The 57,671-nt window shown below is 34.7% G+C and carries 63 protein-coding genes (2 of these 63 cut by a window edge); 22 read left to right on the top strand and 41 right to left on the bottom strand.

Annotated features, from left to right (window positions below; translation table 11 throughout):
• Positions 1-434, bottom strand: partial view of a cystathionine gamma-synthase gene (locus P163_RS02705; protein ID WP_034887357.1) — the 5' end (the start) only. Its footprint begins 709 nt before the window's first position; 434 of the gene's 1,143 nt are visible here — the first part of the coding sequence; the start codon lies at positions 432-434; its stop codon lies beyond the left edge, outside the window.
• Between the two features lie 133 nt (positions 435-567).
• Here P163_RS02705 and P163_RS02700 point away from each other — a divergent pair, with 133 nt between their 5' ends.
• Genes P163_RS02700 through P163_RS02690 form a run of 3 tightly spaced genes read left to right on the top strand, consistent with a single transcriptional unit; the run spans position 568 to position 2,584 of the window.
• A complete protein-coding gene (locus tag P163_RS02700) occupies positions 568-1,278 on the top strand; it encodes a DUF3298 and DUF4163 domain-containing protein (protein WP_231556142.1) in 711 nt (236 codons plus the stop codon).
• 57 nt (positions 1,279-1,335) lie between these two features.
• Complete coding sequence (locus P163_RS02695) at positions 1,336-1,689, top strand: arsenate reductase family protein (RefSeq protein WP_034887354.1); 354 nt, start codon at positions 1,336-1,338, stop codon at positions 1,687-1,689.
• On the top strand, positions 1,682-2,584 hold the full coding sequence (locus P163_RS02690; protein ID WP_034887352.1) for a DMT family transporter: 903 nt from the start codon (positions 1,682-1,684) through the stop codon (positions 2,582-2,584). The genes P163_RS02695 and P163_RS02690 overlap by 8 nt, the downstream gene beginning before the upstream one ends.
• Here P163_RS02690 and P163_RS02685 read toward each other — a convergent pair.
• Positions 2,568-3,053: an acyl-CoA thioesterase gene (locus P163_RS02685; RefSeq protein WP_034887350.1), complete on the bottom strand. Its 486-nt coding sequence runs from the start codon at positions 3,051-3,053 to the stop codon at positions 2,568-2,570. The genes P163_RS02690 and P163_RS02685 overlap by 17 nt on opposite strands.
• A 104-nt stretch (positions 3,054-3,157) precedes the next feature.
• On the opposite strand from P163_RS02685, the gene P163_RS02680 reads away from it, so the two are divergent.
• The 4 genes from P163_RS02680 (at position 3,158) to nadD (ending at position 6,220) form a co-directional block, all read left to right on the top strand.
• Positions 3,158-4,123, top strand: a complete 966-nt coding sequence (locus P163_RS02680; RefSeq protein ID WP_034887347.1) for a YheT family hydrolase — start codon at positions 3,158-3,160, stop codon at positions 4,121-4,123.
• Between the two features lie 71 nt (positions 4,124-4,194).
• Positions 4,195-5,052 carry a YicC/YloC family endoribonuclease gene (locus P163_RS02675; protein ID WP_034887344.1) on the top strand — a complete coding sequence of 286 codons (858 nt, stop codon included), beginning with the start codon at positions 4,195-4,197 and terminating at the stop codon, positions 5,050-5,052.
• The gene (gene gmk / locus P163_RS02670) at positions 5,052-5,633 is read left to right on the top strand and encodes a guanylate kinase (protein WP_034887341.1); all 582 of its coding nucleotides are present in this window, start codon (positions 5,052-5,054) and stop codon (positions 5,631-5,633) included. The genes P163_RS02675 and gmk overlap by 1 nt, the downstream gene beginning before the upstream one ends.
• 2 nt (positions 5,634-5,635) lie before the next feature.
• Positions 5,636-6,220 carry a nicotinate (nicotinamide) nucleotide adenylyltransferase gene (gene nadD, locus P163_RS02665; RefSeq protein WP_034887339.1) on the top strand — a complete coding sequence of 195 codons (585 nt, stop codon included), beginning with the start codon at positions 5,636-5,638 and terminating at the stop codon, positions 6,218-6,220.
• Positions 6,221-6,373: 153 nt separating this feature from the next.
• On the opposite strand, the gene lysM is transcribed toward nadD, so the two are convergent.
• A complete protein-coding gene (lysM, locus tag P163_RS02660) occupies positions 6,374-6,874 on the bottom strand; it encodes a peptidoglycan-binding protein LysM (RefSeq protein WP_034887337.1) in 501 nt (166 codons plus the stop codon).
• A gap of 294 nt (positions 6,875-7,168) precedes the next feature.
• Here lysM and P163_RS02655 point away from each other — a divergent pair, with 294 nt between their 5' ends.
• The gene (locus P163_RS02655) at positions 7,169-8,164 is read left to right on the top strand and encodes an NAD(P)H-dependent glycerol-3-phosphate dehydrogenase (protein ID WP_034887335.1); all 996 of its coding nucleotides are present in this window, start codon (positions 7,169-7,171) and stop codon (positions 8,162-8,164) included.
• Positions 8,165-8,215: 51 nt separating this feature from the next.
• A complete protein-coding gene (locus P163_RS02650; RefSeq protein ID WP_034887333.1) occupies positions 8,216-9,112 on the top strand; it encodes an EamA family transporter in 897 nt (298 codons plus the stop codon).
• Between the two features lie 92 nt (positions 9,113-9,204).
• On the opposite strand, the gene P163_RS02645 is transcribed toward P163_RS02650, so the two are convergent.
• From P163_RS02645 to P163_RS02635, 4 genes are all read right to left on the bottom strand, one after another.
• A complete protein-coding gene (locus P163_RS02645) occupies positions 9,205-9,600 on the bottom strand; it encodes a hypothetical protein (RefSeq protein ID WP_034887331.1) in 396 nt (131 codons plus the stop codon).
• Between the two features lie 2 nt (positions 9,601-9,602).
• Positions 9,603-9,770, bottom strand: coding sequence for a hypothetical protein (locus P163_RS18425; protein ID WP_197055419.1), 168 nt, complete (start codon positions 9,768-9,770; stop codon positions 9,603-9,605).
• A gap of 1 nt (position 9,771) precedes the next feature.
• On the bottom strand, positions 9,772-10,791 hold the full coding sequence (pheS, locus tag P163_RS02640) for a phenylalanine--tRNA ligase subunit alpha (protein WP_034887329.1): 1,020 nt from the start codon (positions 10,789-10,791) through the stop codon (positions 9,772-9,774).
• Positions 10,792-10,855: 64 nt separating this feature from the next.
• Positions 10,856-11,212, bottom strand: coding sequence for a hypothetical protein (locus P163_RS02635; protein ID WP_034887327.1), 357 nt, complete (start codon positions 11,210-11,212; stop codon positions 10,856-10,858).
• 47 nt (positions 11,213-11,259) lie between these two features.
• On the opposite strand from P163_RS02635, the gene P163_RS02630 reads away from it, so the two are divergent.
• The gene (locus P163_RS02630) at positions 11,260-11,796 is read left to right on the top strand and encodes a CvpA family protein (RefSeq protein ID WP_034887325.1); all 537 of its coding nucleotides are present in this window, start codon (positions 11,260-11,262) and stop codon (positions 11,794-11,796) included.
• Positions 11,797-11,871: 75 nt separating this feature from the next.
• On the opposite strand, the gene can is transcribed toward P163_RS02630, so the two are convergent.
• The 12 genes from can to P163_RS02570 all read right to left on the bottom strand — a co-directional run bounded on the left by can (position 11,872) and on the right by P163_RS02570 (position 24,870).
• Positions 11,872-12,507 (bottom strand): carbonate dehydratase, encoded by a 636-nt coding sequence (gene can / locus P163_RS02625; RefSeq protein ID WP_034887323.1) that lies wholly within the window; start codon positions 12,505-12,507, stop codon positions 11,872-11,874.
• A gap of 21 nt (positions 12,508-12,528) precedes the next feature.
• Positions 12,529-14,118 carry a SulP family inorganic anion transporter gene (locus P163_RS02620; protein ID WP_034887321.1) on the bottom strand — a complete coding sequence of 530 codons (1,590 nt, stop codon included), beginning with the start codon at positions 14,116-14,118 and terminating at the stop codon, positions 12,529-12,531.
• A gap of 270 nt (positions 14,119-14,388) precedes the next feature.
• Positions 14,389-14,676 (bottom strand): hypothetical protein, encoded by a 288-nt coding sequence (locus tag P163_RS02615; RefSeq protein ID WP_156100638.1) that lies wholly within the window; start codon positions 14,674-14,676, stop codon positions 14,389-14,391.
• A gap of 80 nt (positions 14,677-14,756) precedes the next feature.
• Entirely contained in the window at positions 14,757-15,506 is a 750-nt protein-coding gene (locus P163_RS02610; RefSeq protein ID WP_034887317.1) for a tetratricopeptide repeat protein, read from the bottom strand.
• 2 nt (positions 15,507-15,508) lie between these two features.
• The gene (locus P163_RS02605) at positions 15,509-17,269 is read right to left on the bottom strand and encodes a BatD family protein (protein ID WP_034887315.1); all 1,761 of its coding nucleotides are present in this window, start codon (positions 17,267-17,269) and stop codon (positions 15,509-15,511) included.
• A 51-nt stretch (positions 17,270-17,320) separates the two neighbouring features.
• On the bottom strand, positions 17,321-18,196 hold the full coding sequence (locus P163_RS02600; protein WP_034887313.1) for a tetratricopeptide repeat protein: 876 nt from the start codon (positions 18,194-18,196) through the stop codon (positions 17,321-17,323).
• 7 nt (positions 18,197-18,203) lie between these two features.
• Positions 18,204-19,244 (bottom strand): vWA domain-containing protein, encoded by a 1,041-nt coding sequence (locus P163_RS02595; RefSeq protein WP_034887310.1) that lies wholly within the window; start codon positions 19,242-19,244, stop codon positions 18,204-18,206.
• A gap of 19 nt (positions 19,245-19,263) precedes the next feature.
• Positions 19,264-20,268, bottom strand: a complete 1,005-nt coding sequence (locus tag P163_RS02590; RefSeq protein WP_034887308.1) for a vWA domain-containing protein — start codon at positions 20,266-20,268, stop codon at positions 19,264-19,266.
• Entirely contained in the window at positions 20,268-21,953 is a 1,686-nt protein-coding gene (locus tag P163_RS02585) for a BatD family protein (protein WP_231556141.1), read from the bottom strand. Before P163_RS02585 ends, P163_RS02590 begins: the two co-directional genes overlap by 1 nt.
• 9 nt (positions 21,954-21,962) lie before the next feature.
• A complete protein-coding gene (locus P163_RS02580; RefSeq protein ID WP_034887306.1) occupies positions 21,963-22,829 on the bottom strand; it encodes a DUF58 domain-containing protein in 867 nt (288 codons plus the stop codon).
• A 72-nt stretch (positions 22,830-22,901) separates the two neighbouring features.
• Positions 22,902-23,906, bottom strand: coding sequence for an AAA family ATPase (locus P163_RS02575; protein WP_197055418.1), 1,005 nt, complete (start codon positions 23,904-23,906; stop codon positions 22,902-22,904).
• Between the two features lie 157 nt (positions 23,907-24,063).
• Positions 24,064-24,870 carry a DUF4382 domain-containing protein gene (locus tag P163_RS02570; protein WP_231556140.1) on the bottom strand — a complete coding sequence of 269 codons (807 nt, stop codon included), beginning with the start codon at positions 24,868-24,870 and terminating at the stop codon, positions 24,064-24,066.
• A gap of 193 nt (positions 24,871-25,063) precedes the next feature.
• Here P163_RS02570 and P163_RS02565 point away from each other — a divergent pair, with 193 nt between their 5' ends.
• The 5 genes from P163_RS02565 (at position 25,064) to P163_RS02545 (ending at position 30,303) form a co-directional block, all read left to right on the top strand.
• Positions 25,064-25,816, top strand: a complete 753-nt coding sequence (locus P163_RS02565; protein ID WP_034887294.1) for an SDR family NAD(P)-dependent oxidoreductase — start codon at positions 25,064-25,066, stop codon at positions 25,814-25,816.
• A gap of 87 nt (positions 25,817-25,903) precedes the next feature.
• Positions 25,904-27,040, top strand: coding sequence for an ATP-binding protein (locus P163_RS02560; protein WP_034887292.1), 1,137 nt, complete (start codon positions 25,904-25,906; stop codon positions 27,038-27,040).
• A complete protein-coding gene (locus P163_RS02555) occupies positions 27,041-27,769 on the top strand; it encodes a metallophosphoesterase family protein (protein ID WP_034887290.1) in 729 nt (242 codons plus the stop codon).
• A gap of 149 nt (positions 27,770-27,918) precedes the next feature.
• Positions 27,919-28,923 carry an acyl-ACP desaturase gene (locus P163_RS02550; protein WP_034887750.1) on the top strand — a complete coding sequence of 335 codons (1,005 nt, stop codon included), beginning with the start codon at positions 27,919-27,921 and terminating at the stop codon, positions 28,921-28,923.
• Between the two features lie 108 nt (positions 28,924-29,031).
• The gene (locus P163_RS02545; protein WP_034887288.1) at positions 29,032-30,303 is read left to right on the top strand and encodes a hypothetical protein; all 1,272 of its coding nucleotides are present in this window, start codon (positions 29,032-29,034) and stop codon (positions 30,301-30,303) included.
• Positions 30,304-30,385: 82 nt separating this feature from the next.
• On the opposite strand, the gene P163_RS02540 is transcribed toward P163_RS02545, so the two are convergent.
• From P163_RS02540 to P163_RS02510, 7 genes are all read right to left on the bottom strand, one after another.
• Positions 30,386-31,039 (bottom strand): CoA transferase subunit B, encoded by a 654-nt coding sequence (locus P163_RS02540; RefSeq protein WP_034887286.1) that lies wholly within the window; start codon positions 31,037-31,039, stop codon positions 30,386-30,388.
• A gap of 37 nt (positions 31,040-31,076) precedes the next feature.
• On the bottom strand, positions 31,077-31,430 hold the full coding sequence (locus P163_RS02535; protein ID WP_034887285.1) for a four helix bundle protein: 354 nt from the start codon (positions 31,428-31,430) through the stop codon (positions 31,077-31,079).
• A 31-nt stretch (positions 31,431-31,461) separates the two neighbouring features.
• The gene (locus P163_RS02530; protein WP_034887283.1) at positions 31,462-32,160 is read right to left on the bottom strand and encodes a CoA transferase subunit A; all 699 of its coding nucleotides are present in this window, start codon (positions 32,158-32,160) and stop codon (positions 31,462-31,464) included.
• 86 nt (positions 32,161-32,246) lie between these two features.
• A complete protein-coding gene (locus P163_RS02525; protein WP_034887281.1) occupies positions 32,247-34,565 on the bottom strand; it encodes a penicillin-binding protein 1A in 2,319 nt (772 codons plus the stop codon).
• A gap of 13 nt (positions 34,566-34,578) precedes the next feature.
• Positions 34,579-35,070 (bottom strand): gliding motility lipoprotein GldH, encoded by a 492-nt coding sequence (locus P163_RS02520; protein WP_034887279.1) that lies wholly within the window; start codon positions 35,068-35,070, stop codon positions 34,579-34,581.
• Positions 35,063-36,235, bottom strand: a complete 1,173-nt coding sequence (locus P163_RS02515) for a stage 0 sporulation family protein (protein ID WP_034887277.1) — start codon at positions 36,233-36,235, stop codon at positions 35,063-35,065. Before P163_RS02515 ends, P163_RS02520 begins: the two co-directional genes overlap by 8 nt.
• A gap of 116 nt (positions 36,236-36,351) precedes the next feature.
• Positions 36,352-37,383, bottom strand: coding sequence for a rhodanese-related sulfurtransferase (locus P163_RS02510; protein WP_034887275.1), 1,032 nt, complete (start codon positions 37,381-37,383; stop codon positions 36,352-36,354).
• A 348-nt stretch (positions 37,384-37,731) separates the two neighbouring features.
• On the opposite strand from P163_RS02510, the gene recA reads away from it, so the two are divergent.
• The 4 genes from recA to P163_RS02490 all read left to right on the top strand — a co-directional run bounded on the left by recA (position 37,732) and on the right by P163_RS02490 (position 41,229).
• A complete protein-coding gene (recA, locus tag P163_RS02505) occupies positions 37,732-38,745 on the top strand; it encodes a recombinase RecA (protein WP_034887273.1) in 1,014 nt (337 codons plus the stop codon).
• A 126-nt stretch (positions 38,746-38,871) separates the two neighbouring features.
• On the top strand, positions 38,872-39,294 hold the full coding sequence (locus P163_RS02500) for a hypothetical protein (protein ID WP_034887271.1): 423 nt from the start codon (positions 38,872-38,874) through the stop codon (positions 39,292-39,294).
• A gap of 21 nt (positions 39,295-39,315) precedes the next feature.
• Positions 39,316-39,858, top strand: coding sequence for an RNA polymerase sigma factor (locus P163_RS02495; RefSeq protein ID WP_034887269.1), 543 nt, complete (start codon positions 39,316-39,318; stop codon positions 39,856-39,858).
• Between the two features lie 3 nt (positions 39,859-39,861).
• Positions 39,862-41,229: a hypothetical protein gene (locus P163_RS02490; RefSeq protein ID WP_034887267.1), complete on the top strand. Its 1,368-nt coding sequence runs from the start codon at positions 39,862-39,864 to the stop codon at positions 41,227-41,229.
• Between the two features lie 6 nt (positions 41,230-41,235).
• On the opposite strand, the gene P163_RS02485 is transcribed toward P163_RS02490, so the two are convergent.
• Complete coding sequence (locus tag P163_RS02485; protein WP_034887265.1) at positions 41,236-41,976, bottom strand: lysophospholipid acyltransferase family protein; 741 nt, start codon at positions 41,974-41,976, stop codon at positions 41,236-41,238.
• A 74-nt stretch (positions 41,977-42,050) separates the two neighbouring features.
• On the opposite strand from P163_RS02485, the gene trpS reads away from it, so the two are divergent.
• The gene (trpS, locus tag P163_RS02480; protein WP_034887263.1) at positions 42,051-43,019 is read left to right on the top strand and encodes a tryptophan--tRNA ligase; all 969 of its coding nucleotides are present in this window, start codon (positions 42,051-42,053) and stop codon (positions 43,017-43,019) included.
• Here the strand turns inward: trpS and dprA are convergent.
• On the bottom strand, positions 43,016-44,119 hold the full coding sequence (gene dprA, locus P163_RS02475) for a DNA-processing protein DprA (protein WP_034887261.1): 1,104 nt from the start codon (positions 44,117-44,119) through the stop codon (positions 43,016-43,018). The two genes, trpS and dprA, sit on opposite strands and share 4 nt — an antisense overlap.
• Before the next feature lie 233 nt (positions 44,120-44,352).
• Between dprA and P163_RS02470 the strand changes: the two genes are divergently transcribed.
• Together P163_RS02470 and P163_RS02465 are read left to right on the top strand one after the other, a co-directional pair.
• Complete coding sequence (locus P163_RS02470; RefSeq protein ID WP_034887259.1) at positions 44,353-45,285, top strand: SPOR domain-containing protein; 933 nt, start codon at positions 44,353-44,355, stop codon at positions 45,283-45,285.
• Between the two features lie 58 nt (positions 45,286-45,343).
• Positions 45,344-45,862, top strand: coding sequence for an acyl-CoA thioesterase (locus P163_RS02465; RefSeq protein ID WP_034887257.1), 519 nt, complete (start codon positions 45,344-45,346; stop codon positions 45,860-45,862).
• A 108-nt stretch (positions 45,863-45,970) separates the two neighbouring features.
• On the opposite strand, the gene P163_RS02460 is transcribed toward P163_RS02465, so the two are convergent.
• From P163_RS02460 to atpB, 13 genes are all read right to left on the bottom strand, one after another.
• A complete protein-coding gene (locus P163_RS02460) occupies positions 45,971-47,188 on the bottom strand; it encodes a murein hydrolase activator EnvC family protein (RefSeq protein ID WP_034887254.1) in 1,218 nt (405 codons plus the stop codon).
• Positions 47,188-47,955 carry a DUF4292 domain-containing protein gene (locus P163_RS02455; RefSeq protein WP_034887252.1) on the bottom strand — a complete coding sequence of 256 codons (768 nt, stop codon included), beginning with the start codon at positions 47,953-47,955 and terminating at the stop codon, positions 47,188-47,190. The genes P163_RS02460 and P163_RS02455 overlap by 1 nt, the downstream gene beginning before the upstream one ends.
• On the bottom strand, positions 47,956-49,332 hold the full coding sequence (locus P163_RS02450; protein WP_051931042.1) for a tetratricopeptide repeat protein: 1,377 nt from the start codon (positions 49,330-49,332) through the stop codon (positions 47,956-47,958).
• A gap of 46 nt (positions 49,333-49,378) precedes the next feature.
• Positions 49,379-50,389, bottom strand: coding sequence for a sugar phosphate nucleotidyltransferase (locus P163_RS02445; RefSeq protein WP_034887250.1), 1,011 nt, complete (start codon positions 50,387-50,389; stop codon positions 49,379-49,381).
• Between the two features lie 46 nt (positions 50,390-50,435).
• The gene (gene dut / locus P163_RS02440; protein ID WP_034887248.1) at positions 50,436-50,870 is read right to left on the bottom strand and encodes a dUTP diphosphatase; all 435 of its coding nucleotides are present in this window, start codon (positions 50,868-50,870) and stop codon (positions 50,436-50,438) included.
• A complete protein-coding gene (locus P163_RS02435) occupies positions 50,867-52,309 on the bottom strand; it encodes a polysaccharide biosynthesis C-terminal domain-containing protein (RefSeq protein ID WP_034887246.1) in 1,443 nt (480 codons plus the stop codon). The genes dut and P163_RS02435 overlap by 4 nt, the downstream gene beginning before the upstream one ends.
• 118 nt (positions 52,310-52,427) lie before the next feature.
• Positions 52,428-52,871, bottom strand: coding sequence for a hypothetical protein (locus tag P163_RS02430; protein WP_034887244.1), 444 nt, complete (start codon positions 52,869-52,871; stop codon positions 52,428-52,430).
• 192 nt (positions 52,872-53,063) lie between these two features.
• Positions 53,064-53,924, bottom strand: a complete 861-nt coding sequence (atpG, locus tag P163_RS02425; protein WP_034887242.1) for an ATP synthase F1 subunit gamma — start codon at positions 53,922-53,924, stop codon at positions 53,064-53,066.
• Between the two features lie 119 nt (positions 53,925-54,043).
• Positions 54,044-55,624 (bottom strand): F0F1 ATP synthase subunit alpha, encoded by a 1,581-nt coding sequence (gene atpA / locus P163_RS02420; protein ID WP_034887240.1) that lies wholly within the window; start codon positions 55,622-55,624, stop codon positions 54,044-54,046.
• Between the two features lie 46 nt (positions 55,625-55,670).
• Positions 55,671-56,225 (bottom strand): ATP synthase F1 subunit delta, encoded by a 555-nt coding sequence (atpH, locus tag P163_RS02415; protein ID WP_034887238.1) that lies wholly within the window; start codon positions 56,223-56,225, stop codon positions 55,671-55,673.
• 4 nt (positions 56,226-56,229) lie between these two features.
• Positions 56,230-56,724, bottom strand: coding sequence for a F0F1 ATP synthase subunit B (locus tag P163_RS02410; RefSeq protein ID WP_034887236.1), 495 nt, complete (start codon positions 56,722-56,724; stop codon positions 56,230-56,232).
• Positions 56,725-56,807: 83 nt separating this feature from the next.
• The gene (atpE, locus tag P163_RS02405) at positions 56,808-57,029 is read right to left on the bottom strand and encodes an ATP synthase F0 subunit C (RefSeq protein WP_034887234.1); all 222 of its coding nucleotides are present in this window, start codon (positions 57,027-57,029) and stop codon (positions 56,808-56,810) included.
• Between the two features lie 27 nt (positions 57,030-57,056).
• Positions 57,057-57,671, bottom strand: partial view of a F0F1 ATP synthase subunit A gene (gene atpB / locus P163_RS02400; RefSeq protein ID WP_034887232.1) — the 3' portion only. The gene runs 468 nt beyond the window's last position; only the last 615 of its 1,083 coding nucleotides appear in the window; the start codon falls outside the window, past its right edge; its stop codon occupies positions 57,057-57,059.

Below are 57,671 nucleotides of genomic sequence, written 5' to 3'. Positions count from 1 at the left end.
GTGGGAGTTTCTACCCAGATAAGTTTTGTATTGGTATTGATTAATGATTCTATTTTAGAAGAATCCTGCATTCCAACAAAGTGAAATTTAAGACCTAGACCTTCAAATATTTTTGTAAATAATCTATATGAACCACCATAAAGATCATTGGTAGAAATAATTTCATCTCCCGGTTTAAAGAGTTTCATTACCGCATCTATAGCGGCAAGACCAGAACCAAATGCTAAACCAAATTTTCCATTCTCAATACTAGCCAGTGCATTTTCTAATGCAGTACGTGTTGGGTTTGCGCTGCGAGAATATTCATAACCTTTATGCCCCCCAGGAGTGGTTTGAGAATAAGTGCTTGTCTGGTATATTGGAGGCATTACAGAGCCATAAGCAGGGTCTATATTTTGCTGTCCTCCATGTATAGTTTTGGTGTTAAATTTCATACTTAAATATTTAATGTAAAAGTAATGCTCGTATTTGCGATTGACAAAATAGCACGTACCTTTATCCCTAATTTAACAATGAATATCTATCGTGAAAAAACTGCTTTCAACCCTCTTAATCCTTGTGATACTTGTGGGATGTACTAATGACAAAACTGAATTAACCTTTGAAGAGATTGCACTAGACCAAGTTTCTGAAACAAATTGTGTTTCTGAAGAAGAGAATTGTGCTTTTATAAGTATTCACACTCCTATGGCCACCAATAAGGGCGAGGTTAGTAAAGCATTGAACGATAATATTGAACAACACATTATAAGTCTGGTAGATTATCAGGAAGAAGATGATATTTCTAGCTTAGAAGCCTTGGTGCAAAGATTTATGGATAACTATGAAGCTTCTGCAAAAGAGTTCCCGGAATATAACATTCCATGGGAAGCATCTGTAGAAGGAAAATTAGTAAATGAAACTCCTGAAGTAATTTCTATAGAATACAAATTGGCTCTTTTTACCGGAGGTGCCCATGGCTATACCAGTATTACTTACGTAAATTTTGATCCGGAAACCGGAAATATCTTATCAAACGATATGATATTCAATTCAGAATTTAAGCAATATGCAGAAAAGCTTTTTAGAGAAAAGAATGAAATTCCTGAAAATGAATCTATCAATAGTACTGGATTTTTCTTTGAAGACGATCAATTTCATTTACCGCAAAATATTGGAATCTTAAACAATAAGATCATTTTAAGATATAATGCCTACGAGGTAGCATCTTATTCTGAAGGCGGAATTCAATTAGTGATCCCTATGGAGAAAGCACAGAATTATATGAATTTGAACTAATAGCCTTTCAAATGTTCTGAGAAGTAAATTGATCTATTTTGTTTTAAATACAATATCATGAAAAAAATATTCCATCTATCCACTTGTGGAACCTGCAAAAAGATCTTAAGTGAAATTGAGCCATCTTCAGCATTTATTCTTCAGGATATAAAAGAAGAACAGATCACAGAGGATCAATTAGATGAAATGAAAGAATTAGCTGGCAGTTATGAGGCACTTTTTAGCAAAAGAGCTAGACTTTATAAAGAAAGAGAGCTAAAGAACGAAGATCTTTCTGAAGACCGTTACAAAAATTTGATATTAGAGCATTATACTTTTTTAAAGAGACCTGTAATTATTGATAATGACAAGATCTTTATAGGTAACGCAAAAAAAACAGTGGAGGCCGCGAAAAAAGCTATTCATGAGTAAAAGAATGCTTGCTATTTTAGCAGCAATTGCGGCAAGCACCATCTATGGTATAAATCATACTATAGCTAAAGATGTGATGCCTATTTATATTCAACCTTTTGGATTTATCCTTTTAAGAGTTACCGGCGCAGCGATTCTTTTTTGGCTTATCAGCTTTTGGGGACCCAAAGAAAAGATATCAACTTCAGATTGGCCAAGGATTTTAGGATGCGCTGTATTTGGAATGGTAATAAATATGCTACTATTTTTTAAAGGATTAAGTCTTTCTACGCCAATTAACAGTTCTGTAATTATTACCGTATCACCAATTCTGGTATTAATATTAGCAGCAATTCTTATTAAAGAAAAAATAACTTTCCTTAAGATCATTGGCATTATTGTGGGCCTTGGAGGTGCCTTAACACTAATATTTTTTAGCAATCAACACACCGCCAATGCACCAAATATTCCTTTAGGAAATTTCTTCTTTATAATAAATGCTTTCTCCTACGGGATGTATCTTATCCTTGTAAAACCTTTAACTGCAAAATATCATCCATTTACACTTATGAAATGGCTCTTTTTATTTGCGGTGATCATCAATTTCCCAATAACGATCTCAGAATTTAAAGAGGTTGCGTGGAGTGCGCTCCCCATTCACGCCATCTGGAAATTAGGCTTTGTTGTAGTTGGAACCACCTTTGCCACTTATTTACTTAACATTTTTGCCTTAAAAGAGCTTTCTGCAGCTACCATAAGCTCGTTTATTTACTTACAACCGCTAATCGCAATTATTTTCGCAGTTAGTACCGGCGCAGATACTTTAGGAACCGTAAAAATAGTTGCTGCAATTTTGGTTTTTGCAGGAGTTTATATGGTTACCAAGAAAACGAAGACCTCTAGATCTCTGTCTTAAGATCTACAGGCTTTTTACCAAATCTACGAGTATCTTCTTTTGTAAGAATTTTAAAATCTTCAGTATGAGAAAGCTGGTCTAATTTTTTGTATAATTCTTGCGGCAATCTAGACAACTTTCGTTCTTTTAAATCTATCCAAGCACCCATCATCTCACAATGAGCAAAATTTCTACCCTTATGATCGTAGAAATTATGAGCAAATTCAAAATACATTCCATCTTCAGACAGACCTTTTAATTCCAAACTTACTTTTACAGGTTTTCCTGCAAAAACCTCTTTGAAATAATATACATGCTCATAAAACACTACCGGACCTAAATTGTGAACTGCCATTTCTTCTTGTCCAAAACCATTTTCCATTAAAAATCCCATACGGGTATGACTCATAAAATTGATGTATGCGGTATTTGCTAAATGCCTGTTCGCATCTATATCACTCCATCTTATATCAAATTCTTTAGTATACATATTTAAAATTTTCGATAAAAATACAAATTATTATTATGCATGCATAACATTTTAAATGAGGTTTAACCTATGCTCACGAGTAAAATTTCCCGAAATTTGCCATTATGCCACTACTCAAAAGTCATTATCGCCCTTCTTATTTATTTAGGAACTATCATATTTCTACTATTTACACTTCAGTTTTTAGAAAAGTAAAAGATGTAGATCAACACAGAGAAAGGATTGAGCTGGAAGATGGAGATTTTTTAGATATAGACTGGAGTTATTCAGCTAAAAAAAAATCTACTAAAGTATTGATCATACTGCACGGCTTAGAAGGTAATGCACAAAGGCCTTATGTAACTGGATTAGCAAAATTATTCAATGACAAAGGCTGGGATGTAGCCGCTATGAATTTTAGAGGTTGCAGTGGGGAGATGAATAGACTTTATAGATCTTATAATGCAGGGGCTAGCGAAGATCTTAAAGCCGTAATAACTGAAATTCTATCTAAACAAAAATATACACAGATTGCACTAAATGGATTTAGCTTAGGCGGTAATGTGGTACTCAAATATTTAGGTGAAGGGAATGAACTTCCTAAAGAATTGATAGCGGCAGTTGCTATATCAACTCCAGTAGACCTTGCCGGCTCATGTCAAAAACTGGCAGAATCCAAGAACAGTCTGTATTCTAAAAGGTTCTTAAAGAAATTAAAAGAACAACTGTATTTAAGAGAAGGTAAGTTTCCTAAAGATCTGGATAGAGCAAAGATAGATTCTTGTAAAACTTTGGTTTCTATAGATGATCTTTATACGAGTAAAGCTCATGGTTTTAAAGATGCTGCAGATTATTATTCCAAAAGTAGCGCACTAAATTTTATTGAAAATATTAAGATCCCAACACTTCTTATAAACGCCAAAAATGATGAATTTTTATCTGAATCCTGTTATCCTGTAGCGCTTGCAAAAAGCAATTCTAATTTCTATTTAGAGCTTCCAGAATATGGTGGTCATGTAGGATTTCTTCAGAAGAAAGAACATACGTATTCTGAAGAAAGAGCTTTAGAATTTATAAAATCTCATAGTTAACAGACTTTCCGGAAGTTTCTTTGTGCTGGTGAAGATTTGATTATCTTTGCCCAACCTTTTAAAAATCAAGCATGATTCAATCAATGACCGGGTTTGGGAAAAGCCTTTTGCAACTCCCTTCCAAAAAGATCACCGTAGAAATTAAGTCGCTTAACAGCAAAAATTTAGACTTAAACGCCAGAATCCCGGGACAATACCGCGAAAAAGAATTGCCTTTGCGTAATCTTATTGGTAATTCGCTTACTCGTGGAAAAGTAGATTTCTCTCTTTATGTTGAAGTTACCGGAGAAGAAACTACGGCTTCTATTAACCCAGCAGTGGTCAAAAAATACATGAATCAGCTTAGAGAGCTTAGCAATGGTGATGAAACAGAGCTGTTAAAGATGGCGGTTAGAATGCCCGATGCTTTAAAAACAGATCGTGAAGAAATTGATGAAACTGAATTTGAATCTATTGAAGAGGCTGTTAAACAGGCATTAGTAGAGATCAATAATTTTAGATCTGACGAAGGAAATGCGTTGGAAAAAGATCTAAAATTACGAATAGAAAATATTGAAAGACTTTTAAAGGAGATCATTGCCATAGATCCGGAAAGAATAGCCGGAGTAAAAGAAAGATTAAGAAAGGGAGTGGCAGATCTTAAAGAGAAAGTTGATGAGAATAGGTTTGAACAGGAATTAATGTTCTACATAGAGAAATTTGATATTACTGAAGAAAAAGTAAGATTGAACAATCACTTAGATTATTTTAAAGAAGCCATAGATTCTGAAGATTCCAATGGTAGAAAACTTGGATTTATTTCTCAAGAAATGGGTAGAGAGATCAATACCATTGGAAGTAAATCTAACTACGCCCCTATGCAACAGCTGGTGGTGCAAATGAAAGACGAATTAGAGAAGATCAAAGAACAACTTTTAAACGTACTTTAATGAACACCGGTAAGCTTATAGTTTTTTCTGCACCTTCGGGATCTGGAAAAACAACCATCGTACACTACCTATTAGCTAAGAAAGAATTAAACCTGGAATTCTCAATTTCTGCAACCTCTAGAGCGCCAAGACCAGAAGAGGTAGATGCTAAAGATTATTATTTCTTAAGCCTTTCAGATTTTAAGAAAAAAATAAAAAATGAGGAGTTCTTAGAATGGGAAGAAGTGTATAGAGACAATTTCTATGGAACTTTAAAGGCAGAGATAGAACGTATCTGGTCTCATGGCAAACATGTGATCTTTGATATTGATGTGGTAGGAGGACTGGATATTAAGAACATCTATCCGGAAAAAACTCTTGCGGTCTTTGTAAAACCTCCTAGTATTGAAGAGCTGAAGATACGTTTGAAAAAACGTAAGACAGAATCTGATGACAAAATAAATATGCGGGTTGCAAAAGCATCTATAGAACTGGCTACCGCACCTCAATTCGATTTTATCATTGAAAATATTCATCTACAAACTGCACTAGATGAAGCCTATAATTTGGTTTCTAATTTTGTAGAGGCAAATGTAGATTAGACATGAAAAAGAAGATAGGCTTATACTTTGGTACTTTTAACCCAATCCATATGGGCCATTTGATAATTGCCAATTATATGGCAGAATTTTCAGACCTGGATGAAATTTGGTTGGTAGTTACACCTCACAATCCTTTTAAGAAAAAAAGCAGCCTTTTAGACAATCATCATAGATTAGAAATGGCTTTATTGGCTTGTGAAGGTTATGAAAAGTTAAAGCCTAGTGATATAGAATTTAAATTACCTCAACCTAATTATACCACCACTACGTTGGTAGCTTTAGAAGAAAAACATCCCACTCACGATTTCTCTTTAATAATGGGAGAAGATAATTTGAAAAGCTTCCATAAATGGAAAAATTATGAAGTGATCTTAGAAAGACATTCCATATACGTTTATCCAAGAATATCTGGAGGTATTATCGAAAATCAATTTAAAGATCATTCTAAAATTCATAGAGTTGATGCACCAATAATTGAATTATCTTCTACATTCATTAGGAAAGCAATTAAAGAAAAGAAGAATATCCAACCGATGTTACCAGAGAAGGTGTGGGAATATGCAGATAGAATGAATTTCTATAAATAAAAAGACTGTTTAAAGAATTATTTTTGAACATCGGGTTGATTAAATGATCCTACTTTTTTCATTGTGGAACAATAACCTAGCACTTCGACTGCGCTCAATGTAATATTCGCAAATTCTTTAAACAGTCCTTTAAAACTATTCTATTATAATATATTATTTATCTAAAGCTGGTATTCTTAATACTTGCCCTGGGTATATCTTATCTGGATCTGAAAGCATAGGTTTATTTGCTTCGAATATCGTGTGATATTTATTGGCATTCCCATAATGCTCCTTAGCTATTTTACTTAAGGTATCTCCTCTTTCTACCGTATGAAATACAGATTCTGGTTCTTTATTCTCAACCTCAAGATTATCCTGAACCTGTGCAATACCATCTACATTTCCAACTACAAGCACTATCTTTTCTTTATTAGATTGATCATAAGCCAATCCAGAAACAGTTGCCAGTTCTCCATCTATAGTAATATTTAAATTACTCACTTTCAAATTAAGATCCTGAATAGTTTCTTTCAACCTTGAAGCAACTTTCAAATCTTCATCATGCTCTTTTTGGATGTTGGTTTTGGTAACTTCTGGAGAGGATTCTTTGGCTTTTTTATCTTTTCCAAATAATTTTTCTCCAGCATTCTTAATAAAATTAAATAATCCCATATGTTGTTTTTTTGTTTATTCTAAAATACTAAATCCCTCCATTACCTTTTCAGAATAAAGTATTAAAGTTTTGTTACTTAAATTAAAAAGAAAAACAGCACTGCAAATAAAATCTGCAATGCTGTTTTACTAAATAACCAACCCAAAAAACTAAAATAATTGAGAAATAGATATTCCTAACCATTCTCTCTATTCTAACGCAGAAAGCTTTAAATCATTGTGGAGGATTGTATTAAAATTCTCGATTCTTTAAATTATTTAAATTATTGTATTTTTGACGCGAATAAATTCAATATGACGAACTCTCCCAAATTTGGTGTTATAGGTGGCGGAAGCTGGGCCACTGCTATAGTTAAGATGCTTACAGAAAATCTTGACACTATAAACTGGTATATGCGTAGCAAGACTGCTATAGAGCACATTAGAACTCAAGATCACAATCCAAATTATCTTAGTTCTGTTGAATTTGATGTAAATCAGCTTAATTTAAGCAACGATATTAATGAGATTGTGGAAGCTTCAGATTACTTGATCTTTGCAATTCCATCTGCCTTTGTAAAGAAAGAATTAGATCTGCTAAAAGTTTCCTTAAAAGATAAGGTAATCTTTTCTGCTATAAAAGGGATTGTTCCGGAGAGCAGTCTAATTGTTGGAGAACATTTCAATCAGGAATATGGAGTACTAGATGAGAACTTTGGGGTAATTACAGGGCCATGTCATGCAGAAGAGGTTGCGTTAGAGAGACTTTCATATCTTACCATTGCCTGCTTAGATGAAGCTAAGGCTAAAATCATGGCAGATCATTTACAAAGCGATTATATTACCTGCAAAACCAGTGATGATGTTACTGGCACAGAATACGCGGCAATGCTTAAGAACATTTACGCTATCGCTGCTGGGATTGCTCATGGTTTAGGATATGGAGATAACTTCCAGAGTGTTTTAATGAGCAATGCCATTAGAGAAATGAAGAAGTTTATTAAGAAAGTACATAAGATGAAACGTAACATTAATGATTCTGCCTACTTAGGAGATCTTTTAGTTACGGGGTATTCTGTCTTTAGCCGCAACAGAATGTTCGGGAATATGATTGGGAAAGGATATACTGTAAAGAGCGCCCAAATGGAAATGAGCATGGTTGCAGAGGGTTATTATGCAACAGAAAGCGCCTATAAGATAAATCAGGAAAAAGGAGCCAAGACTCCAATAATAAATGCTGTATACGCTATTTTATATGAAGGAAAGAATCCTAAAAAGGTCTTCAATAAACTTGCTGAAAAACTAGATTAATACATTACCTATTCTAAAAACAGGATTTTCTCCTGTCGCTTAACAAATAACATGAAGAATTCTATACTTAAAGGCAGCCTTTTGGTAGCCTTAGGAGCATCCAGCTATGGGATGCTTACTACATTCGTAAAAATGGCCTACGCCGAAAATTTTACATCTTACGAGATCACTTTCTCTCAAATGATTCTGGGATTAATAGGATTGATAATTATTAATTTCCTGTTCGTAAAAGGTAAGCAAACATCACATATAGAACCTAAGTCCAAAAGTATCATGAAACTGATGCTTGCCGGAACTTCTTTAGGTCTTACAAGTACATTTTATTATTTGGCTGTTAGGTATATCCCTGTTTCTATTGGGATAGTGCTTTTAATGCAAAGTGTTTGGATGGGAGTTTTCTTAGAATCTATTGTTGCTAAGAAAAAACCTTCAGCACAAAAGATCATAGCTGTAATGGTAATTTTAGCAGGAACGGTGTTAGCAACCAATATGCTAATGGGAGATATAGACCTAGACTGGAGAGGAATTGGCTGGGGGCTTTTAGCTGCCATTTCTTACACTATTACCATTTACACTTCTAATACTGTAGCGCTGCAGTTACATTCACTTAGAAGAAGTTTATGGATGATGGTTGGGGGAACTATTATAGTAGCTATTATTTCTGCACCTTATCTTATTGAGCAATTCAACTTTGAGATCTTTTATATGTGGGGACCTCTATTAGCCCTTTTTGGAACCATATTGCCTCCAATCTTGTTTACTGCCGGGATGCCTAAGATAAATGTTGGTCTGGGAGCCATTATTTCTTCTGTAGAACTTCCTGTAGCCGTGCTAATGGCATATCTATTACTTAATGAAGTAGTGAACATCTATCAATGGATAGGGATCATCATCATTCTACTTTCTGTGGTAGTGATGAACCTTCCTAAGAAAAAAAACAAACTATAAGATATAATAGCTTTTAAATAAAACTATTATAATAAGAAAGTCCGCTGAAATAACTTTTCAGCGGACTTTCTTATTACTTTATATTTGAACTATTAACTTGCTAAGATCCCTTTCTGGATCATAACCGGCAGTGCTTTTACATCTTTTTCAGCTATCGTATTTTGTTCAAAAACATAGGTTCTTTCAAACATTTTGTTGTCTGCAAAATAAGTAACCGCAAATTCATTATTAAGCTTTAATACATCTTCTTGAAGGAACTCTATTTTAGCAAAAGACTTTGCTGGTAACACCTTAATAGAATGCCTCATGGTAGAGGTAGTATCAAGTTCTGTATAGCCTCTTGTTACTAAAAGCACCATCTCTAATGCCGTATCGGTATCGTTAATTATATAAGCATTCCAATCCATAGTTTGATATTCTGCATGCTTTTCTCGCACTGCAGCAACATATACGCCTTTAACTTCTGGAATTTCAATATCTTTTTTCAAAACTACTGCAATTTGTGTTTTATCTTATAATAGACAATAGCGAGGAAAATAGCTGCAGCAACAAATAGCACAGCACCAACTACGATCTTAACCACCGCTAAAATAAATGTTACATAAAGAATAATGGCAAATATTATAATTGCCAAGATTAAGAATCCGATTTTTTTCATATTACAAAGATGATTTGAATTGTTCTAAGAAGCGTACATCATTTTCATAAAACATACGTATATCTCCTATTTGATATAAAAGCATGGCAATTCTTTCTATTCCCATACCAAATGCAAAACCGGTATACTCTGTAGGATCTATCCCACAATTTTTAAGTACGTTAGGATCTACCATCCCACAGCCCATGATCTCTAACCATCCTGTTCCTTTGGTAATTCTATAATCTGTTTCTGTTTCTAGTCCCCAATAAATATCTACTTCTGCACTAGGCTCTGTAAATGGGAAATAAGAAGGTCTCAGTCTTATCTTAGACTTTCCAAACATTTGCTTGGTAAAATATAATAAGGTTTGTTTTAGATCTGCAAAAGACACGTCTTTGTCTATATACAACCCCTCTACCTGATGAAAGATACAATGCGACCTCGCAGAAATTGCTTCATTTCTAAAAACACGTCCAGGAGATATTGTTCTAATTGGTGGTTTGTTCTCTTCCATATAACGCACCTGCACCGAAGAGGTATGTGTACGTAAAAGAATATCCGGATCTGTCTGAATAAAGAAAGTATCCTGCATATCTCTTGCCGGATGATATTCCGGTAGGTTCAAAGCTGTAAAGTTATGCCAGTCATCTTCTATCTCCGGACCTTCAGAAACATTAAATCCTATGTTAGAAAAGATTTCGATGATTTGATTTTTTACAATAGAAATGGGATGTCTAGCACCAATCTCTATAGGAGCAGAGGGTCTGGTAAGATCTCCATAAACTCCTTTTTCTTCTTGTTGCCCTTCTAATGATTCTTTTAACTGATTAACCTTATCCTGAGCAGAATTTTTTAAAGTATTAATAGCCTGTCCAAAATCTTTCTTTTGCTCATTAGGAACATTCTTAAATTCAGCAAAGAACTCATTTAGCAAGCCTTTCTTCCCTAAATATTTAATTCTGAAAGCTTCTAATTCTTCTTTTGTAGCAGCCTGAAAGTTCTGTACCTGAGTTATATGTTCCTTTATCTTATCAATCATGAATTCATTTCTTTAAAGTTGACAAATTTAGCAAAAAAGTGCTTTTAGTCATCAACATCTATCCTTATTGTATATATTCCTTTTCTAGAAAATATTGCACGATGGCCTCTTTCATTAAAACCGATTGTTCTCCTGCCTTTAAATTAGGTAAGACCTCTAAAATCTTATAATGTGGCCAGCCATCCTCATCTACAAAATCAAATTGATAATAGCCATACGGCTCTAATAACCTGCAAATAGCTATATGCATTAGATCTATTTTATGATCTTTCTTATATTTCTTGTGTGGTTGCCCCAGTTCTTGAACTCCTATCAAATAAATTACAGCATCTAAATCTAATAAATCGCCATCTGCGAACTGATTGGAAAGCTTGCTTTGCAATACCAGCCAACGTTCTTTTAATTGTTCATCTCTTGCCATTGGGCAAAGATACGTATCTTAGATTTTGTAAATACTATCTTTAAAACATGAATATTGTTGATATTGTTCTGGCTGTACTTTTATTGTATGGCCTTGTTCGAGGATTGTTTAGAGGGTTTTTGGCAGAATTTGCTTCCCTTATAGCTTTTGTAGCCGGAATTTATGGTGCGGTCTATTTTTCTCACAATGTAAGCCACTACCTGTCTACCATTACAAAATGGGATTCTCAACTCATTCATCTATTTTCTTTTGCCATTACATTTATTCTAATTGCATTTACAATCTCATGGGCAGGAAGAGCGCTTACAAAAATTGCAAATCTGGTATTCTTAGGCTTAATAAATAAGCTTTTAGGTGCGGCTTTTGGAATTATTAAAGTAGCTTTTATAACCAGTGTTATAATTATGTTCTTTTCTAGTACTCAGGAAGCTTTTCAAATAGTAGATAAAGAAACTTTAGATAGTTCTGTACTCTACAGGCCTGTAAGAACTTTAGCTCCTGCGCTAATTCCGGCTATAATACAAGAAGCTAAAGACCTCAACATTTTAAACAATGAAGAAGAAAAGGAAAAAGATATACAATAAAAAAAGACCGACATCAAAAATATGATCTCGATCTTCTAAAGTAAAATTATAAGGTGCTAAGAAATAGGAACCTTATTAAAAGTCTAGTTGATAAACTTCGTCTAACTGCTTATTACTGCTAATATTAACTTGTAGGTCTTTTATAATTCCAGAACCTACTCCATAAACCCAGCCATGTACTGCTATTTCTTGGTTGCTCTCCCAAGCTCCTTGAATAATAGAGGTTTTAGCCAGATCATAAACTTGTTCTTTTACGTTTATCTCAACAAATTTATCAAAGCGCTCTTTCTTATCTTCAATAGTATCTAGCTCTGTTTTATGCAATCTATAAACGTCTTTAATATGTCTTATCCAGTTATCTATTAAACCTATAGATTTATTATCCATAGCTGCATTTACTCCTCCACAACCATAATGTCCACAAACAATTACGTGTTTTACCTTTAAGACATTTACAGCATAATCTAGAACGCTCAACATGTTCATGTCTGAGTGTACAACCATGTTTGCTATATTTCGATGTACAAATACTTCTCCCGGTTCTGCACCAATAATTTCATTTGCAGGAACACGGCTGTCTGCACATCCAATCCAAAGTACGGGTGGAGTTTGACCTTTAGCTAATCTCTCAAAATATTCTGGGTCTACAGCTAATTTACTCTCTACCCACTTTCTATTGTTCTTAACTAGATTTTCATATAAATCTTTCATACTATTTATTTTAAATTCCTATTAATGAGCAGACTGAAACACTTCTACTCCAAATATCTCTCTATAGCTTTGAGGGTTTCTAAATTCTCCTCTTTCTGAAATTAATGTAATATCTATATTCTTATTTGCCGCAGTAATTGCAAAATCATCTAAGATCTCCAAAACATCCAGATCTAAAGATCTTGTTTTAGTAACGTCTAATATAAGATCAGAATTCTTTGGCATAGAAGCTAACTCACGTTGAATTGCACCTTTGTTCAAAAACGTCACCTCTTCAGCAAAAACCATTTTCACTTTACTCTTTCCGCTAGATACATCTTCAATATGTAAAAAGTGAGAGTTCTTATAACTGTTTATTAAGATAGTCACAATTCCCACAGCAAGCCCTAACATGATTCCAACCAATAGATCTGTAGCTACAATGGCTACCACAGTTACCACAAAAGGAATAAATTGAGATTTTCCTAATTTGAACATTTGTATAAATTGCTTAGGATTAGCCAATTTGTATCCAATAATTAATAGAACCGCAGCCAATACGCCTAGTGGGATTAAATTTAAAAAATGCGGAATTAACATAACACTAAAAAGCAATAAAAATCCGTGAATGATAGCAGAAAGTTTTGTTTTCCCTCCACTCATAACATTCGCAGAACTTCTTACAATAACCTGAGTTATTGGTAAACCTCCAACTAGACCAGAAATTGAATTACCTATTCCTTGTGCAATTAACTCTCTATTGGTAGGCGTTACTCTCTTCTGTGGATCTAGTTTATCTGTAGCTTCAACACTTAAAAGCGTTTCTAAACTGGCTACTATGGCAATGGTGATTGCTACTATATAGACCTTAGTATTCCCCAATTGTGAAAAATCTGGAAATGTGAACTGTCCAATAAAGTCTGAAGCGCTCTCTGGCACTGGTACAGAAACTAAGTTTCTACCGTGAATTTCAAACATTGAAGAACTATCAGAAAATAACAATTGATAGATGATCCCTGCAATAACAGCCACTAATGGACCCGGTACTAATTTAAAGAATTTGTTCTTTTTTGCTAGTACCTTATCCCAAATTAGTAAAATTGCTAATGAAATTGCTGTAATTGTTACTACACCAATAGAAACGAAGTCTGTCATATGCGCCAGACTTAAAAAGGTATCTTGCCCGGTAGTTTCAAAAAATGAGAAGACACTATTAGATTGATCATCAAAACCCATTGCTAAAGGAATCTGTTTTAGGAAAATAATAATTCCAATAGCAGATAACATTCCTTTAATTACCGCAGAAGGAAAGAAATATCCAATAACTCCTGCTTTTAGCAATCCTAGAATAACCTGTAAAATTCCGGCAATAACTACCGCAACAAGAAATAACTCATAGCTTCCAAGATCTGCTATAGCTGTAAGCACCACTACTGCTAATCCTGCTGCAGGACCACTTACTCCTAGAGAAGAGCCTGAAGCAGCACCTACTACTATTCCTCCAACAATTCCCGCGATAACACCAGCAAATAATGGAGCTCCACTGGCAAGGGCGATACCTAAACATAATGGTAGCGCAACAAAAAATACCACTAAACTTGAAGGGATATCATTTTTTAAATTTTTAAACATGTATATAATATGTTGTTAGAAATGTCTCTATCAATTGATTAAAAATCAAAGATGTGAATGCCCTGGCAATTTGCTATTGGGCGCTTAGAGATCTTGGTTTCACTAATTTTTAAAGTGAAGAAACCAATCTTATTCTATAATTGTTAAATAATTGAAATGGGTAATCATAATGCCAAAACAGAAACAATAATTAAACTAGTAGACTCTTAGATATTGAGAATTCTAATACTTATTACCGCATCTACATGGATACCCTAAAAGTGAAAGATATTAAACCAACTCTGGAGGCGGGGAAGTAACCTCTGGATAAAGCGATTGTAATTCATGCTTTTCTTTATGCCAGATCATAATGTTCTTGCTCAAATAGTCTATACTGAACTGATTAGTTCTTGGAGCATTGAATGTGAATTCTATTGTAATGTTATTCTTAGCATGCTCTTCTTCTGTAGTAGAAAAAACAAAAGAAATATCTGTATGCTCATCAATAAGTATAACCACTGTTGGCACTGTGAGAAAACTCACAAAAATAAATACCAATATATAAGCAGTTTTCATCATTTCTGCAAAAATAGTAATTAAGAATGAGTAGTGAACGCTAAACTACATTATAATCCTGCCCATTCTAGAGATACTTCTAATTAAAGAAATTTTAAAGAATTCTTCTCTAGCCAGCCTTGATCTCCATTTGCAAGTTGGAGCTTTACCCAATTCTGATAGGTATTAAGAACTTCTATCTTTGTACCCTCATGAAGTGTGAACTGCTCATCTCCTCTTAAATTTGGCTCACTTCTTACAGCAACCTCTTCAGCAAAGACAATGGCAAATTTTGAATCTTGAATATTACTTTTTTGGTGAAATCCGGAGATTACAGAAAATATCATCAATATTACTGCTACCATAGCTACTCCAAAGAAAACTCGCTTAAATCTAGGAGATATACTGAAATAATATAGAATAAAGAATACTGCAAATAGTGCAGAGAACAACACGCCTATCCATGCCCATGTATTGTAGCTTAAGGTGTTCACAAAATTGTTGAAGGAATTTGAAATACCTGCTTTAGGCACTTCCTTAATATCATCTATTACCATGTTATTTGCGAATGCCAAGTTATTTTTAACATCTTTATCGTTTGGATCTAACTTTAAGGCCTTTTCATAATAGTAAACACTAGGTGCAATATGGCTTAATTTATAATGGGCATTAGCCAGGTTATAATATAATTCTGCAGAAGCTTCACCTTGATCTATGATCTTTTGATAATTACTAATTGCGGCATTATAATCTCCTTTATTATAGGCGGTATTCGCTTTATCGAATAAAGAATCATTTTGAGCTGCTACAGGCAAGCATAGACAGAACAAAAGGATATAAAATAAATTTCTCATAGCTAAATCTGTTTATCTAATGCTGATATTACTTTTGCTGCTTTCTCATAATCTTGTTCCATAGCTACATTAGAGCTTGGAGTATATCTGGCAAATTCACAACTTGTAAGAAGTGAAATAAACTCTGTACGGGTTTCCGGGTCTGCATTTCTTTCCTGCAATAGCTCCATAACCCTATCTTTACTCATATCGCTTGTTTGAATATGTAATTTGGCCTTAAGATAATTATGCAAAGCTCGTTCTAAAGCTATATAAAATGTTTTTTGATCACCAAGATTCTTCTTCGCCTCAGAAAGATATTTTCTGGCTAATTTATTTGCCTTTTTTCTCTTATTTCCAGCAACATCTCCAGCAATAGCTTCTTTCTTTTTACCTAAGAAAATGGCTAATAGAATAAAGATTCCAGGAGACAATAAAAGCGCCCAAAATAGAGTAGACCCTAAGAAAGCTCCGCTATTAATTGATTTTAAATTGGTATTTAATTTAATATATCTAAACTGTTCTCCTGCCTCTACGGTCTGTTTTGCTACAGAATTTCCCGAGCCAGGAGTATAATTACTTCCTGCAGGTGCACTTTTCACATCTAATAGAATCTCATCAGAATTTATGGTCTTATAACTTTTACTCTTCAGGTCAAAATATGAGAATGATAAAGCTGGAATAGGGAATTTACCTTTTTGCGTAGGTACAATGGTATAATTATCTGTAATGCTACCTTGAGTTCCTCTAAGATCTGTTTTCACATTCTCACTGCGTTCCGGTTCATACTGCTCTAAAGAAGATGGAACTTCTAAACCTGGAAGGTCAAATAGTTTTAAGTTTCCATTTCCACTTACCTGTACCTGTACATTCAAAGATTCTGTAGCTGCAAGATCTGTTTTGCTAGGAACAACTTTAAAGCTAAAATCTCCTACGGCCCCAGTAAATCCTGCCGGCTTGTTTTGAGTAGGTAATGCTTTTACATTTATAGACCTTTTTCCTGCTGCCACCGTTTTATCTATGGTTTCATACAACCTTCCTCCAAAAATATCTCTTCTATCACTTGGTACATCTACCGCTACAGACAGAGTAAGAGGTTCTATGTCTAACTCCCCGGTTTTTTGAGGATATAAAATGGTTTTTCTAAGAACTACGTATCTGTAAGGCTCACCTTCGTATTGCCCTGTTTCTATCTTTAACTGTCTTATATCTATATTCTGACTCCAGAAATCGCTGTACACCGGATTGTCCAATTCTCTCCAATTGCTTACACTAACTCTCGGACTAACATACAGTTTATAAACCACCGTAATAGCTTCATTTAAATAAGGGTTTGCATTAGAGATCTCTGCCACAAGATGCAGATTCTCTGAAGCTACAAAATCTGAATTATTACCGTCTTTGGGAGTTTCAACAGCAGCAGTAACTTCCACCTGTAATGGAGAAGTTTTATAAGTATTTCCTTCTACGGTGATCTCTGCCTGGCCGATGGTAAACTTTCCTCTGCCAGAAGGTGCAAGAAAATAAGAATACGTTTTAGAATAAGATCTTTTTCCATTGATCCAAGTATTGCTTACAGATTGATTTGGACCTCCCACCACTGTAAACCCAGTAAAGGCAGGAGCTTTAAAATCGTCACCATCCTGATTCATTTCAAAATCTACTCTAAGGCGTTCGTTCACACCTAGCTTTTTCTTGCTTACATTGGCTTCAAACTTAACTTGAGCTTGCATAGAGCCAGCAATGGCCATAAAAAATAACAGTATAAAAATTCTTATGTTCATTTTCTTATATCTTGTTATTGATCTTTTATTAATATCTATTAAATAAAGGAATTACCAGTCTTTCTCTGTTCTGGTCTTTGCTCCTTTTGCTTTTTGAGCATTGATCTTATCCTGCACCTTTTTCTCTTCGTTATTCATAGCCTCTAACAAATTCTTAATTTGTTGTGGAGATAGCTGCCCAGGTTGTGGTTGCTGCTCTTGAGGCTGTTTTTCACCGTTTTGATCTTGCTTATCTTTTTTATCTTTCGGCTTTCCTTCATCATCCGGTTTCTCAGGCTCCTTTTGCTGATCATCTTTCTGGTCTCCCCCTTGATCTTCCTTCTTATCTCCTTCATTTTTATCTTTATCCTGATCTCCCTTATCATCCTTATCTTTATTCTTATCCTCCTGATTCTTGTCCTGATCTTTCTTATCATCGTCTCCTCCACCCTCATTTTCATTTTGCTCCTTTTCAAGCATTTTCTTAGCTAGAGCAAGATTATATCGGGTTTCATCATCTGTAGGATTATTTCTAAGCGCATCTTTATACGCTGCCACCGCTTCCTGATATTTCTTCTGCTTCATATACGTATTTCCTAAATTATGAAATACTTCATGCTTAGCGGCTTTCGTTTCAGCAATAGATGCAGCCTGCTTGTATTTTTCTTCGGCTTGAGAAGCTTTTTCTTTACCATAATACATATTTGCCATATTATATTTAGCGGTAATATTCTCTGGGCTTTTAGCTATTGCCTCTCTATAAGATGCCTCGGCACTTGCAAAATCATTATCTCCTAATTGATCTTCTGCGGTTCTTAGAAGTTCTTGAGTTTCCTTTTCCAGCTTCTTATCGCTCTTCTCATTTGTTTGAGCATAAGATATCTGAAAGCAACATAACCCAATGGCTACTATTAGATATTTATGAAATGTCTTTACTAAATTCCTCATCTTCCCTCTATCCTTTTCTTTCGTTAAATAAGTTCAGTTTCTTTATCCACGCTGTTTTTCTTTCCAATAAGAAAATATCAATTAATAATAGTAAGATACCTACTCCTAAGAACCATTGATATTGAGACTGATAGTCTGCAAATTGCTTAGCTTCAAATTCGGTCTTATCCATATTTAAAAGCACCTCTTTTACTTTCTCTGTAACCTGTGATGTAACATTTCCCGGAATATATTCTCCCTCACCGGCATCAGCAATATCTTCCAAAGTTCCTTCATTCAACTTGGTAATTACGGTCTCTCCATTTTGATCTTTTTTATAAGACCGAATAACTCCGTTCACTTTCATAGGTATAGGACCTCCCTTTGGAGTTCCTACACCTATAGTAAAAATTTGAATTCCTTTATCTGCGGCTTCTTTTGCAATTGCCTCAGAATTACCTTCATGATCTTCCCCATCACTTATAATAAACAAAACTCTACTGGTTTGATCGTCATCATTATAATACGTAGTAGCAAGATTAATAGCTTCATTTATAGCCGTTCCCTGAGATGAAACCATATCAGTATTCATGGCCTGAAGAAACATCTTTGCTGAAGCGTAATCTGTGGTAATTGGTAATTGTGGAAATGCACTACCTGCGTAGGCGATAATTCCGATCCTGTCACTAGCCAAATTATTGATGATCTGAGTAACAAGCTGCTTGGTTTTTTCCAATCTATTAGGGGCAATATCTTCTGCCTCCATACTTTTTGAAACATCTATAGCAAAAACAATATCTACTCCTTCCCTTTTTACGGTCTCCATCTTTGTACCGATCTTAGGATTAACTAAGGCTACTATAATACATGCAAAAGCAAGAAGTAAAATAATGAATTTTAATACAGGTTTAAATCCCGACCTTTCCGGACTCAAGATTTCCAGCATTTTTTTAGAGGCGAATTGCTGCTGATGCTTTCTTTTCCATAGCAACAAAAGCAAGAATATCACTACCAAAATTGGAATGATAAGCAACAACCAGAAATATTTTTCTTCTTCTAAAATAGTCATTAGAACCTCTCTTTATCTTTTAAACAAATCCTTTAAAGATGGTAGACCTCAGCAGGAATTCCAACAATAATAATAATCCGGCAATTAGCAATAATGGCCTATATTCATCTGCATAGTTATAGAACTTAAACTCTTCTATATCTGTTTTTTCTAGGCTATCTATCTCTTTATAGATCTCTTCTAATTTTTCATTATTTGTGGCTCTAAAATATTTTCCTCCTGTAGTATTTGCTATATCCTGAAGCAATTTTTCATCGATCTCCACCTTCTGATTTCCATATTGAAACTGTCCATTAGGTAATATTCCAACAGGAGTAAGCGCTACCCCATTACTTCCAAGACCAATGGTATAAACCTTGATCTTATATTCTACCGCAAGCTCACTGGCAATCTTAGGATCTATAAAGCCTGCATTGTTAACCCCATCTGTAAGCAAAATAATAACCTTGCTTTTCGCTTTACTGTCTTTTAATCTATTAACAGCAGTAGAAAGTCCCATTCCAATAGCAGTACCATTCTCTAACACCGTATTAAATTCAGTATCTGCCAATGTACTTAGAACAATGGTTTTATCGCTGGTTATTGGAGATTTTGTAAAACTCTCTCCGGCATATTCCACCAGTCCTATTCTATCTCCCGGTCTGCCTTTAATAAATTCGCCAGCAACTTCTTTCAAAGCCTCTAATCTATTAGGCTGAAGATCTCTTGCTAACATACTGGCAGAAACATCAATTGCTAATACTATGTCTATACCCTGAGTTGAAGATGTCTTACTAGAAATATTGGTAGTTCTAGGTCTTGCCATGGCAACGATCATTAATGCCAAAGCAAGTAACCTTAAAACAAAAAGGGAATGTCTTAGGGTAGGCAAAATACTTTGTTTTACTTTAAAGCCTTTTATACTGGAAATTCGTACTTCTGCACGTTGCTTGTTTCTTTTCCAGAAATACCATACTGCAGCAATTGGTAATAATAGCAATAGCCAGAAAAACTGCGGATTTACGAATGTAAAATTATCAAACATCAATTTCCGGATTTATTGAATTCTACTGAATTTATGATACGATTGGCAATTTCATCTGCACTCTCATCCCCTTCAGCATAGATTACAGTAACCTGCTGAAATCCTCTATTTTGAGCAAAATTAAGAATCATATAATTTTTCTTTTCAACTTGTTCTGAATTTGAAACCGGAAATTCTAAAGTACCATATACCTTCTTTCCGGGAATACCCTGAATAGTTGTAAAATCTTCATCTTTTAAGATGATATTCTTAGCACCCTTTTCTTCTAAATTCGCATAAATACCATCTACTGCCTTCTGAAGATCGAATTGTACATTTTCGCGATATTTCACGGTACTTAATACTATGAACAATGGCTCTCGAGGGGCTCCATAAAGAAACATCTCTCCCCCTACCATCATTTCTTGTGTTTCTGGAGGCACATTAAAATCACCTCTTTTTAAAACTCTAGGAGTAGTAATTGTTACTGCAGGATCTCCATAATCACTATTAATCCAATCTCCTTCTAAAAGTTCTTTAGTATCATTCCCAAAGATCATATCTCTAAAAGATGAAAAGCCATTTAAACTAATAATTATAGAAACTGCAATTATTATAACCGCAATGGCGCCACCAATAGCTAGTTTAACCTTATTTCTTCTCTTTCTTTTTTCCTGCTCCAAGCGATAAGCTTCATCTTTTAATCGCTCTTCTTCTGTAGGCTCTGGAATTGCAGCTTTAGTATCTTTAATAACATCCTCTATTGTAGATCTATCTTCTTTTGCTGTAATAATATCTGGTTTAGAATTAGCAAATTTTGCAAGATCTGCACGTTGCAAGATCTTTTTAAGATCGTCTATAGTATTTCTGCTAAGATTTAATTCTTTAGCAGCCATTTTCAGCTCCAAATAAGTAATTAACTCTGAAGTGGTACTTTCCATGGCTCTAAGATGAACTTCATCTTCCAGATACCTTCTTACAGCTTCGGTTAATTTTGAATAATATTCTTTAGTCTCTCTATTTTCTAATAAATGAGATTCATCTAATTGCTGTAGCTCGAATAAAGCTCTTTCAAAAGGAGGTAACTTTTTAGCTTTTTCATCTCTTTTCTTTTTCTGTTTGAAAAGAAAATATCCTAATGCCACTAGTAATAATATACCTAGTACCCACCATAGCCAATTTGGAAACTCAAAGCCTTGAGGCACTTCCATTGCAGGTTTTATGGGAAACATTTTTTGTTTGGTAGTATCTACCACAATGTCTGCAACCTTTACCACCATAGAATCTGTGAGGTAAGGCCTATCATTTATGATAATGCGTTGCTGTGGGATGGTATAACTTCCTGAATCAAATTGGGTTAAAGCGTATTCTTTAATTAATTTGAACCTATTATCTAGTCTGCTGGTATCTGTTTTTAAGGACTCTACCACCTCTAAAGGGTTAAAGGTTTTTCCTTCCGGAAATACTACAAGATGTGTAGAATCTGTCTCAACGCTTATTTTGTAGATGATCTGTTCCCCTATCTTAATTTGCGAAGAGTCTATAGAGGCTACTATATTAGGCTGTTGCGCAAAAGATTTTGAAGTATTTAAAAATATAAAACAAAAGAATAGCGCTGCAAGCAGGCTATTAATCTTCTTGGCTTTTCTTAGAGGTTCTTTTAAAAGAATATTTTCTTGAGCCAATGTATAATCAAACTTTGTCATGTTTAGTACTTATGCTCTAGTTTTAAAATAAACCAATAGTTTTTTTGCGTAGCTCTCATCGACTCTGGTGCTTAACATTCCGGCACCACTTTTAGAGAAACTTTCTTTAAAATAATTTTCTCGCTCTTTAAAATGAGCTGCATATGAATTTCTAACCGACTTAGAGCCTGTGTTTACCATAAGTAATTCATCGGTTTCTCTATCTAACATTTGAACCAGACCAACATTTGGCATACTTTCTTCACGCTCATCATAGACTCTAATCCCCGTAACGTCATGTTTACCACTAATGATTTTTAAAGTATGTTGATACTCTTCATCCATAAAGTCTGAAAGCACAAAAATGATCGCTTTTTTCTTTATGACACTGGTAACATACTTAAGGGCTTCAGAAATATTGGTACTTTTTCCTTTTGGTTCAAATTCCAACAGTTCTCTAATAATTCTAAGCACATGAGATCTTCCTTTTTTAGGCGGAATAAAAAGTTCTAATTCATCTGTAAATAGCAATAATCCTATCTTATCGTTATTTTGAGTTGCAGAAAAAGCTAAAGTTGCAGCAATCTCAGTAATTATTTCCCTTTTATATTGTTCTCCAGATCCAAACAGTTCTGAAGCAGAGATATCCACCACTAGCATCATGGTAAGTTCTCTCTCTTCTTCAAATACCTTTACAAAAGGTTCATTATAACGGGCAGTTACATTCCAATCTATATTTCTAACATCATCTCCAAATTGATAGCTTCTAACTTCACTAAAAGTCATCCCTCTACCTTTAAAAGTAGAATGATATTCTCCCCCAAACACATGATTGCTCAAACGCTTGGTCTTGATCTCAATTTTTCTAACCTTTTTAAGTAATTCTTTGGTATCCATTTTCTATAATAGCTCTTAAAGAAAGAGCATCATTTAATTTTACAAAAGTGATTGTGCTATTCTTACAACAATCTATGGTACCTCAACCTCGTTAATGATCTTACTAATAATATCTTCTGAAGTTATATTTTCTGCCTCTGCTTCATAGGTAATGCCAATTCTATGTCTAAGCACATCATAAACAACAGCTCTAACATCTTCAGGAATTACATAACCTCTTCTTTTTATAAAAGCATAACATTTAGCCGCAATTGCCAAATTTATACTCCCTCTTGGAGACGCTCCAAAATTTATAAGAGGTTTTAGATCTTCTAATTTATATTTCTCTGGAGTACGGGTTGCAAAGATAATATCTAAAATATATTTCTCGATCTTTTCATCCATATACACTTCACGAACAGCTTTCTGTGCAGAAGCAATTTGCTCTAAAGATACCACCGGATTAACTTTCTCAAATCCACCTTTTAAATTGGCTCTTACAATTAATTGCTCTTCGGCCATTTGAGGATATTTGATCACCGTTTTTAACATGAATCTATCCACCTGAGCTTCCGGTAAAGGATACGTTCCTTCTTGCTCTACAGGGTTCTGAGTTGCCATTACCAAAAATGGTCTATCTAGAATAAAGGTTTGATCCCCAATAGTAACCTGCTTTTCTTGCATGGCCTCTAGTAAAGCCGATTGCACTTTTGCTGGAGCTCTGTTAATCTCATCTGCTAACACAAAATTTGCAAAAATCGGACCTTTCTTTATGCTGAAATCATTCAACTTCATGTTATAGATCATGGTACCAACCACATCGGCAGGTAAAAGATCTGGAGTGAACTGTATTCTGCTAAAACTACCGTGTACTGCTTGAGACAAGGTGTTAATGGCCAACGTCTTTGCAAGTCCCGGAACACCTTCCAATAATATATGCCCCTGACCCAAAAGCCCAATAAGCAACCTTTCTACCATGTGTTTTTGACCAACTATAACTTTGTTCATTTCTGAAGTTAACAGGTCTACAAACTGACTTTCTCTCTCAATTTTTTCGTTCAGGCTAGAAATGTCTACCGATGCATTGCTTTCTATCATAGGTATTATATTTTTTGAATGTGAAGATATTTATTAGTTACAAAAAGTGCAAATGATACAATTATTGAACCATTTGGGTTAAAATTAAATAAAAAATAAAGGCTAATTGAAATTTTCATCTTCAATTAGCCTTTATATATAAATATAGAGAAATCTATTACTCTAAAAATATAGTTTCTAGATCTAAGGTTTCTCCTGTTTTTACCTGAACATCATTCATAATTTTTACCGTTAGTCCAGAGCTTATAGCCGGAGTTATTTTTAACTGATAAAGTCCTGCAGGTACACCTTGTAATTCAAAATTTCCATTTGCATCTGTATATGCAGAAACAGTATTAGAAGCATTTTGAATTTTAACTACACTTTGAAAAGTTGTTGGGTGAACAGATCCTTTAATGGTTCCGGTCTCTATTCCATTAGAAAGTCTAATTACAGGTTTTAAAGCAAATCCTCCACTAGTACCCGCAGCTACAATAGATTGGTCTACATCAAAATCCAACAAGAAATTATAAGTTTCTCCTGCAGCTAATTCTTGATCTACTTTGATCTTTAGTCCAGATTGTTGAGCACTAGGAGTACTAAGAGCTTGAGATTCTCCATTTACCACTACAGTATTATTATTCCCTAATACCAATCTAATCTGTCCTAAATAACCCGCAGGCACATCTGTATCTGCCAAAAGTTGAGTTACTCCACCTGTTAACTCTAAAAGGTCATACACTCCTGTCTTAACACCTCCAAGACTTTTCCAACCTTCTTCTCCTTCTGTACTGGCATCTGCTTTGATCATTACGTCTACCACATCTACAAAAACAGCGTCGTAATCTCCAGGTGCATCGGTCATGCTTACTGTAATTCTCGCACTCCCATTGTCAGAATCATCATCATTGCTACAGCTAATAAGTGATACCATTGCAAGAGCCACTACCAACATAGGCAAAAGTCTCATTGATCTTAATTTCATCCAGTTCATTTTCATAATTATTATTGATTATTAGTTTAATGTGGATAACGCACTATTATCTATTTCATTTTACAGAATTCTTCAATTAACATTATTTAACAAGCTTTGATAAGGGTTTAATATCCATAATCATCTTACTTGCAATACATTTTATAAATTGTGGTCATCAAAAAAAATTCAACATTTAACATATATGAAAAAGACAGCACTTATTACCGGAGCTACAAGCGGAATTGGGGAAGCAACTGCTCGTGAATTGGCAAAGATGAATATTCATCTAATTTTATGCGGGCGTAGAGAAGATGCGCTGGAAAAACTTAGCGCAGAACTTTCTTCTCAAACTAAGGTTACCACGTTAAAATTTGATGTTAGAAATAAAGAAGAGATCAATAATCAGATAAACAGTTTGCCACAAGATTTTAAGCAAATTGATATTCTAATTAACAATGCAGGAAATGCGCATGGCCTAGATCCAATTCAAGATGGAGATACAGAAGATTGGGATGCAATGATAGATATCAATGTAAAAGGTTTGCTCTATGTAACTAAAGCAATCATTCCGCAAATGACGGAAAGAGGATCTGGCCACATTATAAATATTGGTTCTACAGCCGGAAAAGAAGTATATCCAAATGGTAATGTGTACTGCGCCAGTAAATTTGCTGTAGATGCGTTAAACCAAGGAATGAGAATAGATCTTAACAAGGCAGGTATTAGAGTGGGCGCTGTAAATCCAGGACTTACCCATACAGGCTTTAGCAACGTAAGATTTAAGGGGGATGATGAGAAAGCAGAAAATGTATATAAAGGATTTGACCCGTTACAGCCAGAAGACATTGCAGAGATCATTGCCTTTGTAGTTACTAGACCTTACCACGTAAATATTGCAGATCTTACAGTAATGCCCACCGCACAGGCAAGCAGTACTATAGTCAATAAAAATTAGAACGGTCCTGGCATTAAATTATAAATATTGAATTTAGGAAGAAGTGTTATAATAGCTTCTTCCTAAATCTTATTTCAGCTCTTTAGTATGATTAACAAACGGCTTTTAATTAAAAACTTACTCGCTCATAATGATGAGAGCAGTTTTTATGACAAAAAACGAAAGCTAAATATGGATCAAAAAGAGGGAAAGGCCAAGTTCTTAAAACACGTATGTGCGCTTGCAAACTCTAACCCTAAAAATAACTCCTATATAGTTATAGGTGTTGAAGATGAAGACAATAGTATAAAGGGTGTAGACTTTTTTGATGATAGTAAGATTCAAAATCTTATTAATGCCTATTTAGAGAACCCACCATTGGTATCTTATGAAAATATACCTTTTCCGCATCTGCCTGATAATTTGGTAGTAGGTCTTGTAACTATAAGATCTAATCACGAGAAGGTTTGTTCCCTGCGAAAGAACATTTGGAAATATTATGGCGGAACAGTTTTCATTAGAGAAGGGAGCATGAGTATGCCCAAAGATCTGGATGTAGAGATAAAAGATAATAACTCATCGATTGTAGATGCTATAGAGAAACATTCTCATAATAATATTGAACTCACGCTAGACGGCGTATTCGATTTTATGAAAATACGGCAAGATTTTCATCCAAATTATAAGGTATTTAAAGAGTACTTTGTGGTTTGCTGGGCCGGAAAAACAAAAAAAATACGTGGAGAAACCTATTTCTCTAGAGTAGATATTGAATTAATTAATGAGCAGGTTAAACTCTTTTATTCTGAGCTGGATGAAGTAAGTATTAGTTTTAATAAGGACTACTTTAAAATAGTAGAATATGTTCACCTTGGTTTAAAGAACGATCTTCATAAATATCCTTTAGAAGAGGTGATTATAAAATTTAAAGATAATGCGAGTTATGATATCCAAAGCACCCTATTATTTCAACCCCCAAAGTTCGACAGGAAAATACTATATCACATCTACAATATAAACAATGCTCTTATAGCTAAGCTTAAGAACAATTTTAAGCTTAGTACAAATGAGGAACAGGATCTATTAAATCTTCCAGCCACTTACCTTATTTGTTATTTTAATGATTTTGAAATGGCTATAGTAAAATTGGAAGAAGCTAAAGAGTTATTACGCACCCATAATGAAAATGCATATCAGTCTTATAAAGACAGTATCAGAATATTAAGAAAAGTAAAATACAGTTAAATGAGAAGAACGATTGCCATTGGCGATATACATGGAGGTTTAAAGGCACTTATTCAGTTAATAGAAAGATTAGAATTACATAAGGAAGATCATCTTATATTTTTAGGAGATTATGTAGATGGCTGGAGCGATTCTGCCAAAGTGATCTCTTATCTTATAGCATTGAATAAAGATCATCATTGTACTTTTCTTCGAGGTAATCATGATGATTTGGTATACCGATGGTTGAAAACCGGAGAAAAAAATAAAGAATGGTTACAACATGGAGGAGTTTCTAGTATTGAAGCTTATAAGAATATCTCTATAGAAGAGAGAAAAGAGCACCTTCATTTTTACGAACAGATGCATAATTACTACGTAGATAATGAAAACAGACTTTTTGTGCATGCGGGCTTCAGTAATTTAAGAGGGCCAAAACATGAACATCATGAAACTTCGTTCTTTTGGGATAGAACCTTATGGGAAACAGCGCTTGCACTGGGAGAAACAATTTCTAAAGATCATAAATATTATCCTAAAAGATTTTTATTGTTCAAAGAGATATTCATTGGCCATACCCCGGTTACAAGAGTGGGAGAAGATAAGCCGCTAAATTTTGCTAATATCTGGAACGTTGATACTGGTGCAGCTTTCAAAGGAAAATTATCTGCAATAGATATAAAATCTAAAAAGATCTGGCAGAGTGATAAGGTCTTTACTTTATACCCTGAAGAGCAAGGTAGAAATTAAGAGCTTTTTTTTGTTAACGGCATTAATATCTTAGTATATTTGAAGCTAAAGAATTTTTGTCGCATGATTTTTGTTCATGTAGTGTAGATATTGCCAACACTTTATAGAATTTCGTTCTATAACGTATGGAAATCCTTAAAATAGAAGCTATGGCCTTAGATAACATAAGATTAGAAGTAATGAAAACTGTCGAGAAGCAAATTGACAGTTATGTTGAAAAATATTTGATTCCTGTAGAGGAGATCTGGCAACCAACAGACCTATTGCCGAATCTTCAAAATGAAAACTACATGGACGAAATTGTTCAGATTAGAGAAGAAGCCAAAGAACTTGGTTATGACTTTTGGGTGGTTCTAGTAGCAGATATGGTTACAGAAGAAGCTTTACCAACTTATGAGTCTTGGCTTATGGATATGGAAGGTGTAGAACAACATGGTGCCTCTGAAGGGAAAGCCAATGGTTGGTCTAAATGGATCCGTCACTGGACTGGAGAAGAGAACCGTCACGGAGATACGCTTAATAAATATCTCTATCTGTCTGGAAGAGTAGACATGAGAGAGATCGAAAAGACCACACAATATCTTATAAATGATGGTTTTGACATTGGTACTGGAAGAGATCCATACAAAAATTTTGTATACACTAGTTTTCAAGAATTAGCAACTAATATTTCTCATAAAAGAGTTGGGCAATTGGCTAAGAAAAAAGGAAACAAGATGCTTTCCAAAATGTGTAGTATTATTGCTGGAGATGAAATGAGACACCATTTGGCATATAGAGAATTCGTGAAAACAATCTTTGAATATGATCCAAGTGAGATGATGATCGCTTTTCAGGATATGATGAAAAAGAAGATCGTTATGCCTGCACAGTTCATTCGTGAGTCTGGACAAGGGATAGCAGAGGCTTTTGAAAATTTTTCGAACGCAGCACAAAGATTAGGAGTTTACACAACTTACGATTATATAGATATTCTTCAGAAATTGAATGAATATTGGGAGATCGATAAATTCAACTCTCTTACAGATGATGCTGAAAAAGCAAGAGATTATTTAATCGCATTGCCAGATAGAATGACTAGAATTGCGAGTAGAATTGCAGTACCGCAAGATCAATATCAGTTCAAATGGGTTGGATCTAACGGAATGCTTTAAGATCATATCTTTTAAAATACACAAAGCCGTACTAGTAATAGTGCGGCTTTTTTGGCTGAATACTAAATCAGTAAACATAACCAACACAGTAACCTAAGAATTAAAACTATGAAAAAGTTATTAGGAGCCTTCCTTATCTTAATACTACTATTTATAATACTTACTTATGCTTCTGTTCTAGGAACTACCCATGAGTTTGAAACTTGTACTGTGATAGAAAACCAAACGTACGGTTTTGGAGCTATTAAGAATCATGACTCTTTACTCATTGTGCCTAGTAATCTATATCATGGAAATGCAATAAAAACTTTTATGCAAGGAGAAAATTATAGAGAAGCATGGGCTACCCCAATAAAAGTTCCGGTTGTGCTATTAGATACGCTTATGGGTGGTATGACCATCATAAAAAAGGGAGGCGGGAAACAAACACATTCTCTCAAATTAAAAAACAAGGAAGGTATCTTATTCACTTTGAGAAGTGTAACTAAAGATCCACAAGCTTTAATACCAAATATAGCCCGCACATTACATCTTGAGAATATTATAGTAGATGGAATTTCCGGACAACATCCCTATGCGGCACTTCTAGCATCAGAATTAGCAAATAAGGCACATCTTGTTAACACTCACCCAAAGATGATATTTGTTCCAAAGCAAACAGTTTTAGGAAAATATAACAGCAAATATGGGAACAGACTTTTCTTATTGGAGTATGAAACAGAAGGCGATAAGAATTGGACTAGTTATAAAAACGCTAAAAAGATAATTGAAACTAAAGACCTTCAAGAACTAAAAGCAAAGCTTGGAGAAGATATTCAAATAGATGAAGCGGCATTGGTGAAAGCACGTTTATTTGACCTTTTAATTGGAGATTGGGATAGACATGCAGAACAATGGGGCTGGATCTTGGAAAAACATAGAAAAAAAACTGTTGCCATACCGCTGGCCGGGGATAGAGATAACGCATTTTTTGATCTTGATGGAGTAATCCCTCAAATTCTCACAAATAAGCACTTAAATCCCTTAGTTAGGCCTTATGACAAGGATATTGATCATATGCCGGGATTGGTGTACCCATTCGATATTTATTTTCTTAAAAACACTTCAGAAGAAGTATATATCACAGAAGCAAAAAAATTACAACAACTTCTCTCCAACGATGTTATTGATGAAGCTTTTAAAATCTGGCCTAAAGAAATTTATGACCTAAATGGTATTGAGATAAAAGAGAAATTTATAGCTAGAAGAAATGATCTTATGAAATATGCTAAGGAATTTCATAACGTAATAAAAGAAAGAGAGCTTCTTGAAAAACCGCTTAAGGGTTCTGAAAAAGCAGACTTAACTAGCGGAATGATCAAATGCTTTGAATGCAAATAGCCTTAAAAAAACAAAAGTCCCATCTGTAATTACAAATGGGACTTTTAAAATTTAAACAGATAATCAATTGAGCAAAAGTGATCTATAATTTCATCTCTGGAATATCACCTTCCACTATCAATTTTCCTTCTGTAGATTTCTGAATTTGTTCTACGCTCACTCCGGGTGCTCTTTCTAATAATTTAAAACCTTTATCTGTAACTTCTATTACAGCAAGATCTGTTACAATCTTAGTAACACAACCTACTCCTGTTAACGGCAAAGAACAACGTTTTAATAATTTAGATTCACCCGCTCTATTGGTATGCATCATAGCAACGATGATATTCTCTGCAGAAGCAACTAGATCCATAGCACCTCCCATACCTTTAACCATTTTCCCGGGTATTTTCCAATTGGCTATATCTCCATTTTCTGCAACTTCCATAGCACCTAAAATTGTTAGATGAACATGTTGCCCACGTATCATCCCAAAGCTTAGGGCAGAGTCAAAAAAACTAGCACCAGGCAATGCTGTAATGGTTTGTTTTCCTGCATTAATAAGATCGGCATCCTCTTCTCCATCAAAGGGAAAAGGCCCCATTCCTAAAATCCCATTTTCACTCTGAAATTCAACATTTATATCATCTCTTACAAAGTTGGCAACTAATGTTGGAATACCAATTCCAAGATTAACATAATAGCCGTCCTGAACTTCTTGGGCAATTCTTTGTGCGATTCCGTTTTTATCTAACATGTTAATGTGTTGATTTGAAAATATGTTAATTTGAAAATTATCGCTTTTTAGCTGAACTTATAATCTTTGAGATAATTTTCATTATAATATTTAAGTCTATAATTAATTGTGGATTTGGCTGAGGTAAAAACCGTGATTTCTCGCATAACTCTAACCAATATTGAGTTTTATCTGCTTCTTTTGCAGCAATTTTGAATTTATGAATAAAATCTGCCGAGCTTTCTGAATTCTGGGCTTCTCTAACATTAGCTCCTATCGATGTTCCACTTTTAAATAGCTGTGAGGCCATTTCAAATTTCTTACTTGATCTAAGCTCTTCAGTAAAAGAGATGATTTCTAATGAAAACTGAAAAGTTTTTTTAACAATAATATTTTCTTTATCATCTCTCAATCTTCAAATTTTCAAATTGATCATTCTCAAATTATTTTTGCCTCACCGTTCGTTGTTCAATTCTCTTTTCATAATCCTTTCCTTGGAAGATCCTTTGTACAAAAATTCCTGGAATATGGATCTGATTTGGATCTAACTCTCCAGGTTTCACCAATTCTTCTACTTCTGCAACCGTAATCTTTGCGGCACCACACATTAATGGATTAAAATTTCGAGCGGTTCCTTTAAAGATAAGATTTCCGGCTTCGTCCCCTTTCCAAGCTTTTACAAAAGCAAAATCTGCTTTATAAGCTTCTTCCAGCACATACATCTTCCCGTCAAATTCTCTGGTTTCTTTTCCTTCGGCAACTTCGGTTCCATAACCAGCTGGAGTAAATATAGCCGGAAAACCTTGTTGTGCAGCTTGGCATTTTGCTGCCAGTGTGCCTTGGGGCGTAAGCTCTACATCCAACTCGCCGCTTAGCATTTGGCGCTCAAACTCTGCATTTTCTCCCACATAAGAAGAGATCATTTTTTTTATCTGCTTTTTCTGAAGCAATAAGCCAAGACCAAAATCGTCTACTCCGGCATTATTAGAAATACAGGTTATATCTTGAACGTTGATTTTCACCAATTCTGAAATAGAATTCTCAGGAATACCAGATAGTCCGAAACCACCTAACATAAGGGTCATCCCATCCTTCATTCCCTCAAGCGCTTCCTGAACGTTTTTTACAGTTTTTTTGATCATTGAAATTTCGTTTGCCGAAATTTACAAAAAGTTTGATCTTACTACAACGTTTTCAAAGAGGTTATTTCTACTAAATTATAGGAATATTAAAAATCTAATTCATCAGGAATCAATTGAGAATCTGAATTTTCTTTGCCATACTCTCTACAATTAATTTCTATAGAAAGATTTTCTGGTCTTGGAAAAGCTCCCGAAGACACCTCCAGATTTTTATCTGCGTACACTTTTTTCATGTAAGACCCCCAAATTGGTAAAGCCATTACAGCTCCCTGACCGAAAGTAATTGATGGGAAATGGACAGATCTATCTTCTCCCCCAACCCAAACTCCAGATACGAGATTTGGCACTATCCCCATAAACCAACCATCACTACCATTTTGAGTAGTTCCTGTTTTACCAGCAATAGGGTTTTTAAAGTCGTAAGGATATCCGGTCATTGCTTTCTGGTAATAAGAATTATTTACTGCCCAGTTACCACGTAAACGAGTTCCGGTTCCAGATTGGGTAACCCCTTCCATAAGATTTATGGTTACATATGCAGTTTCTTTACTTAATACATCTCTAGTTTCAGGGACTTGTTGATAGAGTATGGTTCCGTTCTTGTCTTCAATTCTATTTACAATAACGGGTTTTACGTACACACCTTCATTTGCAAAGGTGCTATATGCCGAAACCATCTCAAAAACACTCATATCTGCTGTACCAAGCGCAATAGCAGGTACTGCTGGGATATTTCTGGTGTCTACTCCCAATTTATCTAACAAATTAATAACAGGTTTAGGACCAATTTTAGCAATTAATCTAGCAGTAACCGTGTTTACAGAATTTGCTAAAGCATCTTTAAGCGTCATCATTCCTGAATATTTACCATCACTATTTACAGGAGACCAATCGTTTTGATTGCCCATTCTCCCTGCTTCAATAGTAAATCTGTTTCTTGGCAAGGTATCACAAGGAGACATTTTTAACTGATCTATGGCAGTAGCATATACAAAAGGTTTGAAGGTAGAACCTACCTGCCTTCTGGCCTGTTTTACGTGCTCATATTTAAAATGTTTAAAGTTAATTCCTCCAACCCATGCTTTAACTTCTCCGGTTTGAGGCGTCATAGACATCATCCCCGCGTTTAAGAAAGATTTATAATAAATTATAGAGTCATGAGGTGTCATAACGGTGTCTTTAATACCGCTCCAACTAAAAACGCGCATCTCTGTTTTCTTGCTAAAAGAATTAATGATCTCATCCTCAGATTTTCCTTGAGCTTTCATCTTGCGCCATCTGTCTGAAACCTTCATAGCACTATTAACAATGCCATTTACCTCATCTGGAGTTACATCTCTAAAGGGTGCAGTTTTATTCTTTTGGTTCTGTATGTTAAATTCTTTTTGGAGTCTAGACATATGCTCTGTAACTGCCTCTTCAGCATATTTCTGCATTCTGGAATCTATACTTGTATAGATCTTTAATCCATCACGATATATATTATATTCACTTCCATCAGGTTTTGGATTGTTCTTGATCCAATCTTTCATAAAGCCTTGCAGATACACTCTAAAATAAGTGGCAATTCCCTCGTCATGACCTTGAGGAGAAAAATCTAGTTTCATAGGCAATTTCTGAAGTGAATCTTTTTCTTCTGGAGTTAAAAATCCGTTCTTCTGCATTTGCTTTAACACTTGATTACGTCGATTTTCCACCAATTCAGGTCTTCTTACAGGATTGTAATAAGCGGCATTTTTAAGCATTCCTACCAACACTGCACTTTCTTCAATTTTAAGATCTTTAGCTTCTTTCCCAAAATAGATCTTTGCTGCAGAACGTACTCCAACTGCCTGATACACAAAATCATATTTATTGAAGTACATGGTAATAATCTCTTCTTTGGTATACTGGCGTTCCAAACGAATAGCGATAATGTATTCTTTAAATTTTTGCATCACTCTTCCCACAAAATTCTGAGAGACATCTTGAGTGAATAACAATTTTGCCAATTGTTGCGTAATGGTACTGGCCCCACCTTTTTGACCCAAGTAGATCGCTGCTCTTAAAGTTCCTTGAGCATCTATTCCAGAATGCTGATAAAACCTTTCATCTTCTGTGGCTACCAAAGCCTCTATTAAATGATCTGGAAGATCTTCATACCTAATAGGAGTTCTATTTTCACTATAATATTTACCCAAAGTTTCTCCATCAGATGAATAGATCTCTGTAGCTAAATTGGTTTCCGGGTTTTCTAGTTCTTCAAATTTGGGCATTTTTCCAAACGCTCCCCATCCAGCCATTAAGAACAGGATAATAATTGCAAGCACTCCTATTCCAAAAAGAGTCCAGAAGCCAATAATATATTTTCTAAAACCAGTTTGCTTTGCTGGTTTTGATGTAGTTTTTTTAGATGGGTTTGCCATAAGTGCAATTACATTAATTTTGGATATCCTCTATGCGAAAACCCACCTCGGTAATACCTTCAAGGTTTTCAATTCCTTCTTCATTGCCATTTTTTCTCATGGCTTGCTGAAGGGAAAATTTATAATTACCAGTTTCTTCAAATATTACATTTTGCTTGTACCACAGCTTACTTTCTTTAACATCTCCAAAACCAGTACCAAGCCATTCCCCGTTGGGAGCGGCCATTTCATACTCTAGAGTATCTGTAATTACTTTACCCTGAGGAAATTTAATTTGAGCGATCAAGAACAGGTTGCTATAATCAAAATCACTGTTATTTCTGATATTGATGAATACATTATAAGGTTTTACAGAATCTATAGTTTTTAGATTAAACGTAACTATAGAGTCTTTATTCCATGTAGAAGGAATTGTTTGGTATTCGTCATAAACCCTGTTAGAGTCACAAGAGAGCACCAAACATCCTAGAATGACTAATAAAACCGGTAAAAACAATTTATGCATTGTTATTATTTGAAGGTTTACCTTTTTTACGTTTGGTACTCTTTCTACGTTTCTTAGTAGCTGTTTTAGGCTTATCAAAACGAGTTAAACTATCTTGCCCAACCACATTATTAAAATCTGGATTTGCATTAGCATCTGCAGTTACTACCACTTCGTACTCTTCTAAACTTGCAACTGGCTCCTTATCTTTATTGGCTTTAATAACGAGATTTGCTTTCTCTGGAGTAAGCTTATGCCAATTCATCCAATCTCCCTCATAAGCATACCATAAAAATCCCTGAAATATGTCTATTTTTTGACATACTGCAGTACCTTTCTTAGTATATAACTTTTCTTCGGTTCTTGGAAATGCTTTTAAAGCATCTAAATATGTATCTAATTCGTAATTTAAACAACATTTAAGTTTACCACATTGTCCTGCTAATTTTTGCGGATTAAGTGATAATTGCTGATATCTAGCTGCAGAGGTATTTACAGATCTAAAGTCTGTTAACCAAGTTGAACAACACAATTCTCTTCCACAAGAACCAATACCACCCAATCTAGCTGCTTCCTGACGGAAACCTATCTGGCGCATTTCAATTCTTGTATTGAATTCTCTTGCAAATTCTTTAATTAATTGTCTAAAATCTACGCGTTCTTCTGCTGTATAATAAAAGGTGGCTTTAGAAGCGTCTCCTTGAAATTCAATATCGCTAATCTTCATATGTAGATTTAAACGAATAGCGATCTCACGAGCACGAACTTTCATCTTATCCTCACGATCTCTAGCTTCTTGCCATACATCAATATCTCTTTGCGTAGCTTTTCTATATATTTTTAAAACTTCTTCACTGTCTTCTTTAACTTTCTTCTTCTTCATTTGCACTCTAACCAATTCTCCGGTTAGCGTTACAATTCCCACATCGTGTCCTGGTGAAGCTTCTGTAGCTACTACATCGCCGATGCTTAAGGTTAAATTTTCAGTATTTTTAAAAAAGTGCTTTCTTCCGTTCTTAAACCTAATCTCGACACAATTAAAAGGTTCTACTCCATTTGGTAAAGACATGTTAGAAAGCCAATCAAAAACTGTTAATTTATTGCATCCATCTGTTCCACACGTTCCATTATTCTTACAACCTTTAGGCGAACCATCTTTTCCGGTCGCACAAGTGCTACATCCCATATTATATATATATTGAAATTCTAACAGGAGAAATCCTGCTGAATTGGATTTATAATTTATTCTAAAAGGTAAATATACCAATATTTATCGGTCTGCGCAGAACTCAATAATATTAACTATTGCTTGAATTTTAAGACTTCAGACCTACCTTTTTTAAATATCTTATTGCTGTTAGGAATACCTTTTCTCAATGCTTTTTGCTCCTCAAAAGGCATCGCGTTTACCTCTTTGCATTCTGTAGAACAACACGTATCCATAGCTTTTGCACATTCTTCACACTGGATAAATAGCAAATGACAGGCTTCATTAGCACAATTTACATGAGTATCACATGCTTTACCGCATTGATGACAGTTAGAGATCACATCTTCTGTTATTCTCTCACTTCTACGGTGATCAAAAACGAAATTTTTCCCAATAAACTTATTGTCTAAGTTTTGATTATCAACTTGGCGAGCGTATTCTATAATTCCACCTTCTAGCTGAAAAACATTCTTAAAACCTTTATGCTTGTAGTAAGCACTGGCTTTTTCACATCGAATACCTCCGGTACAATACATAACAAGATTTTTATCTTCTTTATGCTCTTTCAGATCATTTTCAATGATATCTAGAGAGTCTCTAAAAGTATCTACATCTGGAGTAATAGCTCCTTTAAAATGCCCTATTTCACTTTCATAATGATTACGCATGTCTACCAAAATGGTATTTGGATCATCCAATAATTCATTAAATTTGTTGGCATCTACATGAATTCCTTTGTTTCTCACATCAAAAGAGGCATCATTAAGACCATCTGCCACGATCTTATCCCTCACCTTAACTTTTAATTTTAGGAAAGATTTAAGGTCATGCTCAATAGCGATGTTCAATCTTACATCCTTCAAAAAATAAACATCATCTATAAAAGCCTTGAACTCATCAAATCTTTTTGCAGGCACAGAAAGTTGGGCATTTATACCCTCATGCGCTACATAAATACGGCCAAGGACTTCCATTTTGTCCCAACCTATAAAAAGAAAATTTCTGAATACTTCTGGATTGCCAATTTTGGCGTATGCGTAAAAAGAAAGTGTAAGTCTATCTTGCCCAGCTTCTTCTATTAGGGCAGCTCTCTCTTTAGCGCTTAATTTATTGTACAGTTGCATGCTATACTAATTTTTAAGTTAAAAGATATTTTTTGCAAAGATATATCTTTAAATGAAAGCAAGAAAGAATGACATAGAATTACTTCCAAGGCGTTTTTTACTAAGTATAACTTAAGAAATGAACTTAGATAACCTAGCTCTCATAAGTACTACCGTTAAAATTACCTGTTCTACCATAATAGTTCTTAAAGGTAATTAATTAAAAACTTGAAACCTTATAATCTAGGTGATCATCATACGCATTATGGAGTGGTAAAAACCGGAATTAATTTTGAAAAGGTTACGGCCTAAATATTGTAGTGATAGAAAAGATATGTTATTTTAGCATCAAGGATAAAAAAAGTAAAAATGAGCAACGATAAAGAAAAAGAAGCTAAACTAAAAGCCCTGAAACTCACCCTAGATAAGATGGATAAAACCTACGGTAAGGGAACAGTTATGAAGATGAGCGATCAGGCAGTTTCTGATGTAGAAGCAATTTCTACCGGATCTTTAGGATTAGATTTAGCTATGGGCGTGGGAGGATATCCTCGTGGAAGAGTAATTGAAATTTATGGACCAGAATCTTCTGGTAAAACTACCTTAACCTTACATGCAATTGCAGAAGCTCAAAAAGCTGGAGGTATTGCTGCATTTATAGATGCAGAGCATGCATTTGATAGATTTTATGCAGAAGCATTGGGAGTAGATCTTGAAAACTTAATAATTTCTCAGCCAGATAATGGGGAACAAGCTTTGGAGATCACAGATAACTTAATAAGATCTGGAGCAATTGATATTATTGTAATTGACTCTGTAGCAGCCCTTACTCCTAAGAGTGAAATTGAAGGAGAAATGGGAGATTCTAAAATGGGATTACATGCCCGTCTAATGTCTCAAGCACTTAGAAAATTAACGGCTAGTATAAGTAAGACCAATTGTACAGTGATCTTCATTAACCAATTGCGTGAGAAGATTGGTGTTATGTTTGGAAATCCTGAAACTACTACCGGTGGGAATGCCTTAAAATTCTATGCTTCTGTGAGATTAGATATTAGAAGATCTACACAAATAAAAGATAGCAACAGTAACGTACTTGGAAATAAGACAAGAGTTAAAGTTGTAAAGAACAAAGTGGCTCCACCATTTAGAATGGCAGAATTTGATATTATGTACGGGGAAGGTGTTTCTAAAATTGGGGAAATCATCGATATTGGAGTAGATTACGAGATCATTAAAAAGAGTGGATCTTGGTTTAGCTATGAAGATACCAAGCTAGGACAAGGAAGAGACGCTGTAAAAGCGATCTTAAAAGACAATCCGGATCTTATGGATGAGCTTGAGACAAAAATTGTGAATGCAATAAAACTAGCAAAAGAATAGTTTTATTAAAGATATGAAAATTAAAATCCCGATTATTCGGGATTTTTCTATTTCCAAACGCAACCTTTTCTTTCTTCTTGCATCTGTTAAGTATAACCTACTTGAAAAAGTGCCACCTCTTTGAAGATGAAAAAAAGTATCATCATATTTAGCATTGTAATTTTACAAGGCTGCTCTGTTGATGATAACTCAAATGGAATCATACAAGATCTGGCACCCATTATTTCCGTAAATATTCCAACTTCCTTTATAGCTTCAAAATCTTATGAGATGGGTATTAATTATGAACGACCTTCCAGTTGTCATTATTTTGCCGGATTAGACATCACTCAAAAGAACAACGAAGTAACTATTGGAGTTGTAAATCATTCAAAAACAAGCAGCAGCAATTGTTCCAAGAGTGGAGACCTTTCAAAAACGACTTCATTAAAATTTGTTGTAGAACGTAATGATTTTTATATATTTAGATTCTGGAAGGGTGAGAATTCTTTAGGTGAAGATGAATTTATTATTAAACAAATCCCCGTAGCCCAGCCAGATGATGAATAATTAACGAAAAATCCCCGACTATTGAGTTTAAAACAGCTCATATCTCATTGTAAAAAAGAGGATATAAAAGCTCAGGAACAGCTTTATAGGCTATATGCCGATAAATTGTTTTCTGTTTGCTTAAAATATTCTAATAGCTATCAACAAGCAGAAGACAATCTGCAAGATGGTTTCATGACGATATTTGAAAAAATTGCTCAATATCAAGATAAGGGATCTTTTGAAGGTTGGATGAAAAGGATCATGATCAATACCACATTGCAGAAATATAGAAAGCAAGGTGTTTTTGAGATCATAAATGAAGAGAGTTTAAGTGAAGTAGCACTTGAGATTGATGAGGATGAATTTTCTGTTGATTTTCTATTGAAGATCATTCAGGAATTACCAGACAGGTATAGGCAGGTTTTTAACCTATACGCATTAGATGGATTTTCTCATAAAGAAATTTCAGAAATGCTACAAATAAGTACTGGAACTTCTAAATCCAATTTAGCGAGAGCACGGCAAATATTAAAAGAGAAAGTGGAGGCCTATCAAATTAAAACGGCAGCCCATTCATCATAAGTAATGGAAGAAAGAAAACATATAGACAGATTGTATCAGGAGAAATTTAAAGATTTCGAGGCTAGTCCACGCGATGCGGTATGGAAGAATATTTCTTCAAAATTACAAGAAAAGCAGTTCAAAAAAAGAAGCATGCCTATTTGGTACAGAATGGCAGGTATTGCTGCTCTATTTGCATTATTCTTTAGTTATACCACCGGATTTTTTAAATCTAATTCAAACGCTACATCTCAGGTTTTCTCTAAAGTAGATGATAATAATTCTATCAATGTCTCCCTAGCATCAGAAGAATATACTCAGAAAATGATTAGTTCTACTTCTACCTTGCAGGCTTTGATCATGCAAACCAAACTAAGGGACCTTCAGCAAGCAGCACTAGAGAATGAAATAGTAGTAAATAAGGGAGCGAAGAATAAGGCAAATTTTACGCATATTATTAAAGACGATGAAATTAAAGATATAAGCACAGGAAAGAGCTACACATTTAATGATTTTGAGGAGAATCCATCCAAGATCACTTTATATAATGTTAGCCCAAAGTCTTCTAATAAAATATCCTCTTCAGAATTAAAGAAATTATCTAAAATAGCATCAGATAAAGATCTAGATCTAATTTCGGAAGAAGATGAGAATAGCAATGATCTTGGCACTATGAAGAGGTTGAGCGTATCTACGGTTGCTGCCCCAATATATTATGACAATTTTGGTAGTGCTAATACTATAGACGAGCAATTTGCCAGCAATAGTGGTAGTGGGGAAATAACAATGTCTTACGGAATAAATTTCGCTTATAATATTTCTGAAAAAATTAAGCTTAGATCTGGTATTAGTAAGGTTGGAATGAGCTACAATATTAAAGATATAGCATTTACAGCCGCTGTGAATCCTTTAGCTCTTAGTGGAATAAATTATAAAGGAGATATTCCAAATTATAAAATTGAAAATAGAAGTGTTAGACCTTTTAGTAATATAAGCGCCTCTACAAATTTTGAAAAAGCAAGTCTTGCAGCTCCATCTTCAGGATATATCAATCAAAAAATAGGGTTTATAGAAGTTCCTTTAGAAGTTGAATATGTAATTATTGATAAGAAAATAGGGTTTAATATTATAGGTGGAGCAAGTACTTTGTTCTTAGATGAAAATTCTATTTCCTTAAAAACTACAGATTTCTCTACTCCCCTTGGAGAATCAAATCAGCTTAATAATATAAGTTTTAGTACCAACATTGGACTGGGTGTAGATTATGAGATCTCTAATCAATTTCAGCTTAGTGTAGAACCTATGTTTAAATATCAAATTAATACCTACAACACCAGTAATGTGAACCCTTACTACTTTGGGGTTTATTCCGGATTTAGCTTTAAATTCTAATTACACTTATAACGAAGGATTTTCGAGTTCATTCAAAATTGTTTGAAAAGCCTGATCTTTTAATTCTCTTTTATCAGATTGAGATTTTCCAGCAACAGAGATCACAGGATCTATCTTAACTCTCATTTTTCCAGGACTTCCAGATAAGAACGTATACGAGAACCTCTTTTTGTTATCATGAAAAGTGATGGGAACTAAAGCCAATTGATGATCTATTGCCAATCTAAAGGCCCCATCTTTAAAAGGTGTAAGTACCTTAGATTTATCATTAGGCACTCCCCCTTCAGGAAAAATGCAGATTGAATTTCCTTGATTAATCCTTCTTTGCGCAGATTCAAAAACTTGCATTCTACTTTTTTGACTATTTCTATCTACCAAAATACAAGTTCTTTTATAAAAATATCCAAATAACGGGATCTTTGCTAATTCCACTTTTCCTACAAATACAAATGGATGATCTATAACTGCAAGCATCAACATAATATCTATAATAGAAGTATGATTCGCAATGAACATATAACTTTTATCATCTTTAAGACTAGAAATATCTTTTACTTTGGGATAAAAGCCCATACCATATAGTATAGCTTTAGCCCATATTCTGGCGCATACAAAGAACTGTGGGTAAAATTTTTCTGAGGAAGTAAAGACAATAAGAAAAGGCAACATTATTATTATTGGCAGCGCCATTAATATATAAAACCAAATTCGCCAGATAGCGGTAACTACAGTTCTTAGTGGGTTCATAGATATCAAAAATAATAAAATGAATTAAGGGTATTCAACAAAAGAATTACCTTTGTAAAAAATTAAAATAACGCATGTCTAGAATACTTACCGGAGTTCAAAGTACAGGTACTCCACACTTAGGAAATTTACTTGGAGCCATTATTCCAGCAATAGAAATGGCAAACCGTCCAGATAATGATTCATTTTTATTTATAGCAAATCTACATTCTTTAACTCAGATAAAGGATGCAGAAGTATTAAAAGAAAATACGTATTCTACAGCGGCTACTTGGCTGGCTTTTGGGCTAGATATAGAAAAGACCGTTTTTTATAGACAAAGCGATATACCTCAGGTAACCGAGCTTTCTTGGTATTTAAGCTGCTTCTTTCCTTACCAACGCTTAACCTTAGCACATTCATTTAAGGATAAAGCAGATAGACTGGAAGATGTAAATTCTGGTTTATTTACCTATCCAATGCTAATGGCTGCAGATATTTTAATCTATGATGCTGAGATAGTACCTGTAGGAAAAGATCAATTACAACATATAGAGATGACGCGTGATGTGGCTTCTCGCTTTCATGCTCAAATGGGGGAAACTTTCGTAATTCCCGAAGGAAAAGTGGAAGAAGAAACCAAATATATTCCGGGAACCGATGGGCAAAAGATGAGCAAATCTAAAGGGAACCTTATTAATCTATTCTTAACAGACAAGCAATTGCGCAAGCAAGTAATGTCTATAGAAACAGATAGTACGCCTTTAGAGGAACCTAAAGATCCAAACACATGTAACGTCTTTGCTATTTATAAGTTATTAGGTTCTCCAGAAGAAGTTGCAACCATGAAAGATCATTATACTAATGGTGGTTTTGGTTACGGGCATGCAAAACAAGCGCTATTTGAACTAATTGTAAAGAAGTATGCAAAACAGAGAGAGCTTTACAATTACTATATGAGTCATCCTGAAGAGATAGATGCCGCGTTAGAAAAAGGAGCAGAAAAGGCAACTAAAATAGCAAATGAAGTACTATCTAGAGTTAGAACCAAACTAGGCTATTAGATTGCTTCGAATAATTTTCCCGGGAGTGGTCTAACCACTCCTTTTAATTCCATATCTAATAAGATCCCGGCTGCTTTATAGGTCGGGATTTTGCATTCTAAGGCAATAACATCTAGTTGTTGCTTTCCCTTATTTAGATATTCATAAATGAGTTGTTCATCAAGCTCTAACTCCACAAATAATTGCTTTTGAACAGATTTTTTATCATCATTTAATTTCCAGTTCAACATATAGATAAGATCTGCGGCTGAAGTTAAGAGGTGTGCATTTTGAGATTTTATAAGATTATTACATCCCCTACTCTGGGTATCTGTTGCTCTTCCCGGTACCGCAAAAACTTCCCTATTGTAAGAATTGGCTATATCTGCAGTAACCAAAGACCCTCCTTTTTCTGCACTTTCAATTACAATTGTAGCTTCACTTAATCCTGCAATGATCCTGTTTCGCTTTAAAAAATTATTCCTATCAACTCTCTGGGAGCTCCAAAAATCTGTAAAAAATCCTCCATTCTCTTCCATTGGAGCCATATATCTGCCATGCACCTTTGGATAGATCTGGTTGAGCCCATGAGCTAAACAACCAACAGTTTGCAAATTATGCTTTAAAGCAGTTTTATGTGCAACTATATCTACCCCATAAGCAAATCCGGATATAATAACGGGATCTAAAGGTGCCAATTCTGCAACCAACTCTTCACAAAAAGATTGTCCGTGTGCTGTGATCATTCTGGCTCCAACTATGCTGATAATACGTTTAGCTCTAAGATCTATTTTACCTCGAGAAAAAAGCAGAATTGGACCATCAACACAATGTTTCAATTTTTCCGGATATGCAGGTTCCTTATAATGATACACCTTAACATTGTTTTTCTCAATAAACCTTAACTCTTCTTCAGCTAACTTTAAATAATTAGAATTATGCAATTCTTTAATTCTAATAGCACCAATCCCTTCTATCTTCATCAAAGAATCCTTTTTAGAGGCTAGAACAGCTTCTGCGGACCCTAAGTGTCTAATAAGTTTTTTAGCGGTACTATCTCCTAAATTCGGAATACTTTGTAGAGCAAGTGTGGCTAAGAGTTCATTTTGATTAAGAGACATAAAAGAATTGGCTTCGTGATAATTAGTATTAAAATTGATTCTTACGCATTACAATCGGTAGTAGAGAAGGTGTGTAGAAATTCCATTCATTAAAGATTTATAGCAAGGTATCAGCAATTGATTTCCAGAAACTTAAACCTATTATTTCAATTAAAAATACTGAAAAAAACATTTGTTAATAAGATATCTTTGGCTAATTTTATCATAACGCTTAAAATTATACTTTTGTAGAGATGAATATAGCTACCTACATTTCCGACCTTTTATACCGATATGAATGTGTTATACTTCCAGGTTTTGGAGCGTTTTTAACTCAAAAGAAATCGGCACACTTTAATGAAGATGCTCAAGCATTTTTTCCTCCTAAAAAGCTGATCTCTTTTAATGCACAGTTAAAAAAGAATGATGGCCTATTAGCAAACTATCTTGCGGAAACCAAAGATATTAGCTATCCGGCTGCAGTATATAAGTTAGAAGAATTTGTTCTTCAATTAAATCATGATCTAGAAAAGAAAAGAAAGATATCATTAGATAATCTAGGCGGCTTCACACTTTCTCAAGATGATATTCTTCAGTTCGAACCATTAAAAGAAACAAACTATTTAACCGAAGCTTTTGGTTTAAGTGATGTTTCTGCAAGATCTGTACAAAGAGAGGTTTACAAAAAACAGGTGCAGGAATTAGAAGAAAAAGCTCCTATCTTATTTACGCCAGAGAGAAGATCCAACAGATCTTATTTAAAATATGCAGCTATTGCAGTTTTTGCGCTAGGCCTAAGTGGGTTTGCAGGATTGAACTATTACAGCAATCAGGTAACAGAACATAATGTTGCAGAGCAACAAGTAGCAGAATCTCAACTGCAACATCAAATACAAGAAGCAACGTTCATAATAGACAATCCTCTTCCGGAGATCACCTTTAAAGTTACCAAACAAAGTGGAAATTATCACATTGTTGCTGGGGCTTATCGAGTTGAAGAAAATGCACTTCAAAAAGTTGAAGAACTTAAAAAGGATGGGTTTACTGCCAGATATATTGGGGAGAACAGATATGGTCTTCACCAAGTAGTCTATGGCAGTTACCAGACCAGAGGTGAGGCTATGCAAATGTTAAGACAGGCAAAAAGCAGTAATGATGGTGCTTGGATGCTTATTCAAGAACTTTAATACTCTGTTAACTTGTAATCAGGCATAATGACTTGTACCTTTGCCAAAAATTGGCGAAATGCAAGCAAAATTTCCTAAAGACTCAAGAACCATTCTTACAGACTTGGTATTACCAAGCGAAACCAATCCATTAAACAATCTTTTTGGAGGCGAGTTACTTGCCCGAATGGATAGAGCTGCAAGTATAGCTGCTAGAAGACATAGCCGCCGTATAGTGGTAACCGCATCTGTTAATCATGTTGCATTTAATAAAGCTATTCCTTTAGGTAGTGTTGTTACTGTAGAGGCCGCAGTATCTAGAGCCTTTAAAAGCTCTATGGAGATCTTTATAGATGTGTGGGTAGAAGATAGAGAAAGTGGAAGAAAAACTATTGCAAACGAAGCTATATACACTTTTGTAGCGGTAGATGAAACGGGAGCGCCTGTGCATGTTCCTCCACTAGAGCCAGAAACTGAAATTGAAAAACAACGTTTTGACGCTGCGCTAAGAAGAAAACAATTGAGTTTAGTTTTAGCCGGAAAAATGAAACCCGCAGATGCTACAGAATTAAAAGCACTCTTTTTAGAGGAGAAATAATTTCTTATTCTTTAAAAATCTCTAAGCTTGAACGTGTAAAGTGGCACTAAGCACAATTGATAAAATATTCAATAAAGAAAAGCCTCTCACGAGGCTTTTCTTTATTACTTACATTCTTAAGATCCAATCTGAGGGATCTAATTTTTCCATGTTCTTATACAATAGAAAGTATAATGTAGTTTTTCCCGTACTGCTATTAGTTGCTATCTCACCAATATCCTGTCCTAAACTAATAACATCTCCACGTTTTACGTAAATATTAGAAAGATTATTATAAATGGTTAGGTAATCTCCGTGTCTCACCATAACTGCTTTATTAGCACCTTTAACCACTTGTACTTCACTTACAGTTCCTCCAAATACAGCTTTTGCATTGCTACCCTTACCTGTTTCAATATGAACTCCATTACTGTTTATTGTAACACTTTTTACAATAGGGTGAGGCTGAGTTCCAAATCTGGTTGTAACTACGCCAGATTTAACTGGCCATGGCAATCTTCCTTTATTACTAGCAAAATTGGCAGCCAGCGCTTTAGCTTCTGGCGTTAATTTATAGGTATCTCTTTCTGTAGAACCGCTTTCTTTATTGCTTTTTGCAATAGAGGCACGAATTATATCATCTATTTGTTTATCTATAGCATTAATCTCCTGTTGCTTCTTTTTGATCTGAGAGGCGAACTGTCCTTCTTTCTGGCGAATGCTTTTAATTAGCACTTGTTGAGATTGCCTATTCTTCTCTAACTGCGCTTTGGTTTGCCTATTTTCTACAATCAACTTATCCTTATTCTTTTTTTGTGCGATAAGATTGGTATTTAAACCTTGTAACTCTTCTGTTTTACTCTTTATCTCGTCTCCCTGCTTCTTTCTATAGTTTGCATATTGCTTCATATACTGAAGACGTTTATATGCCTGTAAGAAGCTCTGAGAAGATAATAAGAACATGATCCTGCTTTGCTGCGACTTACTTTTATAAGATTTAGCGATCATATTGCCGTAATCTTCTTTTAAGCTCTCTAATTCTTTTCTTAACTGCTGAATTCTATTGGTATTGGTATTGATATCTCGCGTTAACAAATTCGCTTGCTGGTTGGTAACTTTGATCAAATTTTCTGTAGTTCTAATTTGACGCACCAAATCTTCTACCTCTGTAAGTACAGATTTTTCTTTTTTCTTATTGGAATTTCTAAGATCACTAATACGCTGAATTTCCTGTCTTAGTTCAATTCTTCGCTGCTCCAGACTTTCTTTTGTCTGTGCCTCTGCAGATAGACTTGCTATAAATAAAAGAAGTACTATTGCTATTTTATGTAGTTTCGAGAACTTCATTATTCTATCTCAATTTCATCATATCCGGATGGAATGTCAAACGGAAAACTTAGATCTTCATTCAGGGTAACACTTTTTAAAGAAATTTCTATCTGTGTTCCCTTACCAGAATCATTAGCTATGATTTTTATCTCTTCCGGAAAATATTGATTGTTCACCTTTTGGTATGCAGGATAAGTTACGGTTACATTTCTATTCTCCCTTTCCTGTGCTAATTGTTGTGCAATGGCTTTAAATGTTTTAGCATCTAGCAAGAACATCTTTTTAACAGCTTCAAGTTCATTTGCAGGCACCAATTCATAACCACGAGTAGACTCTGTTAATTTATACTTATCTTCTCTCAGGTCATAAATAGTTTGTCCCAATAATAAATTCTGAAGCTTTTCAAAATCTAATGGCGTTCCTAACCATTTGCTTACAAGCGTATAATCGCCATCAAAATAAGTTCTGCTGATCTTTTCGTAGTAACTAACTCTGTCTTTAGTAATAAGGGCTTTTGCTAAAGGAATTCCCAAAATTTGAGCACTAATCCAAATAGCACTGTCCTTCTGCATTCTAAAACTTACACCCACAGATTGAGACTTATCCTCATCTGTATACCTCAATTTTAACCTACTGCTCATAGTCTTAAACTCGGGTGCAATATTATAATGAGCGGCAATAACTTTGGATGCAGCTTTATCTTCAATTTTAGAAACTTTATTCTTGGTACCACAAGAAATAAGTATCAAACAAATACTAAGTAGGGTAAATGCTTTCTTATACATTTAATTAATCGTTTTTTTAAATTTCAAGGCTTGTTGGTGATATTCATTAGCTTTAACTTCATCTCCTAATCCTTTATGAGCAATAGCAAGTTGTTCATAAAAATCACTACTCATTATTTGATCTTCTAATAAATAATCTAGACCAAATGTAAGTATTTCTTTGGCTTGCTTATAAGCTTGTAGCTTATTTAAGCTAGTGCCATTTATTAAATATAAAAAAGGCTGCGCAGGAAATATTTCTAATCCATTAGTGCTTAATGCAGCTGCTTCTTTAAAGTTATTTAGATCTAATTGAAGCAGCAAGGTATTTTTCAATAAATCAAAATTATCTATACCACTAGCCAATCCCCTTTCATAGAAGCTCAGTGCGAGTTCCTTTTCATTTTTCATTAGATAATATGCTCCCAGTTTTTGATAAATAAGTGGATCTCCCTCGGTTTCAGCAAATAGATCTGCTACTTCTTTTACTTTATTTTCATATTGAGGATTATCTTTAACGAACAACACAAAATCATTAAGCACTCTAAATTTAGCATCAGCAGCAATTTCTTCAGAACCTAAAACGATCTTCATAGAGTTAAAGGCTGCACCAAAATCTTGAGATTCTAAGTAAAATTTATAAAGCGCAAGATGTACCACTTTAGAATTTGGGAATATTTGTTGCATTTGCGCTGCGGTTTCAAAAGCCTCCTTCGTCATTCCCTGAGTACTATAAACAAAAATAAGGTTCAAATAACTGGTCTCATTTTCAGGATTTAGCTCAATAGATTCTTTAAGCGTCTGGATCTCTCCAGAGGTATTTTTAGTGGCCTTATAGATCTCTTGCCTCATGGCATATCTAAATTCGCTTACCCCTAACTCTGCATCTAGTTTATCCAATAAGCTCAATAATTTATCATATTGCTCACTTTCAAAATACAATGAAGATAGATCCTGATAATATTTATCATCAAAAGCTATTAAACTTTTAGCAATTAGAATGGCCGGCTTAAAGTCTTTGTGAAGCCTATAGCTATCTAATAATTCTACAAGAATGTCTTGTTTATTCGGTTTTAATCTGTTTGCTTGCTGCAGACTAGCTATAGCATTTTCATATTTCTTTTGAAATTTATAATTCTTACCCATTTCAAAAAAAACAACAGCATTATCTGGTTGTAATTTTCTACAAATTTCGAGCTCTAAAAGCGCTTTATCATAATTCTCAATAGCTTTTTGTTTTAAGGCCTCAAAGAAATGTTCCTGAAATTCATCAGAAACATTTCCCAGATCATCTTGCAAAACTTCCTGCTGAGATTGGTTCTTTTCCTGAGCAATTATTACAGGAGAAAAAAAACCAATGCTAAGCAGCGATATGTATATGTAAGATTTAATGATCATTAAAAGCACTTAGATTAAAAACTTCGGTAATCATTTAATATGAAACTTATTCTAATACTGAATAATCTCCAATGCTAATTTGAGTAAAATTACCATCAAACTTGGCAAAGCTACCTATCATAGCATTGTCTAGCTTGGCATTTTTAACTTCAGAAAAATTCTGGATCAAACTATTTTTTATAGTAGCATCGGTAATTTTACAACCGTCACCAATGGATACATTTGGTCCAATTTTGGCGTTTATCAATTCTACATTTTCACCAATAAAACAAGGTTCTGTAATTTCAGAATTAGTGATCTTTACAGAATCTGAGATCAATTTCTCACCATCTTGATGAAGAAAATTTAGCATTCTACCATTAGTTTCTACGGTTACATTCTTATTTCCGCAGTCCATCCATTCATCAACTTTCCCGGGAACAAAGATGTTTCCTTTTTGTTTCATAGCTTCAATACCATCATTGATCTGATATTCTCCACCACGAATTATGTTCTGATCTAAAACATTTTGCAACTCGCCTTTTAGCACCGCTACATCTTTAAAATAGTATATCCCGATAACTGCAAGATCTGAAACAAAATCTGAAGGTTTTTCTACAAGATCTGTGATATGGTTCTTATCATTCAATTTCACCACTCCATATGCACTTGGATTCTCCACTTGTTTCACCCAAATAACGCTATCTGCGTCTTTATCTAAAGTGAAATCGGCTTTAAAAAGCGTATCGGCATAAGCAATAACAGCAGGTCCTTCTAAAGATTCTTTAGCACACATAATAGCATGGCCGGTTCCAAGAGGTTTATCCTGATAATAGATGCTAACCTTAGCACCTAAGGACTCTCCTATTTTCTTAAGATCTGTTTCTACCTGTTCTCCAAAATCTTTTCCAATAATAAAAGCCACTTCATCTATCTTTTCATCTAGAACCTTTGCAATATCTTCTACCAATCTATGTACAATTGGTTTTCCTGCTATAGGAATTAAAGGTTTTGGTACAGTTAACGTATGTGGTCTAAGTCGTGATCCACGACCTGCCATAGGTACAATTATTTTCATATCGATATTTTAATTTTTCCCGATTAGCCGGGCACTTTTATTTATATTATTTTCTTCCAGTACTTCCAAATCCGTCGGTACCACGTTTTGTTTCATCTAAAGAGTCCACCTTTTCCCAGGTAATACGCTCATGTTTTGCAATTACAAATTGCGCTACTCGTTCTCCATCTTCAATTATAAAGTCTTCGTTAGAAAGATTGACTAGAATTACGCCAATTTCTCCTCTATAGTCTGCATCAATCGTACCAGGAGAGTTTAAAACTGTGATTCCGTGTTTAGCAGCAAGACCGCTACGAGGTCTTACTTGCGCTTCACATCCATGGGGTAATTCCATATACAATCCCGTTTTTACGATAACACGTTCTAAAGGTTTTAACGTAATAGCTTCAGAAATATTGGCTCTTATATCCATACCAGCCGAAGCTTCCGTTTCATAATTAGGAAGTTTGTGCTTAGATTTATTTATGATCTTTACCTTCATCTTTTTAAAATTTGTTTTAAATCTTTTCTTTCTACAGCTACTATAATTAGCAGGAACAAAGTTACAAAAGCTGTGCCTGCCAGATAGTTTTCTCTAAAATATAAAAATGATATTGCTGAAATTCCTATAGATATTAATAAATAGAATCCTATTTTCTTAAGATCGTATGGTACTGGGTAAAATCTTCTCCCCAAGAAATACGATATAAGCATCATAGATCCATAAGCAGCCAATGTTGCCCAGGCAGCTGCAATAAAACCAATTACTGGAATTAATACGAAGTTGAGAACTATAGTGATAATGGCTCCAAAAATGGAAATATACATTCCCATTCGTGTTTTATCTGTAAGTTTATACCACACCGAAAGATTATGATAAATTCCTAAGAATAGGTTCGCTAACAAAATAATAGGTACAATAGAAATGGTGATCCAGTAATCTTCATTTCTAATAAGAAGTTCTTTAAAAATATCTATAAATGAAATAAGGGATACCATAATTAGACACCCAAAGATCACGAAATAAGTTAATATCTGTGCGTAAGTTTTTTTGGCATTAGCTTGTTGTGCATGATTGAAAAAGAAGGGTTCTGCTCCCATTTTAAAGGCCTGAACAAAAATGGTCATGAAAACTGCCAGTTTATAACAACCTGCATAAGCACCCATTACAGATTCCGACAACATATCTTTTAATAACAACTTATCTAGATTCTCATTAATTACAAATGCGATACCAGCTACCATAACAGGCCAACCGTATCTCCACATTTGTTTGAAAAGCAGTACGCTAAAATCTATTTTAGACCTAAAGAAATTAGGTAACAATATTAAAAATGTAACTGCACTGGCGGCAAGATTCGCAATGAAGATATATTTTACCTTGTCTGCATTTGTATAATTATCTAAAATTATCTGAGGGGTGAGCGAGGGAAATTCTTTTACGAACCAAAGAAAATAGAAGTTCAGTAAGACCACAATAACAATATTTATGATCTTGATAGCTGCAAACTTAATAGGTCTATTAGAAGCTCTTAAATAGGCAAATGGAACTACCACAAGCGTATCCATTACGAGTATTCCAAAAAGTATATAAAAATAATCTACCGGCAGATCTACAAGAGCAATAAAGAAATCCTGAAAGATCAAAACACCTATCAGAAATAATACGGTAGAACCTGTTAAGGCAATAAATGCCGTAGAAAATACCGTATCCTTCTCTTTACTGTTACTAAAGAACCTAAAAAAAGAAGTTTCCATACCGTACGTAAGCAGCACATTAAAAAAAGCTGCCCATACATAGAAGGTAGTATTATCTGAATAGCTACTGGTGGAAAGTGTTGCAGTGTGAAGACCAACAAGAATAAAGTTCATTAATCTAGGTAGCACCGTGGCAAAGCCATAAATAATAGTATCCTGAAAGAATCGCTTTAAAGTACCCAAGATTGGTTTTGTTAGAAGGTCTAAATTTATTCAAATAAGGCAAGATTACAAACACAATACTTTCTAAGGTTTGTAATCTTGCCTTTAAAAATTCTTAGATGCTAGTTATACGTACTTCTTAAGAACGTTCTGAAATACCATCAATTTTATAGTTTTTCAATTTACCATCTTGAGTAAATTCTATAACAGCTTCATCCTTTTTAAGCTTAAAAGGAATTTTTTCCACTTTAATTGGTGCTTTATTTCCGTACTCGTCTTTTGGGTCTGAACTCATCTGCATATCCTCTTTCATTGAAATGAATTGAGCATAATGCATTCCAGAATGTTGAGGATGAATTGCTAGAGAAGCTTTTCTTCCTCTAAAATATACGCTGTCTAAGCTAATATTGCTTTTCTGAATTGTCTTTATAGGAATATAAAGATCAAATCCTGCCGGAGTTTGTTCTATATAGGCATTTCCCATGTTTACAGGTGCTGTATCCTGAAGATTTTTATTGCCTGCGCAATTTGTAAAAAGTGTAGTTATAATAACAGCAGTAAAAACTAAGTAGAGGTATTTCATAATAATAAGTATTAAGGTTCTGTATGTTTAAAACAAAATGCTTGCCAAAGAAAAACCCTCGGTAAGTACCGAGGGTTTGAATATATATTATATCTATCATTAAGAATAATTGAAAGTCGCCTTCCTCTCATCAAAAAAACAAAATAAATTGAAAACACTTCTCGACTCCGCTCGAAGTGACAATTGTTATTCTTAGTTATTCAAAGCTTCAGCTCCACCAACAATTTCCAAGATCTCATTGGTAATTGCAGCCTGACGTGCTTTGTTATAAGATAATTTTAATGAATCTCTCAATTCAGTAGCATTATCTGTAGCCTTATGCATAGCTGTCATACGCGCACCATGTTCAGAAGCTAATGAGTCACTCATTGCTTTGAAGATTTGCATTTTCAAAGATTTAGGTATCAAATCCTTAACGATCTCTAATTTTGAAGGTTCAAAAATGTAATCTAAAGTAACATTAGAATCTCTCTCAAATTTCTCGATAGGCAAAAATTGCTCTGTCATGATGTTTTGAGTGGCAGCATTTACAAATTGATTATAAACCAATTCTACTTTATCATATTTACCATCCAAGAAACCTTGCATAATAGCTTCTGCAATTATAGAAACATTTTCAAAATCTAGATTATCGTAGATAGCGTTATTGTTTTCCGAAACCGAATAATTCTTACGCAATACATCATTGGCCTTTTTACCAATGGTAAGAAGCTGTACATTCTTATCGCTGTATTTTGCAGCGATCACATTTCTTACACCTTTAACAATATTAGTATTAAAAGCTCCCGCCAAACCACGATTAGAAGATATGGCAACAATCAAAACATTGTTTACCTCTCTTTCTTCCGAAAATTTACTACTGGTATCGTCATCTAAGGTTGCACTTAAACTTTGAAGTAATTCAGTTAATTTCTCTGAATACGGACGCATTGCAGTAATAGCATCCTGGGCTCTGCTCAATTTTGCAGCCGATACCATTTTCATGGCACTCGTGATCTGCATCGTTGATGATACCGATGTAATTCTGCTACGTAAGTCTTTTAAGTTTGCCATTTTATTTAGTATTGAGTATCGAGTATTTAGCGTTTAACCTAAATACTCGATACCTCCAATTTATTTAAAGATTAAATACGAACTTAAGCTAACAACTACTCAAAGCTCAATACTCAATACTATTTTTTATACTTTGCAGTAAGTTCACTTGCCACAGCCGTTAAAGTATCTGTTACTTCATCGGTTAGTTTTCCTGCTTTTAGAGTATCTAAAACATCACGGTGTTTCACGTTAAGGAATTCTAGATAATCTCTTTCAAATTCTTTAATCTTATCTACAGGAACATTTCTTACAAGATTCTTAGATCCAGCATAGATAATAGCAATTTGCTCTTCTACCGGATATGGATCGTTCTCTGCTTGCTTTAAGATCTCTACGTTACGCTTACCTCTTTCAATTACATTTAAAGTTGCAGCATCCAGGTCTGATCCAAATTTAGCAAAAGCTTCCAATTCACGGTATTGTGCTTGGTCTAACTTAAGCGTACCAGCTACTTTTTTCATAGCCTTGATCTGAGCGTTACCACCTACACGAGATACAGAAATACCCACGTCTATTGCAGGACGTACTCCAGAGTTAAATAGATCTGAAGTTAAGAAGATCTGACCATCTGTAATAGAAATTACGTTGGTAGGAATATATGCAGAAACGTCACCAGCCTGAGTTTCGATAATTGGTAATGCAGTTAAAGAACCACCACCTTTTACCAAATGCTTAATTGAATCTGGAAGATCATTCATTTCAGAAGCGATCTTATCGTTATTAATAACTTTAGCTGCACGCTCTAATAATCTTGAGTGTAAGAAGAAAACATCCCCAGGATACGCCTCACGTCCCGGTGGACGACGTAGCAATAAGGATACTTCACGGTATGCTACCGCTTGCTTAGAAAGATCATCATACACAATAAGTGCAGGACGACCAGTATCTCTAAAATACTCACCAATTGCAGCACCTGCAAATGGAGCGTATACCTGCATAGGTGCAGGATCTGAAGCATTAGCAGCAACAATGGTAGTATAAGCCATTGCACCTTTTTCTTCTAATTTCTGTGCAATTCCTGCAACAGTAGAAGCTTTTTGTCCAATAGCAACATATATACAGTGTACCGGTTTCCCAGCATCGTAAAATTCTTTTTGATTAAGAATGGTATCGATACAAACCGCAGTTTTACCTGTTTGACGGTCACCAATCACCAATTCTCTCTGTCCTCTTCCTACCGGTACCATAGCATCAATAGCTTTAATACCTGTTTGCATAGGCTCTGTAACCGGCTCACGATAAATTACTCCCGGAGCTTTACGGTCTAATGGCATTTCGTAAGTTTCTCCTTCAATTGGACCTTTTCCATCAATTGGGCTACCTAAAGTGTCTAAAACTCTTCCGGTAATTCCCTCACCAACTTTAATAGATGCAATTCTCTGAGTTCTTTTTGCAACAGATCCTTCTTTAATTGCTTTAGAAGGTCCTAAAAGTACTACCCCTACGTTGTCTTCTTCAAGGTTAAGAACGATTCCTTCTAAACCACCTTCAAATTCAACTAATTCTCCGTATTGAGCATTGCTTAAACCATAAATACGGGCAATCCCATCTCCTACGGTAAGCACTGTACCCACCTCATCTAAAGAAGCTTTTGCTTCAAAACCTGAGAGTTGTTTTTTTAATATTGCTGAAACTTCAGCAGGATTTACTTCGGCCATAATTATTTAGAATAAAATTGGAACGCCTAATGCGCGCCTGTTTTAATTAAATTTTTGATATAAATGTACTGTTCTTTAATTCTCTTTCTAAATTACTAAGAGAATTAGCAACACTTGCATTGTATTGAAGATCTCCAATTCTAAGAATGAAGCCTCCAATTATATTTGGATCTACAATATTATTAATAGTAGCACCACTTCCAGTAAGCTCTGTAATTTTTGTTAAAATCTTAGCTTCAAGTTCAGCATTTAAAGGAACTGCAGTAGTTACTTTAGCTACCTGAACATGATTCATCTCATTATACAATGAGATATAGGTCTGTGCTACCTCTTTTAAAATATTGATCCTTTTGTTCTCTATAAGCACATCAAAGGCTCCTAGAGTTACTTGATTGACATCTTTAAAAATCTCTTTAAGAACATTCTTCTTAAGATTAGATTTTAATACCGGGCTTGTAAGCACATCATGAAGATCATTGCTACCAATAATTGTTTTTGAAATGGATTCCATATCAGAATTCACCACTTCAGCAACATTTTGGTCTTTAGCCAAATCTAGTATTGCTTTTGCATAACGTTGTGCAGCTCTGGTTCCTTTCATGTTATTATTTTAAGGTAACGTCTTGTAACATTTCTTCAACAAGTCTTTGTTGCTTATCTGAAGTTGCTAATTCATGACGTAACATTTTTTCTGCTATTTCAATAGATAATGCTGCTACCTGATTTTTGATATCTGCCATTGCAGATTTCTTTTCTGTTTGAATGGTAGCTTGCGCCTGAGCAACTATTTGATTTGCTTTTTCCTGAGCTTCTGTAGCTGCTTCAGCAATAACCTTTTCTTTTAATTCACGAGCTTCTTTAAGAATTGCATCTCTTTCTGCGCGCGCTTCTTTTAAAAGTTTTTCATTATCGGCATGCAAATTTTGCATCTCTTTTCTAGCATCTTCAGCAGACGAAAGAGCATCATTAATAGAGTCTTCTCTTTTCTTAATAGCGCCTAAGATCGGATTCCAGGCAAATTTTGCCATTAAAAAGATCAGTACTAAAAAGACGATGGTTTGCCAGAAAAACAAGCCAATTTCAGGAGTTATTAAATCCATAATTACTTATATAAAAAAATTAAAACATCATTTTTAAAAACTCATTCGCAACCAACCGTTGCGAATGAGCTTTTGGAAATTAATTACCTTAATACACCTAATAAAGATGCAACTACCCCAAAAAGGGCAACACCTTCTACAAGTGCAGCAGCAATAATCATAGCTGTTTGGATTTTTCCGGCAGCTTCTGGCTGGCGTGCAATAGCATCCATTGCAGCTCCACCGATTTTACCAACTCCAAATCCGGCTCCAAGAACCGCTAAACCAGCTCCTAAAGCTGAAAGACCTACATACAATAATTCCATAGTAAATAAATATTAAAAAATTAACAATTAATGATGTTCATGTTCCTCAACCGCCATTCCTATAAATAGGGCAGACAGCATTGTAAAAATAAACGCTTGAAGGAATGCTACTAACAATTCCAGTACTGTTATAAATAATGCAAAAGGAACCGATACCCCGGCAACTCCTGCGCTCTCTAAAATAAATATAAGTGCCAATAAACTTAATACTACAATATGTCCTGCTGTAATGTTAGCAAACAAACGTATCATTAACGCAATTGGTTTAATAAAGAATCCCATCACCTCTACTACCGCCAGAATAGGCTTTACGAAAGTTGGTATTCCCGGCATCCAAAAAATATGCTTCCAGTAATCTTTGTTACCATTAATTAAAATAAGCACTAGTGTAAAAACACCTAAAGATACTGTTACTGCGATATTCCCTGTTACGTTGGCAGCACCTGGTAATAGCCCTAATAGGTTAGTGATCCAAATGAAGAAGAATACCGTTAATAAGAAAGGCATGAACTTCATATATTTCTTCTCACCAATATTTGGTCTTGCAATTTCATCTCTTACGAATAACACTAATGTTTCCAATAAGTTATTAAATCCTCTTGGAGCATGAGCGTTCTTCTTGTGGTGCTTAGAAAGACTTAA

The organism is Gillisia sp. Hel_I_29 (assembly GCF_000744275.1).
Lineage (GTDB): Bacteria > Bacteroidota > Bacteroidia > Flavobacteriales > Flavobacteriaceae > Gillisia.
Note: the sequence above shows the minus strand (reverse complement) of the source record. Positions and strands in the feature narration are given on the sequence as shown.

Excerpts from the sequence above, each read along its gene's own strand:
- P163_RS02695 (WP_034887354.1), top strand. The coding sequence starts at position 1,336 with ATGAAAAAAATATTCCATCTATCCACTTGTGGAACCTGCAAAAAGATC.
- P163_RS02690 (WP_034887352.1), top strand. The coding sequence starts at position 1,682 with ATGAGTAAAAGAATGCTTGCTATTTTAGCAGCAATTGCGGCAAGCACC.
- P163_RS02685 (WP_034887350.1), bottom strand. The coding sequence starts at position 3,053 with ATGTATACTAAAGAATTTGATATAAGATGGAGTGATATAGATGCGAAC.
- P163_RS02680 (WP_034887347.1), top strand. The coding sequence starts at position 3,158 with ATGCCACTACTCAAAAGTCATTATCGCCCTTCTTATTTATTTAGGAAC.
- P163_RS02675 (WP_034887344.1), top strand. The coding sequence starts at position 4,195 with ATGATTCAATCAATGACCGGGTTTGGGAAAAGCCTTTTGCAACTCCCT.
- gmk (WP_034887341.1), top strand. The coding sequence starts at position 5,052 with ATGAACACCGGTAAGCTTATAGTTTTTTCTGCACCTTCGGGATCTGGA.
- nadD (WP_034887339.1), top strand. The coding sequence starts at position 5,636 with ATGAAAAAGAAGATAGGCTTATACTTTGGTACTTTTAACCCAATCCAT.
- lysM (WP_034887337.1), bottom strand. The coding sequence starts at position 6,874 with ATGGGATTATTTAATTTTATTAAGAATGCTGGAGAAAAATTATTTGGA.
- P163_RS02655 (WP_034887335.1), top strand. The coding sequence starts at position 7,169 with ATGACGAACTCTCCCAAATTTGGTGTTATAGGTGGCGGAAGCTGGGCC.
- P163_RS02650 (WP_034887333.1), top strand. The coding sequence starts at position 8,216 with ATGAAGAATTCTATACTTAAAGGCAGCCTTTTGGTAGCCTTAGGAGCA.
- P163_RS18425 (WP_197055419.1), bottom strand. The coding sequence starts at position 9,770 with ATGAAAAAAATCGGATTCTTAATCTTGGCAATTATAATATTTGCCATT.
- pheS (WP_034887329.1), bottom strand. The coding sequence starts at position 10,791 with ATGATTGATAAGATAAAGGAACATATAACTCAGGTACAGAACTTTCAG.
- P163_RS02635 (WP_034887327.1), bottom strand. The coding sequence starts at position 11,212 with ATGGCAAGAGATGAACAATTAAAAGAACGTTGGCTGGTATTGCAAAGC.
- P163_RS02630 (WP_034887325.1), top strand. The coding sequence starts at position 11,260 with ATGAATATTGTTGATATTGTTCTGGCTGTACTTTTATTGTATGGCCTT.
- can (WP_034887323.1), bottom strand. The coding sequence starts at position 12,507 with ATGAAAGATTTATATGAAAATCTAGTTAAGAACAATAGAAAGTGGGTA.
- P163_RS02620 (WP_034887321.1), bottom strand. The coding sequence starts at position 14,118 with ATGTTTAAAAATTTAAAAAATGATATCCCTTCAAGTTTAGTGGTATTT.
- P163_RS02615 (WP_156100638.1), bottom strand. The coding sequence starts at position 14,676 with ATGATGAAAACTGCTTATATATTGGTATTTATTTTTGTGAGTTTTCTC.
- P163_RS02610 (WP_034887317.1), bottom strand. The coding sequence starts at position 15,506 with ATGAGAAATTTATTTTATATCCTTTTGTTCTGTCTATGCTTGCCTGTA.
- P163_RS02605 (WP_034887315.1), bottom strand. The coding sequence starts at position 17,269 with ATGAACATAAGAATTTTTATACTGTTATTTTTTATGGCCATTGCTGGC.
- P163_RS02600 (WP_034887313.1), bottom strand. The coding sequence starts at position 18,196 with ATGAGGAATTTAGTAAAGACATTTCATAAATATCTAATAGTAGCCATT.
- P163_RS02595 (WP_034887310.1), bottom strand. The coding sequence starts at position 19,244 with ATGACTATTTTAGAAGAAGAAAAATATTTCTGGTTGTTGCTTATCATT.
- P163_RS02590 (WP_034887308.1), bottom strand. The coding sequence starts at position 20,268 with ATGTTTGATAATTTTACATTCGTAAATCCGCAGTTTTTCTGGCTATTG.
- P163_RS02585 (WP_231556141.1), bottom strand. The coding sequence starts at position 21,953 with ATGACAAAGTTTGATTATACATTGGCTCAAGAAAATATTCTTTTAAAA.
- P163_RS02580 (WP_034887306.1), bottom strand. The coding sequence starts at position 22,829 with ATGGATACCAAAGAATTACTTAAAAAGGTTAGAAAAATTGAGATCAAG.
- P163_RS02575 (WP_197055418.1), bottom strand. The coding sequence starts at position 23,906 with ATGATAGAAAGCAATGCATCGGTAGACATTTCTAGCCTGAACGAAAAA.
- P163_RS02570 (WP_231556140.1), bottom strand. The coding sequence starts at position 24,870 with ATGAAATTAAGATCAATGAGACTTTTGCCTATGTTGGTAGTGGCTCTT.
- P163_RS02565 (WP_034887294.1), top strand. The coding sequence starts at position 25,064 with ATGAAAAAGACAGCACTTATTACCGGAGCTACAAGCGGAATTGGGGAA.
- P163_RS02560 (WP_034887292.1), top strand. The coding sequence starts at position 25,904 with ATGATTAACAAACGGCTTTTAATTAAAAACTTACTCGCTCATAATGAT.
- P163_RS02555 (WP_034887290.1), top strand. The coding sequence starts at position 27,041 with ATGAGAAGAACGATTGCCATTGGCGATATACATGGAGGTTTAAAGGCA.
- P163_RS02550 (WP_034887750.1), top strand. The coding sequence starts at position 27,919 with ATGGCCTTAGATAACATAAGATTAGAAGTAATGAAAACTGTCGAGAAG.
- P163_RS02545 (WP_034887288.1), top strand. The coding sequence starts at position 29,032 with ATGAAAAAGTTATTAGGAGCCTTCCTTATCTTAATACTACTATTTATA.
- P163_RS02540 (WP_034887286.1), bottom strand. The coding sequence starts at position 31,039 with ATGTTAGATAAAAACGGAATCGCACAAAGAATTGCCCAAGAAGTTCAG.
- P163_RS02530 (WP_034887283.1), bottom strand. The coding sequence starts at position 32,160 with ATGATCAAAAAAACTGTAAAAAACGTTCAGGAAGCGCTTGAGGGAATG.
- P163_RS02525 (WP_034887281.1), bottom strand. The coding sequence starts at position 34,565 with ATGGCAAACCCATCTAAAAAAACTACATCAAAACCAGCAAAGCAAACT.
- P163_RS02520 (WP_034887279.1), bottom strand. The coding sequence starts at position 35,070 with ATGCATAAATTGTTTTTACCGGTTTTATTAGTCATTCTAGGATGTTTG.
- P163_RS02515 (WP_034887277.1), bottom strand. The coding sequence starts at position 36,235 with ATGGGATGTAGCACTTGTGCGACCGGAAAAGATGGTTCGCCTAAAGGT.
- P163_RS02510 (WP_034887275.1), bottom strand. The coding sequence starts at position 37,383 with ATGCAACTGTACAATAAATTAAGCGCTAAAGAGAGAGCTGCCCTAATA.
- recA (WP_034887273.1), top strand. The coding sequence starts at position 37,732 with ATGAGCAACGATAAAGAAAAAGAAGCTAAACTAAAAGCCCTGAAACTC.
- P163_RS02500 (WP_034887271.1), top strand. The coding sequence starts at position 38,872 with ATGAAAAAAAGTATCATCATATTTAGCATTGTAATTTTACAAGGCTGC.
- P163_RS02490 (WP_034887267.1), top strand. The coding sequence starts at position 39,862 with ATGGAAGAAAGAAAACATATAGACAGATTGTATCAGGAGAAATTTAAA.
- P163_RS02485 (WP_034887265.1), bottom strand. The coding sequence starts at position 41,976 with ATGAACCCACTAAGAACTGTAGTTACCGCTATCTGGCGAATTTGGTTT.
- trpS (WP_034887263.1), top strand. The coding sequence starts at position 42,051 with ATGTCTAGAATACTTACCGGAGTTCAAAGTACAGGTACTCCACACTTA.
- dprA (WP_034887261.1), bottom strand. The coding sequence starts at position 44,119 with ATGTCTCTTAATCAAAATGAACTCTTAGCCACACTTGCTCTACAAAGT.
- P163_RS02470 (WP_034887259.1), top strand. The coding sequence starts at position 44,353 with ATGAATATAGCTACCTACATTTCCGACCTTTTATACCGATATGAATGT.
- P163_RS02465 (WP_034887257.1), top strand. The coding sequence starts at position 45,344 with ATGCAAGCAAAATTTCCTAAAGACTCAAGAACCATTCTTACAGACTTG.
- P163_RS02460 (WP_034887254.1), bottom strand. The coding sequence starts at position 47,188 with ATGAAGTTCTCGAAACTACATAAAATAGCAATAGTACTTCTTTTATTT.
- P163_RS02455 (WP_034887252.1), bottom strand. The coding sequence starts at position 47,955 with ATGTATAAGAAAGCATTTACCCTACTTAGTATTTGTTTGATACTTATT.
- P163_RS02450 (WP_051931042.1), bottom strand. The coding sequence starts at position 49,332 with ATGATCATTAAATCTTACATATACATATCGCTGCTTAGCATTGGTTTT.
- P163_RS02445 (WP_034887250.1), bottom strand. The coding sequence starts at position 50,389 with ATGAAAATAATTGTACCTATGGCAGGTCGTGGATCACGACTTAGACCA.
- dut (WP_034887248.1), bottom strand. The coding sequence starts at position 50,870 with ATGAAGGTAAAGATCATAAATAAATCTAAGCACAAACTTCCTAATTAT.
- P163_RS02430 (WP_034887244.1), bottom strand. The coding sequence starts at position 52,871 with ATGAAATACCTCTACTTAGTTTTTACTGCTGTTATTATAACTACACTT.
- atpG (WP_034887242.1), bottom strand. The coding sequence starts at position 53,924 with ATGGCAAACTTAAAAGACTTACGTAGCAGAATTACATCGGTATCATCA.
- atpA (WP_034887240.1), bottom strand. The coding sequence starts at position 55,624 with ATGGCCGAAGTAAATCCTGCTGAAGTTTCAGCAATATTAAAAAAACAA.
- atpH (WP_034887238.1), bottom strand. The coding sequence starts at position 56,225 with ATGAAAGGAACCAGAGCTGCACAACGTTATGCAAAAGCAATACTAGAT.
- P163_RS02410 (WP_034887236.1), bottom strand. The coding sequence starts at position 56,724 with ATGGATTTAATAACTCCTGAAATTGGCTTGTTTTTCTGGCAAACCATC.
- atpE (WP_034887234.1), bottom strand. The coding sequence starts at position 57,029 with ATGGAATTATTGTATGTAGGTCTTTCAGCTTTAGGAGCTGGTTTAGCG.